Origin of the sequence: uncultured Pseudoalteromonas sp. (assembly GCF_963922945.1) — a bacterium.
Taxonomy (GTDB): Bacteria; Pseudomonadota; Gammaproteobacteria; order Enterobacterales; family Alteromonadaceae; genus Pseudoalteromonas.
The window spans coordinates 1-57,671 of record NZ_CAWUKC010000013.1 but is presented as its reverse complement, the minus strand read 5'-3'; the positions used below and the strand labels follow the sequence as shown (position 1 = coordinate 57,671).

Annotated in this window: 47 protein-coding genes; 32 read left to right on the top strand and 15 right to left on the bottom strand. The window is 40.8% G+C overall.

All coding sequences use genetic code 11. The features are described 5' to 3' along the window. Nucleotides 1-160 precede the first annotated feature (160 nt). A complete protein-coding gene (locus AABI99_RS04950; RefSeq protein WP_338363995.1) occupies nucleotides 161-1,009 on the top strand; it encodes a hypothetical protein in 849 nt (282 codons plus the stop codon). A gap of 77 nt (nucleotides 1,010-1,086) precedes the next feature. After that, nucleotides 1,087-2,397: a hypothetical protein gene (locus AABI99_RS04945; RefSeq protein WP_338363993.1), complete on the top strand. Its 1,311-nt coding sequence runs from the start codon at nucleotides 1,087-1,089 to the stop codon at nucleotides 2,395-2,397. A gap of 414 nt (nucleotides 2,398-2,811) precedes the next feature. Here AABI99_RS04945 and AABI99_RS04940 read toward each other — a convergent pair whose 3' ends face one another. Further along, the gene (locus tag AABI99_RS04940) at nucleotides 2,812-4,188 is read right to left on the bottom strand and encodes an NAD-dependent succinate-semialdehyde dehydrogenase (protein ID WP_338363991.1); all 1,377 of its coding nucleotides are present in this window, start codon (nucleotides 4,186-4,188) and stop codon (nucleotides 2,812-2,814) included. Between the two features lie 196 nt (nucleotides 4,189-4,384). Continuing rightward, nucleotides 4,385-4,906, bottom strand: coding sequence for an NUDIX hydrolase (locus AABI99_RS04935; protein WP_338363989.1), 522 nt, complete (start codon nucleotides 4,904-4,906; stop codon nucleotides 4,385-4,387). 237 nt (nucleotides 4,907-5,143) lie between these two features. On the opposite strand from AABI99_RS04935, the gene AABI99_RS04930 reads away from it, so the two are divergent. The 6 genes from AABI99_RS04930 (at nucleotide 5,144) to AABI99_RS04905 (ending at nucleotide 11,346) form a co-directional block, all read left to right on the top strand. After that, entirely contained in the window at nucleotides 5,144-6,484 is a 1,341-nt protein-coding gene (locus tag AABI99_RS04930; protein WP_338363987.1) for a sigma-54 dependent transcriptional regulator, read from the top strand. A gap of 10 nt (nucleotides 6,485-6,494) precedes the next feature. After that, nucleotides 6,495-6,710 carry a histidine kinase gene (locus AABI99_RS04925; protein ID WP_338363984.1) on the top strand — a complete coding sequence of 72 codons (216 nt, stop codon included), beginning with the start codon at nucleotides 6,495-6,497 and terminating at the stop codon, nucleotides 6,708-6,710. A 27-nt stretch (nucleotides 6,711-6,737) separates the two neighbouring features. Beyond that, nucleotides 6,738-8,222 (top strand): ATP-binding protein, encoded by a 1,485-nt coding sequence (locus tag AABI99_RS04920; protein WP_338363982.1) that lies wholly within the window; start codon nucleotides 6,738-6,740, stop codon nucleotides 8,220-8,222. Beyond that, a complete protein-coding gene (locus tag AABI99_RS04915; protein ID WP_338363980.1) occupies nucleotides 8,223-8,684 on the top strand; it encodes a response regulator in 462 nt (153 codons plus the stop codon). Nucleotides 8,685-8,745: 61 nt separating this feature from the next. Further along, nucleotides 8,746-10,716 carry a response regulator gene (locus AABI99_RS04910; protein WP_338363999.1) on the top strand — a complete coding sequence of 657 codons (1,971 nt, stop codon included), beginning with the start codon at nucleotides 8,746-8,748 and terminating at the stop codon, nucleotides 10,714-10,716. Nucleotides 10,717-10,731: 15 nt separating this feature from the next. Then, the gene (locus AABI99_RS04905; RefSeq protein ID WP_338363978.1) at nucleotides 10,732-11,346 is read left to right on the top strand and encodes a fumarylacetoacetate hydrolase family protein; all 615 of its coding nucleotides are present in this window, start codon (nucleotides 10,732-10,734) and stop codon (nucleotides 11,344-11,346) included. Here AABI99_RS04905 and AABI99_RS04900 read toward each other — a convergent pair. From AABI99_RS04900 to AABI99_RS04890, 3 genes are all read right to left on the bottom strand, one after another. After that, nucleotides 11,303-12,226 carry an ABC transporter substrate-binding protein gene (locus AABI99_RS04900; RefSeq protein ID WP_338363976.1) on the bottom strand — a complete coding sequence of 308 codons (924 nt, stop codon included), beginning with the start codon at nucleotides 12,224-12,226 and terminating at the stop codon, nucleotides 11,303-11,305. The genes AABI99_RS04905 and AABI99_RS04900 overlap by 44 nt on opposite strands. Nucleotides 12,227-12,334: 108 nt before the next feature. After that, complete coding sequence (locus tag AABI99_RS04895) at nucleotides 12,335-13,387, bottom strand: aldo/keto reductase (protein ID WP_338363974.1); 1,053 nt, start codon at nucleotides 13,385-13,387, stop codon at nucleotides 12,335-12,337. Between the two features lie 58 nt (nucleotides 13,388-13,445). Beyond that, complete coding sequence (locus tag AABI99_RS04890) at nucleotides 13,446-13,868, bottom strand: thioesterase family protein (RefSeq protein WP_338363972.1); 423 nt, start codon at nucleotides 13,866-13,868, stop codon at nucleotides 13,446-13,448. Nucleotides 13,869-14,332: 464 nt separating this feature from the next. Here AABI99_RS04890 and dinB point away from each other — a divergent pair, with 464 nt between their 5' ends. Both dinB and AABI99_RS04880 read left to right on the top strand, forming a co-directional pair. Further along, entirely contained in the window at nucleotides 14,333-15,385 is a 1,053-nt protein-coding gene (dinB, locus tag AABI99_RS04885; RefSeq protein ID WP_338363970.1) for a DNA polymerase IV, read from the top strand. Between the two features lie 120 nt (nucleotides 15,386-15,505). Further along, nucleotides 15,506-17,041 (top strand): leucyl aminopeptidase family protein, encoded by a 1,536-nt coding sequence (locus AABI99_RS04880; RefSeq protein ID WP_338363968.1) that lies wholly within the window; start codon nucleotides 15,506-15,508, stop codon nucleotides 17,039-17,041. A 55-nt stretch (nucleotides 17,042-17,096) separates the two neighbouring features. On the opposite strand, the gene AABI99_RS04875 is transcribed toward AABI99_RS04880, so the two are convergent. Beyond that, nucleotides 17,097-18,734, bottom strand: a complete 1,638-nt coding sequence (locus tag AABI99_RS04875; protein WP_338363966.1) for a methyl-accepting chemotaxis protein — start codon at nucleotides 18,732-18,734, stop codon at nucleotides 17,097-17,099. 135 nt (nucleotides 18,735-18,869) lie between these two features. Beyond that, on the bottom strand, nucleotides 18,870-21,095 hold the full coding sequence (locus AABI99_RS04870; RefSeq protein ID WP_338363964.1) for a S9 family peptidase: 2,226 nt from the start codon (nucleotides 21,093-21,095) through the stop codon (nucleotides 18,870-18,872). A 111-nt stretch (nucleotides 21,096-21,206) separates the two neighbouring features. On the opposite strand from AABI99_RS04870, the gene AABI99_RS04865 reads away from it, so the two are divergent. Both AABI99_RS04865 and AABI99_RS04860 read left to right on the top strand, forming a co-directional pair. Further along, on the top strand, nucleotides 21,207-21,605 hold the full coding sequence (locus AABI99_RS04865; RefSeq protein WP_338363962.1) for an HIT family protein: 399 nt from the start codon (nucleotides 21,207-21,209) through the stop codon (nucleotides 21,603-21,605). A gap of 32 nt (nucleotides 21,606-21,637) precedes the next feature. Further along, nucleotides 21,638-22,165, top strand: a complete 528-nt coding sequence (locus tag AABI99_RS04860; protein WP_338363960.1) for a protein tyrosine phosphatase family protein — start codon at nucleotides 21,638-21,640, stop codon at nucleotides 22,163-22,165. Nucleotides 22,166-22,205: 40 nt separating this feature from the next. Here AABI99_RS04860 and AABI99_RS04855 read toward each other — a convergent pair whose 3' ends face one another. After that, nucleotides 22,206-23,906 (bottom strand): Zn-dependent hydrolase, encoded by a 1,701-nt coding sequence (locus tag AABI99_RS04855; RefSeq protein WP_338363958.1) that lies wholly within the window; start codon nucleotides 23,904-23,906, stop codon nucleotides 22,206-22,208. 281 nt (nucleotides 23,907-24,187) lie between these two features. Here AABI99_RS04855 and AABI99_RS04850 point away from each other — a divergent pair, with 281 nt between their 5' ends. Continuing rightward, a complete protein-coding gene (locus AABI99_RS04850) occupies nucleotides 24,188-25,027 on the top strand; it encodes an HDOD domain-containing protein (protein WP_338363956.1) in 840 nt (279 codons plus the stop codon). A 91-nt stretch (nucleotides 25,028-25,118) separates the two neighbouring features. On the opposite strand, the gene rdgC is transcribed toward AABI99_RS04850, so the two are convergent. Continuing rightward, the gene (rdgC, locus tag AABI99_RS04845) at nucleotides 25,119-26,027 is read right to left on the bottom strand and encodes a recombination-associated protein RdgC (protein WP_338363954.1); all 909 of its coding nucleotides are present in this window, start codon (nucleotides 26,025-26,027) and stop codon (nucleotides 25,119-25,121) included. A gap of 83 nt (nucleotides 26,028-26,110) precedes the next feature. Then, nucleotides 26,111-27,868 carry an ATP-binding protein gene (locus AABI99_RS04840; RefSeq protein WP_338363952.1) on the bottom strand — a complete coding sequence of 586 codons (1,758 nt, stop codon included), beginning with the start codon at nucleotides 27,866-27,868 and terminating at the stop codon, nucleotides 26,111-26,113. 381 nt (nucleotides 27,869-28,249) lie between these two features. Between AABI99_RS04840 and AABI99_RS04835 the strand changes: the two genes are divergently transcribed. The 14 genes from AABI99_RS04835 to AABI99_RS04770 all read left to right on the top strand — a co-directional run bounded on the left by AABI99_RS04835 (nucleotide 28,250) and on the right by AABI99_RS04770 (nucleotide 44,507). Then, the gene (locus AABI99_RS04835; protein ID WP_338363950.1) at nucleotides 28,250-28,618 is read left to right on the top strand and encodes a response regulator; all 369 of its coding nucleotides are present in this window, start codon (nucleotides 28,250-28,252) and stop codon (nucleotides 28,616-28,618) included. Between the two features lie 229 nt (nucleotides 28,619-28,847). After that, complete coding sequence (gene thrA / locus AABI99_RS04830) at nucleotides 28,848-31,265, top strand: bifunctional aspartate kinase/homoserine dehydrogenase I (protein WP_338363948.1); 2,418 nt, start codon at nucleotides 28,848-28,850, stop codon at nucleotides 31,263-31,265. Nucleotides 31,266-31,274: 9 nt separating this feature from the next. Further along, on the top strand, nucleotides 31,275-32,210 hold the full coding sequence (thrB, locus tag AABI99_RS04825; protein WP_338363946.1) for a homoserine kinase: 936 nt from the start codon (nucleotides 31,275-31,277) through the stop codon (nucleotides 32,208-32,210). 11 nt (nucleotides 32,211-32,221) lie between these two features. Further along, on the top strand, nucleotides 32,222-33,505 hold the full coding sequence (gene thrC, locus AABI99_RS04820; protein ID WP_338363944.1) for a threonine synthase: 1,284 nt from the start codon (nucleotides 32,222-32,224) through the stop codon (nucleotides 33,503-33,505). Between the two features lie 270 nt (nucleotides 33,506-33,775). Then, nucleotides 33,776-35,032 (top strand): serine hydroxymethyltransferase, encoded by a 1,257-nt coding sequence (glyA, locus tag AABI99_RS04815; protein WP_338363942.1) that lies wholly within the window; start codon nucleotides 33,776-33,778, stop codon nucleotides 35,030-35,032. A gap of 411 nt (nucleotides 35,033-35,443) precedes the next feature. Next, the gene (gene nrdR / locus AABI99_RS04810) at nucleotides 35,444-35,893 is read left to right on the top strand and encodes a transcriptional regulator NrdR (protein ID WP_338363940.1); all 450 of its coding nucleotides are present in this window, start codon (nucleotides 35,444-35,446) and stop codon (nucleotides 35,891-35,893) included. Between the two features lie 2 nt (nucleotides 35,894-35,895). Beyond that, nucleotides 35,896-37,029: a bifunctional diaminohydroxyphosphoribosylaminopyrimidine deaminase/5-amino-6-(5-phosphoribosylamino)uracil reductase RibD gene (gene ribD, locus AABI99_RS04805; protein ID WP_338363938.1), complete on the top strand. Its 1,134-nt coding sequence runs from the start codon at nucleotides 35,896-35,898 to the stop codon at nucleotides 37,027-37,029. Between the two features lie 16 nt (nucleotides 37,030-37,045). Then, the gene (locus AABI99_RS04800; RefSeq protein ID WP_338363936.1) at nucleotides 37,046-37,699 is read left to right on the top strand and encodes a riboflavin synthase; all 654 of its coding nucleotides are present in this window, start codon (nucleotides 37,046-37,048) and stop codon (nucleotides 37,697-37,699) included. Nucleotides 37,700-37,728: 29 nt separating this feature from the next. Then, the gene (gene ribBA / locus AABI99_RS04795; protein WP_338363935.1) at nucleotides 37,729-38,841 is read left to right on the top strand and encodes a bifunctional 3,4-dihydroxy-2-butanone-4-phosphate synthase/GTP cyclohydrolase II; all 1,113 of its coding nucleotides are present in this window, start codon (nucleotides 37,729-37,731) and stop codon (nucleotides 38,839-38,841) included. A gap of 101 nt (nucleotides 38,842-38,942) precedes the next feature. Beyond that, nucleotides 38,943-39,407, top strand: a complete 465-nt coding sequence (gene ribE, locus AABI99_RS04790; RefSeq protein WP_004586865.1) for a 6,7-dimethyl-8-ribityllumazine synthase — start codon at nucleotides 38,943-38,945, stop codon at nucleotides 39,405-39,407. A gap of 15 nt (nucleotides 39,408-39,422) precedes the next feature. Next, the gene (nusB, locus tag AABI99_RS04785; RefSeq protein WP_338363931.1) at nucleotides 39,423-39,833 is read left to right on the top strand and encodes a transcription antitermination factor NusB; all 411 of its coding nucleotides are present in this window, start codon (nucleotides 39,423-39,425) and stop codon (nucleotides 39,831-39,833) included. Nucleotides 39,834-39,926: 93 nt separating this feature from the next. Next, nucleotides 39,927-40,901 carry a thiamine-phosphate kinase gene (gene thiL, locus AABI99_RS04780; RefSeq protein ID WP_338363929.1) on the top strand — a complete coding sequence of 325 codons (975 nt, stop codon included), beginning with the start codon at nucleotides 39,927-39,929 and terminating at the stop codon, nucleotides 40,899-40,901. Continuing rightward, on the top strand, nucleotides 40,898-41,383 hold the full coding sequence (locus AABI99_RS04775) for a phosphatidylglycerophosphatase A (protein ID WP_338363927.1): 486 nt from the start codon (nucleotides 40,898-40,900) through the stop codon (nucleotides 41,381-41,383). The genes thiL and AABI99_RS04775 overlap by 4 nt, the downstream gene beginning before the upstream one ends. Nucleotides 41,384-41,420: 37 nt before the next feature. Next, nucleotides 41,421-44,507, top strand: a complete 3,087-nt coding sequence (locus AABI99_RS04770; protein WP_338363925.1) for a diguanylate cyclase — start codon at nucleotides 41,421-41,423, stop codon at nucleotides 44,505-44,507. A 51-nt stretch (nucleotides 44,508-44,558) separates the two neighbouring features. On the opposite strand, the gene AABI99_RS04765 is transcribed toward AABI99_RS04770, so the two are convergent. From AABI99_RS04765 to xseB, 4 genes are all read right to left on the bottom strand, one after another. Then, on the bottom strand, nucleotides 44,559-46,670 hold the full coding sequence (locus AABI99_RS04765) for a hypothetical protein (protein WP_338363996.1): 2,112 nt from the start codon (nucleotides 46,668-46,670) through the stop codon (nucleotides 44,559-44,561). Nucleotides 46,671-46,854: 184 nt separating this feature from the next. Further along, nucleotides 46,855-48,717 carry a 1-deoxy-D-xylulose-5-phosphate synthase gene (dxs, locus tag AABI99_RS04760; RefSeq protein ID WP_338363923.1) on the bottom strand — a complete coding sequence of 621 codons (1,863 nt, stop codon included), beginning with the start codon at nucleotides 48,715-48,717 and terminating at the stop codon, nucleotides 46,855-46,857. A 102-nt stretch (nucleotides 48,718-48,819) separates the two neighbouring features. Further along, nucleotides 48,820-49,707, bottom strand: coding sequence for a (2E,6E)-farnesyl diphosphate synthase (gene ispA / locus AABI99_RS04755; protein ID WP_338363922.1), 888 nt, complete (start codon nucleotides 49,705-49,707; stop codon nucleotides 48,820-48,822). 2 nt (nucleotides 49,708-49,709) lie between these two features. Continuing rightward, a complete protein-coding gene (xseB, locus tag AABI99_RS04750; protein ID WP_338363920.1) occupies nucleotides 49,710-49,952 on the bottom strand; it encodes an exodeoxyribonuclease VII small subunit in 243 nt (80 codons plus the stop codon). Nucleotides 49,953-50,268: 316 nt separating this feature from the next. Here xseB and pomA point away from each other — a divergent pair, with 316 nt between their 5' ends. The 4 genes from pomA (at nucleotide 50,269) to AABI99_RS04730 (ending at nucleotide 54,827) form a co-directional block, all read left to right on the top strand. Beyond that, complete coding sequence (gene pomA / locus AABI99_RS04745; protein ID WP_338363918.1) at nucleotides 50,269-51,036, top strand: flagellar motor protein PomA; 768 nt, start codon at nucleotides 50,269-50,271, stop codon at nucleotides 51,034-51,036. 2 nt (nucleotides 51,037-51,038) lie between these two features. After that, nucleotides 51,039-51,959: a flagellar motor protein MotB gene (locus AABI99_RS04740; protein WP_004586875.1), complete on the top strand. Its 921-nt coding sequence runs from the start codon at nucleotides 51,039-51,041 to the stop codon at nucleotides 51,957-51,959. Between the two features lie 213 nt (nucleotides 51,960-52,172). After that, entirely contained in the window at nucleotides 52,173-52,661 is a 489-nt protein-coding gene (locus AABI99_RS04735; protein WP_338363904.1) for a hypothetical protein, read from the top strand. 225 nt (nucleotides 52,662-52,886) lie between these two features. Beyond that, nucleotides 52,887-54,827, top strand: a complete 1,941-nt coding sequence (locus tag AABI99_RS04730) for a DNA topoisomerase III (RefSeq protein WP_338363902.1) — start codon at nucleotides 52,887-52,889, stop codon at nucleotides 54,825-54,827. A 22-nt stretch (nucleotides 54,828-54,849) separates the two neighbouring features. Here AABI99_RS04730 and AABI99_RS04725 read toward each other — a convergent pair whose 3' ends face one another. Beyond that, entirely contained in the window at nucleotides 54,850-56,163 is a 1,314-nt protein-coding gene (locus AABI99_RS04725) for an amidohydrolase (RefSeq protein ID WP_338363900.1), read from the bottom strand. A gap of 94 nt (nucleotides 56,164-56,257) precedes the next feature. Between AABI99_RS04725 and AABI99_RS04720 the strand changes: the two genes are divergently transcribed. Beyond that, nucleotides 56,258-57,115 carry a tetratricopeptide repeat protein gene (locus tag AABI99_RS04720; protein ID WP_338363898.1) on the top strand — a complete coding sequence of 286 codons (858 nt, stop codon included), beginning with the start codon at nucleotides 56,258-56,260 and terminating at the stop codon, nucleotides 57,113-57,115. Nucleotides 57,116-57,671: the final 556 nt, after the last annotated feature.

Genomic DNA, 57,671 nt, shown 5'->3' with positions numbered 1-57,671 from the left:
GTATTTTCTTTTTCTGAATACCTTTAGTGTCAATAAAAATATTATATTTGGCAATGCATTACGTTATTTGTTAAAAATAGATTTATTAATACATGCGCGTAACATCGGCAGAAAGATGCGCGACGAGCGCACTATAAAATTGTTAGCTTTACGAGGGAATATGGAAGTTATAAATAAGATTCTGGATGATTACACAGATTACTGCCATCAAAAACTTACCGAAGAATTCGGAACATATAGCCTTGGTAAATATGACCCTATTTATTTGTATCAGAGATATAAATGCAGAATTATTGACAAGAAGCCAAGAATCGCTATTGAGGCAAGTGATTTGGTAGTCCCGCAAATTTACCAGTCTGCTTATCAAGAAATTATCAGTGACATTGAAAATGGTAATGATCTAAAAAAATACCAAAGTAGGAATTTAAAAAAGCTAGATTACGATGATGACATGTTATCTCATTGGGGAATTCAACACTTTCATCTAGGGCAAACTATAGAAAATGATGGTTATGTTAAAAGATCGGGAGACTTACTGTTTATACATTTCTCTGGAACTAATGCGCGCATCCTAGGTTTCTTTAACCATGGGGCGTGGGTTGATTTAGACATCATCGAAATTCTCCACGAGAACTGGCCTCAAGAATTAGCTGTTTTTAAATCTAGAAGCAGTGCTGCCCCTCTGACTGAGTTAGAATATAAAACGTTAAGAAAGAAACATGCTAATGCGAACGTAACAGTAAAAGATGGAACTGAATACCTTTGTCCCGGCATGGGTGTGACTGCAAATGGCGCACCTATATTCGCAGTATTGAATTCGGACAAGGTAATTTTCATGTTTAACAGGGCATTTGAATTGATACGTGTAAATATTGCATTGATACTTGAATCAGACCCAGAAAAACGAACGAGTGAGACCATAACAATTGGTATGGAGATCATTGATTCAACGCGTTCGGTTGCGTATCACATCAAGGAAACAGGTTTTAAATTCACGCTGACAAGCTAACAAAGCATTGCAGCGGACAAGCCGCTGAATGCGGCGTTAGCAGTACATTAAATTATTGGTGTTCAATGGTAAAATATATGCAAGAATTTTCATTAGAAAAAATATCTGAATCAATACATTATGGAAAAACAAAACGGTATTTTGAAGAGGTTTTGTCCTCATATCACAATAAAAATTATCGCTCATCGGTCGTTATGCTATGGTCTGTTGCTGTCTGTGACATTGTTTATAAATTACAAAGCCTAATTGATTTGTACGATGATACTTCTGCTAAAGAGATTTTAAGAGATCTTACCGCAATACAACAGGCTGACTCCAAATCTGCTGCTTGGGAAGTTAAGTTGATCGATGATGTATTTGGAAAGACTAACCTATTAGATTCATCAGAGTATGAAAATCTTAGGTATCTTCAAAAACAACGCCATTTATCTGCTCACCCTGTATTGAATGCAGATCGTGAATTACACTCACCCAACAAAGAAACTGTTAGATCACTGCTTCGAAATACTTTAGAAGACCTATTAATTAAACCGCCTTTCTATACTCAGCATATTCTAAAAGAGATTTTATCTGATTTAGAAGAATCGGCATCAGTATTAAATAATAGAGCTAAAGTAAAAAAGTATGTAGAAAGTCGTTATTTTAGTAGAACTACTGTCCCTGTTGAACTAAACCTTATTCGTTCGTTTTGGAAGTTTGTATTTAAATTAGAGAATGAAGACTGTGAAAAGAACCGAAAAATAAATTTACATTTATTGGAAGTACTTGCGGCAAGAAATTCAAGAGAGCTAGTCAGCTTGATTTCAGGTGATAAAGACTATTTTAGTAATATTTCTGCTGTAGGTATGCCAATCCTTTTCTTGGTTTTTTTCCTCTCTAAGTACCCAGATTTGTATGAGCACTTAAATGAAGATGCTGTATTGAAAATAAAGCATTGTATTATTAATGACGATATGGGAAAAACCATTGGATGGTTTGAAAAGGAAAGCCTAGAAAAACACGCTGAAGATATCCTCACATGGATTGTAAGTGATGAACACCCTCATTTTAGTTCAGAGCAGTTTGATCTTCTATTAGGGATGAGCGACTCAGAAGAATGGCAAAACAAATTTTGCGAATTAGTATCTTCATATTACGGAGCCAGCCTTAGTTATGATCAAGCAGACTCTAGGTTTCAATTAACAATTCCACCATATATTGAACTTTTTAATAAAAAGTCACTTATTTATTTAGCACAAAAGATCGAAAGAAATGGGCAATGCCATGATCGAAATCGAGCTAGGAGAGATTATGTCATTATTAAGAAAAGAATTGACGAAGTGTTCGGCAATGAATTTGATTACTCAGAATATACTTGGTTTAGCCGTAAATTAGATTTAGGCGACTAGTACTGCTGACAAGTCATTGAAGCAGGAAAATTTACAGTTGGCTGTTTTCACTGCGTTCAACATTTTAGCCAACTATAAATTCCCTCTTAATGAGGTGTTAATGAATAAATACTCTAACGTGTTTTTGTCCACAAACGAGTTTACTGACCGTTTTCTCATCATTTTTACCTGCCTAGCCGCCTGAACTCTAAGCTTAGTATCAGTTTCTACATATCAATTGACAGCTTTGTTTTAATTTTCTCACTGTGTTTATGGCTTTAAATACACGTATTGTATAGATCTATTCGTGCATAAAACCATGCAGATTCGCTCACAAAAAAGCCTAAAAGTGATTGCTCACCTTTAGGCTTAATACTGTTTTTAAAACACGTATAAATATCCTTTTAATACGTGTATTTAAAGTGGGTTGCTAAATTAGCTATTGATCATAATACATTTGATATTCACAAATTCGCGCATACCAAAGCCGCCGTGCTCTCGGCCGTAGCCACTTTCTTTAACACCACCAAACGGTAGGTTGGGTTGGGCAAGGCCGTAACCGTTAATATTGACCATACCGGTGTCAAAGTGCTTTTTAGCCAGTTCAATGGCTTTTTTCTCATCTTTAGAGAAAATACCACCGCCTAAACCATAGCGAGAGTCGTTGGCGATGCGCATGGCATCGTCGTTGTCTTTTGCTTTAATGAGTGAGGCTACTGGGCCAAATAATTCGTCATCGTATGCTGGCATGCCCGGCGATAAATTATCAAGAATAGTCGGTGGGTAGTAGTAACCTGTTTGCGAAGGTACTTCGCCGCCTGTGACTACATTTGCACCGGCTTTAACAGATTGCATTACTTGGTCGTGAATTTTATCGCGTAAATCTTCACGCGCCATTGGGCCTAGATCTGTATCTTCGGCCATTGGGTCGCCCATTTTTAATGCTTCAAATTGTGCTTTAATTTTTTCTTTAAAGTCATCATAAAGTGATTCTACAACCACAAAGCGTTTTGCCGACACACAGGTTTCGCCGTTGTTGATCATTCGCCCTGTCACACAGGTTTTAACAGCAAGGTCTAAATCGGCATCATCAAGGACTAAGTAGGCATCGTTGCTGCCAAGCTCAAGCACTGTTTTTTTAACGTATTTACCGGCTTCTTCAGCTACTTTTTTACCGGTAGCGTCACTGCCTGTAAAGGTTACGCCGCTGATTGCTTTGTGTGAAATAAGTGCGCTGGCAGTTTTGCCATCAATAAGTAAGTTGCTAAAGCAATATTCAGGGAAACCCGCTTGTTTAAATAGGGTATCGATTTTTTCTGCCATGCCAAATACATTACCGGCATGCTTAAGTACCGTGGTGTTACCGGCCATAATGTTAGCGGCACTGTAACGAATTACTTGGTAAAGCGGGAAGTTCCAAGGCTGAATACCTAATAAAACGCCCGTAGGTTGATAGCTAACAATAGCGCGGCCGCCATCCATATCGCGCTCTTCATCGGCAAGTACTTGTGGGCCGTTTTCGGCTGTGTAACGACAAATACCAGCGCACAGCTCAATTTCTTGAAAACCTTGCTCGTACACTTTACCCATTTCTTCGGTCATGAGCTTAGCAATGGCTTCTTTTTGCTCTTCGAATAAAGAGGCTAGTTTGTTTAAGTGCTTAGCGCGTTCGGTAAACGAGGTTTGGCGCCATTTTAAATATGTTTCGTGAGATTTTTCGACTACTTGCTCGGCTTCTTCTTGAGAAAGCAGCGTGTAGGTATCAATGGTTTGCTCAGTTGCGGGATTAATCGTTTTAACTGTGTTACTCATTTTTATCTCCTTACAAATTAGTTATTGGTAAGGGTGCAAACACAAAGCCAATTTTTAAGTTAAATGAGGGTTTTGTATAAGGTTATGAAATTATTGAGTTTTAAGTTTATTTGAAAATACATCACAAAATTATAAATATGCTTAAGCAGTAAAAAATACTGCTTTATGCAAATTTTACAGCGTACGCAAAGGTGCGTTATTTACTAAAGAGTTGCTGCGCGATTTGTTTTAGTAGGTAGGTTTCACGAATGATAGACAGCCCCTGTTTTTCGCTCAGGCTCATGGTGCGCTCATTATGAGCGATGGCCTCGTGTATATCTACCCATTTGGGTGTCATGCCGTTTTGTTGCTCGTAATGTTCAAGCTGTGCTTTGCCAAGCTCTTTATCTGTATCACATAAATAGCAATACGACTGTATATGTATAATATCAAAGTCGTCTTTGTACCAAGGGCGGTACTCTTCGTATAAGCCAAAGGGTTCAATAACTTGTATATTTTGCGCGCCTGTTTCTTCGCTAAGTTCTCTTATTAACCCCTGCTCTAGGGTTTCACCTTCATCTATGCCGCCGCCAGGTAAACTGTAGTCTTCGTAGCGCTGGGTATACATTAATAAAATATGTGCATTTTTAATCACAATGGCGCGGCCTGTGCGGCGGGTAAATTGAGTGCCTTGGTTTAAATTTATACCAGGATGAACCATGGTTTTTAATAATTGCATTTCGTCTCCTTTATAAAAACAAAATTATTTTAGCAGGTATACTTGGCAGGTAATAAAAATAATTCTAATTATTTAAACCAATTGTGATCGATGTAGCTTAAGTTTGCGTACATATTTAGTTATTAAAATTAAACGTTACAAGACTCAATAGTTTAATCACATTCTAGAGATTCTAGCAGACCCTTTCATTTACAAAATTGGGTGCGTAGAATAAGAAAAAAAGCATAGGGATTTATCATGTTAAACATACTTTTAGTCGACGATGACGTTGAATTTAGTGATGTTGTTTGTCACATTGTCGAATTCCTCGGACACAATATTTGCACTGCAACGAGCTTAAAAGAAGCACACCAATGGTTTGAAAATAATACCTTTGATCATGTGTTGCTCGATTTTATGCTGCCAGATGGCAGCGGTCTTCATTTACTCGATCATTTAAAAATGATTGGGCAGTCTCCAAAAGTAACGCTTATTTCAGGCCATCCTTCAGTAAAAGGGATCTTGGCAGACATGTGTGAGCAAGATGTGGGGCATTTATTAAAACCATTGCAACGCGAAGACCTAGAGCTGGTACTAAACGGCCCTAAAAAAACGGTTAAAAAAGCAAAAGCACCCACCATAACACGCCATTTTAATAGCTTAATTGGTGAATCAGAGCCAATGCAAAAGCTTTACACCATGATTGAGCGCGTAGCAAAAACCAATGCGAACGTTATGCTAATGGGTGAAAGCGGTGCAGGTAAAGAAGTGGTTGCTCAAGCTATTCATAATGCAAGCCAATGCGAAGGCCCTTTAGTGGCAAGCAACTGTGGTGCGCTTTCTAAAGAGCTAATTGGTAGTGAGCTTTTTGGCCATGAAAAAGGGGCATTTACAGGCGCCATAGCCCGTAAAGAAGGGGTGTTTGAGCAGGCCGATGGCGGTACGTTATTTTTAGATGAAGTAACCGAAATGCCAATTGATATGCAGCCAAACTTATTGCGTGTACTTGAAACTAAAAAAGTAACGCGAGTAGGTGGCAACCGCGAACTGCCTATAAACTGCCGCGTTATTTCTGCTACTAACCGTACGTTAACCGATCTTGCGCAAAATAATGTGATTCGTGAAGATATTTACTTCAGGCTGGCGGTTTTTCCTATTGATATACCCGCGCTACGAGAGCGAAAAGAAGATATCCCATTGCTGGCTAAAGCTTTTTTAGAGCAGCTTAATGACGAAAATGGCACGTCGTTTTATTGGCATAAAGAGCAGCTTAAAGAGCTACAGCAATATGAATGGCCAGGCAATGTGCGTGAGCTTCGCCACGCGATTCATCGCGCCTTTATTATGAGTGACCCGCAAACAAGTGAAATTACATTACCAGATAACTTAGAGTCGCCATTTTCACGTGTTAACGCACAAGTAGAAGACAACCAAGTCTCTGCTGGGCAAACCATTGAAGAAGTTGAAAAAGAGTTAATTCACGCCACCTTAGATAAAGTGCAAGGCAATAAAACGCTGGCTGCACAAATGTTAGGGATCAGTACAAAAACATTGTATAACCGATTAAACGCATACGGCGGAATTGGAGAGTATAAATAAAGGAACCATTATGAGTAATGAGCAAGTGGCTAACACACTAGGTAAATTGGTACACGATGCGCGAGCACCACTGAATAGAATCTCTATGAATGCGGAGCTAATTAAGCTGGTATTAGAAAACGATATGCCAAAGGAAAAGGCGTTAGCTGCACTCGATAAAATAATTTCAAACTGTCAGCAATGTAGCGAAAGTTTGCAAAACATTACTGATTTTAATAACAAGTAGTCATTTAAAATTAGGTATATACACATAATGAGTAAGCAAAAGCAGCAAGGTAAAACGAATATAACGTGGGCCGCTTTTATCGCAATAGTACTGTGTACTATTGTTGGCAATGCTTTTTTAGCATTAAGTACTATACAAGGATTAACGCAAACGCAAAAAAGCTTGGATAATACTAGCTTGTTAACCGAGGCTATTGAGAGTCTTCACTTATCTATTGTGCAGGCAGAGTCTGGCCAGCGCGGTTACTTACTCACCGAAGAGGAAGACTATTTAACGCCCTATTACGATGCAATAGGGCAAATAGAATCGCAAATGGAGCATGTAAAGTCTCTACACTCTGAAATTGACGGCCAAGCTGAGCGAATTGCACAGCTGCTTGTATTAACCGAAGCAAAAATTAAAGAGCTTAAACAAACGGTTAAGCTGGCTACTAATGATAAAGAGCGCCGCGCGTTATATGTACTAAATACGCACAGAGGGCGAGAGCTGTACAAAGATATTCGCGTTAAAGTTAATGATATTCAAGACCGAGAATTACTGTTTAAGGTGAGTCATTTTTCTAAGCTGGCACAAATAAAAAATGAGGCAAAAATCACGTTTGCTATCACAGCGGTTACTAGTGCAATCTTGATCATTGGAATGTTTTTATTAACACGACTTAATTTAAGAAACGCAGCAAGGTACCGTGCTGATCTTGAAAAGCAAAACGAAACATTGGCCTCTAAAGTATCCGAGCGCACCCAAGAACTGACCTTATATTCAGATGAGCTGAGCCGCTCAAACCGCGAGCTTGAAGAGTTTGCGTTTGTAGCAAGCCACGACTTACAAGAACCACTTCGAAAAATTCAAGCATTTAGTGACCGCCTAGAAACCATGTTTAAAGATGAACTAGGCGAGAAAGGCATAGATTACATAGGCCGCATGAAAAACGCCGCGCAACGTATGTCTAACCTTATTAACGATTTGCTAGAGTTTTCGCGGGTAACAACGCGAGGCAAAGACTTTGATGACACTGACTTAAAAGGCGTAGTTAACGACATTTTAAGTGATTTAGAAGTGGCCATTAAAGAAAGTGATGCAAAAGTAGATGTGGACGAACTACCGGTTATTCAAGCCGATAAAAGCCAAATGCAGCAGTTGTTTTTAAACTTATTGTCTAACGCGGTTAAGTTTAGAAAACCAGGCGTTGAGCCACACATAAGCGTAATGTATGAGCACAAAGACGAATTTAGTGAAGAGCATAACGAAAAAGTGGGTTGGCAAATTATTACCATAAAAGATAATGGTATTGGTTTCTCACAAGAGTATGCTGATAAAATATTTGTACCATTTCAGCGCCTGCATGGGCGTTCGGAATATAAAGGCACAGGGATTGGGCTTTCAGTTTGTAGGCGTATCGTTGAGCGGCATGGTGGGATAATTACCGCTCATAGTAAAGACGGTGAAGGGGCAACCTTCATAATAAAATTACCTGTGGAAACAACGCTTTTCACACTTCAAGGAGAGGCTTAGATGCCGTATTCAAAAGTGAAACCTATTACAATATTAATGGCAGATGATGACGAGGATGATCGCTTACTCACACAAGATGCGCTAGCCGAAAGCCGTGTATTAAACGAGCTGCATTTTGTGGAAGATGGCGTTGAGTTGCTTGAGTACTTAGAGCGTAGGGGTAAGTTTGAAGATAAAAACTCGTCGCCACGCCCTGGCTTAATATTACTTGATTTAAATATGCCGCGAATGGATGGCCGTGAAGCACTTGAGGCTATTAAGTCAAACCCAAACCTCAAAGGTATACCGGTTGTTATTTTAACCACCTCTAAACAAGAAGAAGACATGGTTAAAGGCTACAACTTAGGCGCGGCCTCTTATATTACTAAACCGGTAACGTTTGACGGCTTAGTAGATTTAATGAAAACTTTAGGAAAGTACTGGGTAGAATTTGTAGAACTGCCGACAACGTTTAACGACTAAATAATAAGCAACAATAAGCCCCGAAATAGGGGCTTATTAAATGCAATTAAAAGGAGGCTGCATGTTAGATAAAGTGACTCGGTTACTTTTAGTAGAAGATGATGAAGATGATTATATTCTCACTCGTGACTACTTAGAACAGCTAGATTCACACACATTTGACATAGAATGGATAAGCTCACCCGAGCAAGCAATCAATAAATTAAGTAAAAATGATCACGATATTTGCTTGCTTGATTACCGATTAGGCGCCTCAAATGGACTAAGCGTATTAAAAAAGGCCATTGCTAATGGGTTTAGCGGGCCAATTATTATGCTTACGGGGCAATCTAATGATGAACTAGACTCTGCAGCACTGGATGCCGGCGCGGTAGATTACCTTATAAAAACAGAAATGAGTTCGAGCCGCTTTGCCCGCGCTATACGTTATGCCTTAGCACGTAAAGATGTTGAAGGCGAGCGAGTGGAGCGTTTAAAAGCCGAAGCAGAGAACCGCTCAAAAGACAGGTTTTTAGCCCACTTAAGCCACGAATTACGTACCCCGCTTTCATCTATATTAGGTTACACAGAGTTACTACTACAAAGTGATTTTAGCAAACAGGCCGAAAATGAATTAGGGGTTATTTACCGAAACGGTAAGCATTTGCTAAGCTTGTTAAATGACGTGCTCGATTTATCTAAAATAGCTGCCGATAAATTAGAGCTCACCTTAAGTGAAGTAAACTTAGATAGCATGCTGGCTGATGTTTACACTTTAATGCGCGTATCTGTGCTTGATAAAGGCTTAAACCTTCGCTTTGAGTCTCTACAGCCTTTACCACTTATTGTGAGAGTAGATGCCACCCGCGTTCGCCAAATACTCATTAACTTAATCAATAATGCGGTTAAATTTACCGAAAAGGGCGAAATAGTGGTTAGTGCCTGGACTGAGTGGGTTGAAGGCCAAGAAATGCTATTTTTTAGTATTAAAGACTCAGGCATGGGGATTGCTCCCGAAAAACAAGCACTTATTTTTAAACCTTTTGAACAAATAGCCGACGTTGAATCGCGCTCTGTTGGCGGAGCGGGATTAGGCCTTGCTATTTGTGCTGAGTTATTAACGCGCATGCACGGCAGTATTGATTTAACCTCAAAAATTGGCGAAGGCTCTACGTTTACTATTTCGGTGTACCCAGGCGATATTAGTGAAGTAGAACGCCAAGTATTAAACTTTAGCAGTGCCTCACAATTACAAGCAAAATCAGCGCCATGCAAAGTCACCGGCCGCGTATTAGTGGTTGATGATTTGCGCGATTTACGCATGCTAGTAGGTCATATGATCAGTACCTGTGGCGCACGCGTGGACTACGCCGAACATGGCCAGCAAGCGCTTGAAAAAGTAAGAATTGCCGAGGCGTATCGCTCACCTTACGACATTATTTTTATTGATATACATATGCCTGTAATGGGCGGTAAAGAAGCCACAATAGAGCTTAGAAAAATGGGTTACACAGGCCCTATTATTGCCTTGACTGCTGCAACTATGAAAGGCATACATGAAGAACTGGCCGCCCTTGGGTTTAATGATGTAATACCAAAACCGGTTGATAGCTCTTCTTTGTACCAATGCTTACAAGATTACTTAGTTTCGCCAGAGCATGCGCCTCAAGCTAAAAATATTCACAGTGATAAAGTAATAAAAGAGAAAAAACAGCGCTTTTTATTGGTAGAGGACGATCAGGACGCGGCACAAATTACGCAACTATTGCTTGAGAGTTTAGGTGTAGAAACGGTGATTGCTTCAACGTGTGCGCAATGTTTACAAATCCTTAATCATGACCAACAATTTAATAAGGTATTGCTTGATATGCACTTACCTGACGGGCGTGGGGTTGATTTAGGTAAGCAAATTAACCAGCGTTACCCTAACTTAAACTTAGTGATTGTTAGTGGTGCAGAGCCAGACCCTAAGCAGATCAAAGATTTAAATATCAATCATGTACTTTTGAAGCCGATTAACCTGAGCTTATTAGAAACCTTGATCAGCTCGTAATTAAGAAGTTACTTTATGCAGTCGATAAAACTAGAAAGTGAGTTATTAACCCCCTCTAAAATAGTATGCGTTGGGCGTAATTATACCGCACATATTGCTGAGCTCAATAATGAGCTCCCCGATCAAATGGTATTGTTTAATAAACCGAACAGTGCGCTTTCGTCTACCTTATTTGCTATGCACAATAACGACACACTGCATTATGAAACAGAGCTGTGTTTTGTTATTAAAAATAATGAGTTGGCAGGCGTCGGTTTAGGGCTGGATTTAACTAAACGCACAGTACAAAGCAAACTTAAAAATAAAGGCTTACCGTGGGAGCGCGCTAAGGCATTTAACGGCTCGGTATTATTAACGCCTTTTGTAACTATAACGGATGCTGAGCAGGCGTTTACGTTCGAGCTTAAAATTAACGATAAAGTTATTCAACAAGGCGATACGCAATTTATGATACATAAGCCTAAGGATATTTTAAGTGAAATTAATGAGTTCATGCACTTAGAAAATGGCGATGTAATTATGACAGGGACACCTGCAGGCGTAGGAGAGGTGCCCGCAGGTAGTAAATTTACACTCAGCTTGTATGCTAATTCGATGTGCTTGTTATCGCAGAGTTGGCAGGCGCAATAGAGCTAAGTATTTGTTGTTGGTAATGCTTAGTAAACTGAGGAAAGCTCTGCTCTAACCAAAAACGCTGGCTATTTATATAAGCCGGCGATTGCAATACCTGCTTATGTAGTGCTTTATTTATTTTATTAAGCGCTTTGCTTGCAAAATCATTCGGTGCTCTTACCGCACAGCCTATAGCCCCTAAAACAAACTCTCTGGGGTCTTCATCTATTGGCAAACTGACTATATTTTTAAACTTACTATGGTTAACAAAATAATCCCCCATAAACGGGTAGTCTATTGTGTAATCTAAAAAGCCACGGCTCAAGCGAGCAATAACAGCTTGGCTTTCATTTTCGCTACTCCAGCTTAGCGATGCTTTATTATACACCGTGGTGTTTTCGATTATTTTATTAATTTCTGAAGTAAACTTGCGCGCCGCGGCTTGACCATATACATATTGCTCGTCTGATAGTAAATGAATAAGTTTAATAGGATTACCATGCTTAGCTTGTATTTTAGGGGCAAGTGCTTGCGTGGTTAGTACCGAAAAAGGCGGGTACACCGTAGTAGGACTAGAAAACTGCAATACGCCATTGGCTGTTTTTTTGTGAATAACACACGGAAAGCATACATTATCACCTTCATTTAAGTGCTTATTAATCCGCTCTTGCGGCACGATTAATCGAGTGTGTTTGACATCATCAATGCTCTGAATAAGCTGCTCGGTGAGGTTATCGCAAATTCCCCCTTGCGGCGCATGTGAGTCTTTATCTACATGAAATGGTGGGGTGTAACTTTGTAACCATACTATTTCTTTAACTGGCTGCGTATCATCGGCGTAAGCATAACGCACAACAGCACCCAATAAACCAAGAAGTAAAATCACATTTTTAAGCATAACTCTCTAAAAATAATCCATTAAAGTTAAATTTAGTATAGTTTTACTTTGTATATGTTCAAATGTATGAGGGAAAAAGGCAGTAAAAAAACTGCCTATTATTTCACTTTAATATGGCTGCGGGTAATCTTTAAAAATAGTGCCAATTTCAGCAAGTGTGTTGTCGCTTAGAGTTATGCTAAATGCCTCTATATCTTCTTTTAGCTGCGCCATGGTGGTAGCACCAATAATTGACGAGGTAACGCCATCGACTTGATTACACCAAGCAAGTGCCAATTGAGCTGGAGTTATGCCGCTTGCATGCGCAAGATCTACATAACGCTGAGTGGCTTTTTGCGCGTTAGGGGTGTCTCTAAAAATGCCATTGCGCTGCATAAATGTCCAGCGCGAGCCCGCTGGGCGTGCGCCGTTTAGGTATTTACCCGTTAGCAGGCCAGCAGCAAGCGGTGACCAAGGTAAATAAGCAATGTCTTCATGAATACATTGCTCAATTAAGTAGGGCCAATCTTTAGCGTGGGCTAAGCTAAACTCATTTTGAATAGACACCATACGCGGTAAGTTATGCGCTTTTGCTAAATTTAAAAATTGGCTAATGCCCCAAGGGGTGTCATCTGAAAGGCCACAATATTTTATTTTTCCGGCTTTAACGCATTCATTAAGGCCCTCTAAAATATCAAGCATACCAGCTTGCTGCTGCTCAGTATCTACGTCACTAAAAGTGAGTTTACCAGGCCACTGCCTGCCAAAATGTGGAGTGGAGCGATTTGGCCAATGCAATTGATATAAATCTATGTAGTCGGTTTGTAAGCGTTTAAGCGAGTTATCTACGGCCTCAATGACAGCGCTGCGTGTTATGTCGCCGCCATCTCGTACCCACGACAAGCCATTGCCTGCAATTTTACTCGCTAATACAATATCACCACGCTTTTGCGCATTGCGACTAAGCCAGTTACCAATTATTTGCTCTGTTTTACCGTAGGTTTCTTGAGAGGGCGGTACGGCATACATTTCGGCGGTATCAATAAAGTTGACGCCTTGAGCCAAGGCATACGCTATTTGTTCATCTGCGTCTTGCTGGTTATTTTGTTTACCCCAAGTCATGCTGCCTAAGCATACTCTTGAAACGTCAACACCGCTGCTGCCTAACGGACTATATTGCATTTAATATCCTTAAATTATATGAGATCTTGAGAGTGGCTAATTAAGCAATAACATTCAATCAAGCAAACTGCTTTAATGCCGATAACAAAGGCTCTGTAATCGTTGCTTTTTGCCCTGTTTTAAAGTCAAACATAACAACTTGAGAATAGCCTGTGGTAGTTATAGCTTGTTGAGCATGACTAAATACAGAGTAATTCATCATAAAACGATCGCTTTTTATATCTGAAATAGTCACACCTACGGTTAAAGTATCCGGAAAAGTCACCGGGCGTTTGTAGCGTATATTATTTTCGCTAATGACAGGACCTACTGCGCCCGGTTTTATTGCATCAAACTGGTTTATTTTATTTAAAAAGTCGATGCGCGCAATTTCAAAATAACGCAAGTACACTACGTTATTAACGTGTTGTAGGGCGTCCATGTCGGCCCAAGCGACTGTGATGTCAGTATGAATAGGGTGTTGCTCTTTGAACCTTTGCATGTATGTGTACTCTTAGTTTTAAATGACTGAGGTTATCAATATGGTGTTTGTACCTCAAGACAATATATACCCTGTTTTTTTATAAGATGATTGTACCTATTTATTTTTAGGGCTACAGTTAAATAACACAGCCAACATACACGAGAACACACATGCAAAATATAATTAATTGGGCTTTAGCCAGTTTAGTTTTTATAGCGTCTTTTGCTTGCTATGCAATGGGTAATGCCTCAGGTGGCATACTGCTTTTAGCCGCTGGGTTTTTATTGGAGTTTGCTTTTTGGCTACATTGCTTTAAAAAAGAAAAGTGCTTTAAGTTACCATTTTAAACGATAGCTTTAGGTTAGCAGAAATAGGCTCAGTCTATGTACGCGTAGCCTAAAGTTAAGCACCCTTTAATGAGCTTGCTTAATGAGGATGAATCCTTAATAATAACTGTATAAATAAACAGTTTTTATGTGGAAATGAAAAAATTTATTCATATCGACATGGACTGCTTTTACGCAGCGGTCGAAATGCGCGATAACCCCGCACTTGCCAGCATCCCTTTAGCGATTGGTGGTAACAGCCGCAGAGGTGTGCTATCTACAGCAAACTATATTGCGCGGGAGTATGGCGTTCGCTCTGCTATGTCGAACTACCATGCTAAACAGCTGTGCCCCGATTTAGTGATTGTGCCTGGGCGTATGGCTGTTTATAAAGAAATTTCTAACCAAATACGCGCGGTATTTAAACGTTACACCGATTTAATAGAGCCGCTGTCGCTAGATGAAGCCTACCTTGATGTAACCAACAGCACCGCCTGTAAAGGCAGCGCAACGCTTATTGCCCAGCAAATTAGGGCTGATATTTACAACGATACCGGCCTTACAGCCTCGGCTGGTGTGGCACCGATTAAATTTATTGCCAAAATAGCCAGTGATGAAAACAAACCTAACGGGCAATTTGTTGTTTTACCGGATGACGTAGACGCTTTTTTAAATAATTTACCCTTAGGTAAAATACCCGGTGTGGGTAAAGTAACCCTTGAAAAACTTAATTTAAAAGGGTTATACACAGGTAAAGATGTACGCGACAAAGGCGTTAATTGGATGCAGCAGCATGTAGGGAACTTTGGTGTATCGCTTTACCAAAAATGTGCTGGTGAATACATTGGTGAAGTAACCACACAGCGAGTGCGTAAATCGCTTAGCGTTGAGCACACTTATGAATATAACAAAAATAGCTTACAAGAATGTCTCGATCAGTTACCAAAATTACTGGAAGAGCTCACCACGCGCCTAAATAAACAGCAACTACAAAACCGTATTAATAAGTTAAGTGTAAAAGTAAAGTTTGCAAACTTTGTAGTGACCTCTGCAGATCAAGCGCATCATCAGTTAAATACCGCTATTTTTACTGAATTACTTTCAAAAGCGTATCAACGTGGTATGCAGCAACCGGTGCGCTTATTAGGTATTGGGGTTGGCGTAAAAAATGAACCTAATTTAAATCTGCAATTGAGTATTCTCGATTAGAGTTTACTTTTACTGTAACACCAAGTTGCCAGATTAAAATGAGCCCATCGCAGCTGGCTGGTTTTGTGTTTTTATATCAACGATAATAGCCCCTTATGTTTTCTAACAGGAGCTTTACTTATGGCATATCCTCAAGCGATAGCTGCACAATCACTCAGTGCAAGCTTTGACTCATTTTCTCATGATGCACTTATTATAATTAGTGATGACTTTTCTCAATTAGCCAATAACTCATTGAGTGATGCTATCGAATCACAGGCAAAAGTAGATTCTCGTATTGGTAAACAAGTTACGTTTTTAGTGGTTAATAATGTACGTGTTGTTTTAGCGCCTACAGGACCGCTTAATCGCGATTACGATGATGTAAGACGCTACTTTGATGCCGCTAAACTTGCAATTAACGAAGCAAAAGCTGCTGGCAGTGTAAATCCTGCTATTTACTTACCTAAATTACACACAGATGCGCGTTACCAACATGCGTTAGAAGTCGCGTACTTAGGCGCGTGTCAAGCGCTATGGCAACCATTAGAAGCGCGTGAATACCTCGGTGAAAGCATTGAGCCTATTACGAAAATAGGTTTAATAGATGCAAATGAGCAAACAGTTAAGGCAGTAAATGCAATTGCGGCAGGGCAATATGCTGCGCGTGATTTATGTGGTACTGAGCCTGAGCGTATGGCACCGCCACGTTTTGCCGATTACTGCGTTGAGCTTTTCAAAGGCTCAAATGTAGCCGTAGATGTGATTGATGATATTAATACCATCGACAAAAACTACCCTATGCTTAGCACCGTTGCTCGCGCATCTTATGCGGTTGAGCGCCATCATCCACGTGTTGTAAAGCTAGAATATGTACCAGAGGGCGAAGTAACGCGCACGCTAATGTTTGTTGGTAAAGGCCTCGTTTACGATACCGGCGGTGCTGATTTAAAAGTGGGCGGCTTTATGGCAGGTATGAGCCGTGATAAAGGCGGCGCAGCATCGGTAGCAGGCTTTATGAAAGCAGTGGCAGATTATCAGCCTAAAGGCGTTAAAGTTGTTGCTTATTTGGCTGTGGTACGTAACTCAATTGGTTCTGATTGTTTTGTACCGGATGAAATTATCACGAGTCGCGAAGGCGTGCGTGTACGTATTGGTAATACCGATGCAGAAGGGCGCCTAGCAATGGGTGATCTACTTAGTGAAATGAAAGATGTCGCTAAAGGCGAAGTTAATCCTACGTTATTTACGGTAGCAACATTAACGGGTCACGCGGCTCGTGCTATGGGCCCTTACGGAGCGTATGTAGAAAACGGACCTGCACGCAGCGCTAATACCTCTCGTCAAATAGCGGATTGTGGTGATTTATGGGCAGATGCAGCTGAGGTTTCTCGCTCTCGTCGTGAAGATTATGACTTTATTAAACCGCGTACTTTGGCTGATGATGTACTATCAAGCAATAATGCAGCTTCGGCGGTGACAGCCCGTGGGCATCAATTCCCTATGGCGTTTTTAGCCGTTGTTGGTGGGCTCGATAAACACGGGAACGACTCTGAGCAGCCGCTTCCATATGTACATATGGATATTGCAGGTAGCGGTGTTGAAGGTGGTGATTGGCAGCATGGTAAGCCAACCGCAGCATCAGTAGCCAGCTTATTTGCACGCTATTGTTTATAAGCTAAAGTGCATATTTAATAAAAAGCCCTGTTAATTCAGGGCTTTTGTTTTTAAATTATTTTAATTTAAAGCGATTAACCACACTCGATAGCCCTTGGCTACTTTGTTTAAGGTTATTGCTTGCATCGGTGAGTTGCTGGGTATTATTTAGCGATTGCTCAGTTGATTGAGATAGCTCGTTGATCCGTAAGTTTACTTCATCCGCAGCTTGTGTTTGCTGCTCAGTGGCACGGGCAATTTGACTATTCATCTCGGTTATTATAGATACCAGCCTTTCTATTTCATTGAGCGATGTGTCTGCAGATGCAACTTGCTCTACAGTCGTCATTGATAGTGCTTGGCTTGATTTTACTGCCTCTACAGCAGCATTCGCACCTTCTTGTAATTTACTGATCATGGCTTGAATTTCGTCTGTGCTTTGTCCTGTTTTGCTGGCGAGAGTACGTACTTCATCAGCAACCACTGCAAACCCTCTACCGTGCTCACCTGCGCGCGCAGCTTCTATGGCAGCATTAAGTGCAAGTAAATTTGTTTGCTCCGATATACTTCTGATCACATCGAGTACAGAGCCTATGTTGTTACTTTCGTTTGCTAAATCTTCGGTTACTTGGCTTACTGTTTCTATATTGCGAGAGAGTGTTTCTATGGCGGTAATGGTATTTGCTACTACATCTTTACCCATTGAGGCATTGTGGGCTGCATCATTAGCCGCTTGCTCAGCAGCTTCTGCGTTACGGCTAACGTCATGAATTTGGTGTGTCATTTGTTCCATAGCAGCGGCCACTTGTGTAGAGCTGTCGTTTTGTAGCTCAATGAAGGAGTGACTTGTTTTACTGGACTCATCCACCGTGTGAGCGTGCCGGCTGACATCATCTGCACTTTGCGATACATGCACTAGCGACTCTCGTATTTTTAAAACAAATAAATTGAACGAATGCGCCAGCTCTGAAATTTCATCATTGCCGGATTCATTTAGATTACAGGTTAAGTCACCTTCACCTTGTGATATGTTTTTCATCATCTCTGCGGCAAGGCGAGTAGGCGTGAGTATACTTTTACCAATAAAGTAACTTAATAAAATGACAGCAACAATCATCACAAAGGCGCTGGTTATGATTAGGTTACGTTGCTGGCTAAATGCTTCATCTATGGAATCTAGGTATACACCTGAGCCAATAATCCATTGCCACGGGCTAAAGCCTTTTACAAATGCGACTTTATCTACCGGCTGATTTTTTCCTGGTTTTGGCCATTTATAAGGAATAAACCCTGCGCGGTTTTGTTTGACAATGTTAACCATTTCTACAAATAACGCTTTACCATCGGGGTCTTTGTTATTAGTTAAATCCTTTCCTTCTAGCGCTGGTTTAATTGGATGCATGACCATAGTTGGTTGATAGTTATTTATCCAAAAGTAATTGGTTTTGTCATAGCGTAGCGCTCTTACAGCTGCCAGTGCTTGTGATTGAGCTTGTTGTTGGGTTAATGTGTTGTTTTGCTCGAGTGTATAGTGGTGCTCTAACACGCTGTATGCGGTTTCTACTACATTTTGTGTTTTTAAGTATTGCTCGTGTTTTAGTGAGCTATATTGGTAAGTTAAGCTAAAAATACTTAATATAATTAAGCCAAAAATAACAATGCCAACAAGAAGTGAAAACCGCTGAAAAATACTAAAGCGCCTAAGATTTAGCATAAATTAATCCTTATGTGTGTCCCCATGTTTGCTTGTTTTAATGGTAGTAAAAAAGCGAGTTTAAGCTAGGTGTAGAGATTATTAAGGCAAAAAAAAGGCTGATATTTCAATCAGCCTTTGGTCTATTTAGCATATTTATTTAACATCAAAATGACGATTAAAGAAGTTTGTGATGGTTTGGTGTAAATGGGTTTGCACCTGTTTACCGCGTAAGCTGTGTTTTGAGCCTGGGTAGGTCATCATTTCAAACTGTTTTTCATTATCCTGCAACTGTTTAAATAATTTTGTGGCGTGGGTAAACAACACGTTGTCATCAGCCATACCATGGTAAATCATTAATGGGCCTTTTAAGCCTTCAGCATATGGGAATACCGCGCTGTCTTCGTAGCCTTTAGCATTCGTTTTTGGGTGACCAAGGTAACGCTCAGTGTAATGGGTGTCGTAAAGTGCCCAGTCGGTAACAGGGGCGCCAGATACACCAGCTTGAAAGTAATCACCGGCTTTAAACATGGTCATTAGAGCCATGTACCCGCCATAGCTGTGGCCATAAATACCAATACGTTGTGGGTCTACGTAATCAAGGGTACGTAAAAATTCAACGCCTTTGACTTGATCGGCCACCTCTACAACGCCTAAATGTTTGTAAATAGCGTCCTCAAACTTTTTACCTCGATTGTAAGAGCCTCTATTATCAAGCTGAAAAATAACATAGCCTTGCTGCGCCATGTATTGAAAGTATAAGTTTTTGCTGCGCCAGCTATTAGTTACACGCTGCGCATGTGGGCCGCCGTATACGTTAACAATTACTGGGTGCTTTTTACCGTCTGCAATATTACTTGGTTTAAACAAGCGGTAATGCATTACTTGGCCATCTTCGGCTTTAATTGTGCCGTACTCTGGTGTTGCTAAATCACTTAAGTATGGTGTTAATGGGTGGCTGTCATCGAGCTTATTTTGTTCAAGCCAAGTGATAAATTCACCATTAACTTTACGAAGAGCCGCCGAGTTAGGTTTGTTTACTGATGAGCTATTATCAATAAACGTTTTACTGTCTTTTGCCATCACTACTTTGTGGTATTGACCTTGCTCGGTAATGCGCTTAATGTTGCCTTTTTTAAACAGTGGCACACTATATAAATGGCTCTCAAGCGGGGTGTCTTTACGTCCAGCAAAGTACACTATGCCTTTTTTCTCATCCACGCCTTTTAAGCTATCAACAACCCAGTCTCCAGAAGTGATTTGTCGAATTAGCTGGCCGTTAGTGCGGTATAAATAAAGGTGTTTAAATCCGTCGCGCTCAGATGCCCATACAAAATGCTTTTTGTCTTTTAAGAAATGCAGGTCAAAATTAAGGTTGATCCACGTGTCGCTATTTTCTGTTAGCGCTACTTTTTGTGTTTTAGTATCGCTATTGTAAAAACGTAGTTCTAACTTATGTTGTGAGCGATTTTGCCACTGATACGAAAGAGTATTACTGTCTTTTAGCCATTTAGCGCGTGCAATGTAAATATCTTTATCGTCGCCTAAATTAATCCAATCAACTTTTTGGTCGTTAAGCTTAACCACGCCTAGCTGAATTTTGACGTTATCAGTGCCTGTAAACGGGTAGCGCTGATTAAATAGCTTCACTTCATCAGCGTATATTTCGTTACGAATCGCTTCTTTTACTGGGGTTTCATCTACACGGGTGAATGCAATTTTAGATTCATCGCCTGCCCACCAGTAACCCGTCATACGGCTCATTTCTTCTTGCGCTACAAATTCGGCCATACCGTTTTTAATAACGCCGCCGCCATCTTTGCTTAGTTGTATTTCTTTGCCAGTATCAAGTGCTAAGGCGTAAAGGTTTTGCTCGCGAATAAACGATACATAGTTACCTTTAGGAGAAAAACGCGCATCGGTTTCAAACGCCTCTGTATTGGTGAGTTTTTTACTTTTACCAGAGGCGAGTTCGTAGTAATACAGATCACCATTAAGAGGGAATAACAGGGCTTTGCCGTCTTTGGACCATTTGTACTCTAAAATACCTTTACCAAAAATACGTTGGCGTTCGCGGCGAGCTTTTTCTTCATCAGAAAGGTTTTCAGGGCCTGAAAACAGCTTTGCAGAATCAACTAATAGTCTGTTGGTGTTATCTTTTAAATTGTACTCCCATAAATCGTAGCGGTTGTAGTCATCGGTTTTACCTTGTAAGTAAGTTACACGGCTACCGTCTGGCGAAAACTTAAGTTGCACGGGAGCTTTACCCGATAAGCTCGGATCGTCAAATATACGCTCAAGTGATAATGGTTTGGCTTGTACGCTCAGCGCACCCACAGCAAGTGGAAGTGCAAGAGATAGGTATTTTATTTTTTTTAGCACAAGGTTGCCTTAGCTTGTTATAAATAGTGTTTTAAATGTTAAAGCTAAGCGTGTGCAACTGCAAATAAATGCTATAAAGTGGTCATTCTTAAAGACAAACTAGGTATGATAATGACGAATATTTCTTTTAAACTCGCACCAGAGCTTGAGCGAGACTGTATTGAGTTGGCCGATTGGCCTTTATGTAAAGTGTTATTACTTAACGACAGCCAATATCCGTGGTTTGTATTAGTACCCAGAAAACCTAATTTAAAAGAAATTATAGATTTGTCTGAAGGCGATCAAATTGTATATTTAAAAGAATCGGCCAAACTCAGCAAGCTTATTATGCAAGTGTTTAGCCCTGATAAATTAAACGTGGCCGCTTTGGGTAATATGGTGCCGCAATTACATATTCATCACATTGCACGCTTTACAACCGATGCAGCATGGCCCGCACCGGTGTGGGGAAAGTTTCCTGCAAAACCATACACAGATGAGCAAATAGAAAAAATAAAAACACGTTTTTGAAATCGAAAAGCTTTACATGAGTAAGGATTAATATGAAATTACTTAAAACCTTGAGTACTAGCTTATTTATTATTGCGCTATCGGGCGGTTATGTTGCAGCTACTGAGCAGGTAAATAATGCTGAGGTTGTAAAAAAGGCTGATATTCAGAACTTTGCTGCTCATAGCAACCTTGTGTATTCGGCTGCGCAGCCTAGTAAAGAGCAATTAAAGCAACTATCTAAAGCAGATGTGAAGCACATTATAAATTTACGTGGAGCAAATGAGCAGGATTGGGATGAAGGCAAGTTTGTTCAGTCACTTGGTATGGATTATCACGCATTACCTATTTCTGGCGCGCAAGATATTACAGTAGAAAATGCCCGCAACTTAGCCCGTTTACTTAAAAAGTTAAACGGTGAGCCAGTTTTGGTTCATTGTGCAAGTAGTAATCGGGTCGGTGCTTTAGTTGCTATATCTGCCCATGAAGACGGATTAAGCGTTGACGAAGCACTAGAAAAAGGAAGACGTTGGGGTATGAAAAGCCTTGAATCTAAAGTGCGGGATGTTATTAGCAAATAAAAATAAAGGCGTTACAAGGTTAACTGTAACGCCTTTTTAGTTAGTTAAGGCCTAGCACATCTTTACCTTGTTTAAAGGTTACATCCACAGGGATATTCGCTTGGCTTAGCTTTTCTAGGTCTTTAGCAAGCTCGTCTTTGATATCACCATGCGTGGCAATTAACTGATCAACTTTTTCGTAATCGCCGTCACCTTGTAAAGTTAAAATGAGGCGAGAAAGCTTAGCCATTGCCACGCCCATTTTGTCCATATTTACACGGTATAAGCCATCTTCATTTTTAGAAAATGCGCCTTCTTGTGCAAAAAAGTTAAAGCGAATCATATTAGCCTTACCGTGTGCGCTTGATGCACCAAAACGAACAGAGCGGAAAATACCGGCCATAAAAGTGGTGTAGTAATCTTCTAGTGTCCCTTCGGTAATCTCGCCTTTTTTAAGTAACTGCTCAACCATGTATAAACCTAAAATATCGGCTTTACCTTCTTCAAGTGCACTTGCGTGCTCTTGCAATGACTGGCGCACAGTGCCTTTATTGGTAATGGTGTTTTTAATACCTAGGCCATGAGCCACTTCGTGAAACATGGTATTGGCAAAAAAGGCGTTAAAGGTAATATGCTTACGTTGCTCTGGTACAATTAATTGCTCTGCAATAGGCACTAAAATTTTATCAAATTTTGCGCGCATTGCATTTTTAAGCTGCAGGCGACGAGTGCCTTTTTCAAGCTGTACTTGCTCATCGTTTGGTAAGTTAATGGCAATGGTTTTGCTGCCCGCATTAGAGTGACCTGCGTAGTAAACAACATCATAAGCATTTAAATCGGCGTCTGAACCAGGTACTTCTTGTTTATATTTAGCATCTACCGGTAAACCTTTTTGTAGCTCTGGCAAAAAGGCTGCAAATTTAGCTAGGCGCTCACTCCATTGTAAATCTTTTATAAGTACATACGACTCATAAGCCGAGCGGTAGCCAAAAAGTTGATCTTCATAAGTTTCAATAGGGCCAATAACCACATCAACAGGGTTATTTTTCATGTCCATCCAAGCTAAATCAGAGCCCTGAAAGTCATCTTTTTGTAGTGCATCAGCACGTAGGTTTAAGTAATTAGCAAACTCTTTGTCGTCTGCAAGTTTGCTTGCATCGCGTAATAGTTCTGCTGCTTTTGCTAATTCCTCTGCATATTCTTTTGAATAAGGCACGCTGTACAAGTTACCTTGTTCATCACGTTTAATTAATGAATAAAGGCCTTTTTTATCTTCTACGTCTGCGTTATTTAGCTCTTCTTTTGTTATGTCAGCAGGGTAAAACTGTGCACCAAGGGCTTTTTCTTTATAGCCTGATAAAAACGCTTCATCACCATTTAAGCGATCCCATGGGCCGTAATTAATATCAGCAAACTTACGTACTTTTTCATCACTTAGCTTTGCTAAAAAAGCATCTTTATTATCGCCAAAAGCTTGCTTCCAAAATAGGTCGTCCATAATTTTTGAGGCATCGATTAGCTTGGCAACCATGGCTTTTTGATTATCAGTTAAATGTGATAGGTCGGCTTCTAAGCTAAAGTCGGTATAAATATCTAAACGCTGCTTATCAATATTAATTAAATCGGGGCCTGCTTTCGCTGCACTTTCTTGCGCAAGTTCTACACCTGTGGCTTCACTAGAAGAGGGAGCTTGCTCTGAGCATGCACTAAGAAAAACGACACCAGAGAGCAATATTGCTTGGCTAATTTTATTTAAGATCATTTGATTGCCTGTTAAAAAAGTAAGTGTAAAAATTTGTACGTGTAAGCTGAGCAGCTAAATGTACAAACGCTTCCTTATAGTGACTGCATTAAAGCAAAACTGAATGACAAATAGCAAGTGTTTGGCGGTGTGTCGCGCATTAGGGCGATAAAAGCGCTGTGATAACAATTAATTTAAATAATTTTCTTAACTTTATCGGTAAGTTAGATAATACTCATTATATTATTAAGTCAGCGGTTAGCAGTTGCATTGCTGCCCATAAACAAAAGGATGACTGTTCTATGTCTACAGAAAATGCACTATTAACGATTTTGGTGGATAGGATTAATAACGATACACTGGTTTTACCTACTTTGCCTGAAGTTGCAATTAAAGTGCGTCAAGCAGCTGATAACCCTGATGTAAACTTAATGCAAATGTCAGATGTGATAGCTCAAGATCCAGCTCTTTCAGCACGCATGATTAAAGTGGCTAACAGCGCAATTATGGGTCGAGCGGTTAAAGTCTCAAATTTACAACAAGCGGTTACGCGCATCGGTCTGCGTCAAATCAAAAATATCGCCACAGCAATGGCCATGGAGCAACTGTTTGTTTCTAACAATGAGCTAATAAAAGGCTATATGAGTAAAGCTTGGCAAAAAACACTCAATGTGGCTGGGCATTCAATTACGCTTATGGCGTTTTATTTAGAAAATAATAAGCATACTTCATTAAATAGTGACTCTATTACACTTGCCTCATTGGTATATAACATTGGTGTGCTGCCTATTTTAACTGAAGCGGAACGTCACCCAGAAGTGTTTGCTAATCCAAGCTTTTTGGCACACGCTATCCAAAAGCTAAGTGGTAAAATTGGTGGTTCAATTATGGGAGCGTGGGAGTTCCCCCCTGAGTTTGTCAGTGTGGCTAAATACTGGGCTGATCCTTCGTATCGTCCCGAAGAAGTTAATTATATTGATTTTATTCGTATCGGTGCCATTTTAGAGGGGACTTTACAGGTATCTGATAAAGCAGCAGCTTTACAAGCCTATATTGATAAAGGGGTTATTCCTTCAATGCAGTTATTCTCGAGTGAGGAGTACAATGACATGCTTGAAAATGTTAAAGACACCTTCAGCTAATTAGTAGTTAAAAAGTAAAAGCAAAAAGCACGACTGGATCGTGCTTTTTATGTTTTCTATAGCGCTAAGCAATCTGTACTAATTGAGCGTTTTATAAATCGTCTGCATCACCTAAACCGGCCGTTAGCTCTTCAAGCAGTAGCTTGATTTCTTCTGAAGCTAAAATAAAGTCAGCATCTAGTTTAACCGCCATGTCTTCTTTAGGAATATCGGCATTTTCTTCTTTTAACGTTTCTGAGTAGCTTAAACGCTTGATAGAACCATCGTTTTGCAGCATAAACTTCAAACGCTCTTGCCAATCAAGTGCAAGCTTGGTTACGCGCTTGCCATTTTCTAAATGTGATTTAACTTCGTCACACGATAGATCATGGCCTTTTAATTTAACTTGTGCACCACTGTCGTCTGCTTCTTCAAGCTCGGCATCAAACCCTATTGCAAAGTTTTCAGGTGTGCTGAAGTTAGTTAACCAATCAGTTAAAAATACATCGAGGTCGTAATTTGCAAAAGCAGGCACTACCGGTAATGTGCCCAAAGACTTACGTAAAAGAGCAAGCAGCTCTTCTGCCTTATTAAAACTGGCGCTATTTACTACCACCCAGCCGTTTTCTTGGTCAATAAAAGCAAATTGTAGGCTCGATTTTTTAAATGCTTGAGGTAATAACGTGGTTAAGATGTTTTCTTTTAATTCATCTTTTTCTTTCTTTTTAACCGGGCGGTTTTCTTCCGCTTCTATTTGCTCTACTTTTTCGGCCACCATTTCATTTACAACAGAGGCCGGTAGCACTTTTTCTTCACGTTTAGCACACACTAAAATGCTTTTTTGCGAAAAATGCGCCAGCGAGTCACCGTGCTTACCAAATGCTTTTGTCCAACCAAATGTAGACAGGTCTTGAGAGCCACAAGGGCGAAATACGTCTTGTTCTAACGCTTTTTCAAACTCTTCTTGAGTGTACGAAACATCTTGCTTAAAGCGATAACAAATCAGGTTACTAAACCACATAAGGTAACTTTTCCATCTTTTAAATTTGCTCAATCATAGCAATAAAATGGGGTTCTCGAAATGGCTGATTTTAACCAAAGCCGTTATTGATTAAATAATGGCTTTGGCATGTTTTTAGGAAACTCTATGTGATAATGAAGCCCTTTACCTGGAGCGCTGGTGGCCTCTATAGAGCCACTAAGTGTTTGTTTGACTAAGTTAAAAGTTATATGAGTGCCCAAACCACTGCCGCCTTGATCACGTTTTGTTGTAAAAAATGGGTCAAATAGTTTAGCCAATTGCTCTTCTGTCACGCCGTTCCCGTTATCGGCATAATCTATGACAAGTAGTGTATCATCGGCAGTAATGTTTATATCAATATTGCCTTGGGCGATATTATCAAAACCATGAATAATTGAGTTCATAATCAAGTTGGTAAAAATTTGACTAATCGCTCCTGCGGGTAAGTTAAGAACTAAGTCATCAGGACACTGTAAGTTTATGGTGTGCTTTGTTTTTTTAAGTTTTGGGTGAAGCGACAAAATCACTTCTTTTAAGTAATCTTTAAGGTTAATTGTGCGTACTGCTTCACTGGCTTGATCTACTGCTATTTGTTTAAAGCTAGCAATGAGCTCAGAGGCTCTATCAAGGTTTGTTGTGAGTAAGCTTGTGCTTTGCTTAGCCTCGTTTATAAACTCTTCTAAAGCTTTAGGCGATAGCGTTTTTTCTTTGTAGGCATTTTCTAAGGTATTTAAACGCTCTTGTAAAAACGATATAGCGGTTACACCGATGCCAATAGGGGTGTTTATGTCGTGTGTAATACCGGCTACCAACCCACCTAATGCGGCCATTTTTTCGGTACCTACTAAGCGTTCTTGTGCCAGGCTTAACTCGTCAAGGTAGCGTTCTAGCTCTTTTTGTTTCGTTAGTAGTTCTTCTTCTGTGTGCCGACGTAAGTCTACTTCTTCGGTGAGTACAATTTTTTGTTTTTCTAGCTCGTACTTTTGCTGTTGTAAATCCATCATTGCTTGGCTTAAGTTTGACGTTTTACGCGCCACATCCTGCTCTAGCTGTATATTGTGCTGGTCAAGCTTTTCATTACTAACAATTAACTCACGCTGGGTGTGCTCAAGCTCTTTTCTGTACTGAACTACCTTATCTATTAAATTATTAAATGACTGCTCCATAACGTTTAGCTCGTTATGCTCTTCGGTTTCAATGTTTATGTGTTGACCTTCTAAATCATTAAGTTCTAAGTTTTCTATTTGCTCAGTTAACTCATTTAAAGGGTCGGTTAGCAGCTTTCTAAATGCCATTAAAAATAGAATGATCAAAAAAGTGGTTTTGATCATGGCATTACCGATTAAAAAGTAAATGGAGATCATTATGCGGCTAAGTACAACATCTCGACTAGAAAACAACGTTACATCACCGACTTGTGTAGCGCGACCAGAAAACTCAAAAATGAGTGGAAAGGTATAACCAAATAGCCCTGATTTTGAGTCTTCGATAATGACTTCTTCTTGTACGAGTTGCTGGTTATAAAGTTTATGTATGTCTAAAGAGCGGCCCAGCTGCGAAATGATTTCGCCGCTGTCATCGCGCACTATGATCCCTTCCACCATAGGTATAGCAAGTAAGCCTTCTGCAGTAGTGATGGTTTGCTTTGTATTTAGCTCCCAAATTGCGCGTGTTAAGCTGCGGCTGAAGGTTTTTTGCAACGTACTCAGCTCATCACGAATGTAGTCTTTGGTATTTACAAATTCTGCAAGTACTTGCCCACATGTCACCACAAAGGTAAGTAAAAAATACACAGATAAAACATTGGTTAACAATTTTTTAGAAAGACTTTTTTGTAACATTTGGGATTTACTCATCCGGTGTAATTATAGCTAAGTTGCAATTTCTAACTTAAAAGTTAGTCAACAATACCTTAAAAATAAATAAAAAATTTATTTTTTAAAGAGATAGCTCATACTTTGCGCTGTATTCCCTTAAAAATAGTATTCTAAATTGATTAAAGCTAATTTAAGCGTTTTTATAAAACTGCTTAAAGTAACAATTTTAACTAAATATGTTTTGGTTATTTCTTTTCGTTTAATAATATTCAAATTTTTATTATAAGGTTACAGTATTACCTTGCACTAACATGTAAAATGGTAGGGTTTTAGGAACGTATAAGAATTTCAAAACCACAGAACGGCTCGGTTTTGTATTTTTTGAAAGTTATTTTAGTAGTTAACATGATGAAATTTTCTATATTAGTATGTGACGACTCAACTGTTGCACGTAAACAAGTTGTGCGTTGTTTGAATGAATGTGTGACTGCAGACATACAACAAGCAGTGAATGGTGCCAATGCGCTTGAGCTTTTGCGCATGCAGCAGTTTGATCTTTTATGTTTAGACTTAACTATGCCTGAAGTTGACGGCGTACAAGTGCTTGAGCGCATTAAAGCTGAAAAAATAGAGTGTTTTGTACTGGTGATCTCGGCTGATATACAACAACAAATGAAGCAAAAAGTCGCGAAACTAGGTGCTATCGATTTTATAAATAAACCTATTAATAAATCGGCTTTAAACGAAGTTTTGCATAAATTTGGCATTCATTAGGTTTTTTCATGTTCAAAAAGGCTGTTTTATCTTTTAATTTGGGGTTGACAGCATAGCCTTTGTTAAGGCAGTCTTAAGCTCATGAAAACAATTAATCGCGTACTGACCATTATTATTACAACCACCATTCTTACTGGATAGTGGCATAGGTCGGTGCAACAAATTTAAAGGCCTGTGTTCACTAAGAACACAGGCCTTTTTTCGTTTTATGGGATGAGGAACATAAATAATGCGCGTTTTAAAATTTGGTGGCTCTTCGCTTGCCGACTTTGCATGTTTACAACAGGTAGCTCAGTTAGTTAAAGCACAGTTAAAAGATGAAATGTTATTGGTGCTTTCTGCACCTGGTGGTATGACCGACTCGTTAGTTGCTTTAGCCAGTGCAGCTGAGCAAGGCTTAGATTTTTCACAGCAGTGGCAAGCATTAGTGAGCCGTTGTGAAGGGCTAAAAGCTGATGTAGAAAAAAATGGCGGTGAAGTCGCAAACTGGCCAGACTTAAATGAGCTTAAAAATAAGCTTGATGGTGTGGCGCTAATTAAGTGCTGCCCAGACCAGGTACGTGCATTTGTAATTAGCTTTGGTGAGCGTGTCAGTGTATCGCTTATGCAAAGTTTATTAAGCTCGCATAATGCTCAATACCTTGAAGCAACGCGCTGTGTAGCCTCAACAGGTGGCTATATTGATGCTGAGGCCGACTTAGTTGCAAGCAAAGCGCGTTTTCAAGCCGTGCTTAAAGAAAACCCAGCCACCATTTACATTATGCCGGGCTTTACAGCAAGTAATGAACAAGGCGAACTTACTACGCTTGGTCGTAATGGTTCTGACTACTCAGCAGCTATTGCAGCGGGGTGTTTAAATGCTGAAATTTGCCAAATTTGGACAGATGTTGATGGTGTATACAGCGCTGATCCTCGTTATATCAAAAAAGCGACTAAAGTGGACTTTCTCTCTTATAAAGAAGCCATGGAGCTTTCTTATTTTGGCGCTAAAGTGCTTCACCCTAAAACTATTTTGCCGTGTGCGAAAGCGGGTGTACCGTGCGAAATTAAAAACACCCATAATCCAGATGTACAAGGGTCATTAATTGGCAATGATTATGTATCGGATGAGCCAGTAAAAGCGCTTTCTAGCTTACAAGATTTAGCAATGCTTACTGTGTCAGGCCCGGGCATGAAAGGTAAAGTGGGTATGGCGTCAAAAGTATTTAATGCACTTGCCCACGATAACGTATCGATAGTATTAATTACGCAGTCATCATGTGAGTTTAGTATTAGCTTTTGCGTGCACGAAAGCGATTTAGCGCTAGCGCTAGAAGCCTTACAAAGTACGTTTGAGCTTGAATTACAAGCAGGCTTAATTGAGCCGGTACAAGTGCAACGTAATCTTGCTATTGTTACTTTAGTGGGCGATAACATGCGTGCACACAAAGGTTTGGCGGCACAGTTTTTTGCCTCTCTTGCACAAGCGCAAGTAAACATAGTAGCCATTGCACAGGATTCTACAGAAAGCGCTATTTCGGCGGTTATTGATGGTGAGCTGTGTAACGATGCAGTCAAAATTTGCCACGAAAACTTCTTTACTCATGTTCCTTCAATTGACGTGTTTTTACTTGGCTGTGGCTTAGTAGGTCAAGAGCTTATTTCTCAATTAGAGCGCCAGCAAGCGTGGCTTGAAAAACGTAATATTAAGTTAAACCTATATGGTGTCGCGAATTCTCGTCAACTGCATCTAGATAGCGAAGGTATTGCATTTGATGACTGGCAGCAAAAGCTAGCAGCATCAGAGCAAGCGTTTGACTTGAATTTAGTGGAGCAGTTTGTAAAACAAAACCACTTAGTAAACCCTGTGCTTGTAGATTGTACGTCGTCTGATGCGCTAGCAGCTCAGTATGTGGACTTTTTAAATGCCGGTTTCCATGTGGTTGCCGCTAATAAAAAAGCAACAACCAGTTCGTACTCTTATTACCAAGACTTAATTGCAGCAACGCAAAAAAATAACCGTAAGTTTTTATACGAAACAAACGTAGGTGCAGGCTTGCCAGTAATTGATAACTTACAGTCGTTATTTGGTGCAGGTGATGAGTTACTTGAGTTTAGCGGTATTTTATCAGGCTCACTATCTTACATGTTTGGTGCGCTTGAGGATGGTCTTTCACTTTCTGAAGCCACAATTAAAGCCAAAGAAAATGGCTTCACAGAGCCTGATCCGCGTGATGATTTATCAGGTACCGATGTAGCACGTAAATTGCTCATTATTGCTCGCGAAGCCGGCATGAAGTTAGAGCTTAGCGATATAGAAGTTGAGTCGGTATTGCCACAAGGTTTTGCACAAGGCGACAGCGTTGATGAATTTATGGCTAAACTGCCAAGCTTAGACGCTGAGTTTAACGACCGGATTCAAAGTGCAGCGGCAGAGGGCAAGGTGCTTCGTTATGTAGGTACAATTAAAGAAGGCCACTGTAAAGTAGGCATTGAAGCGGTAGACTCATCGCACGCATTAAGTGTAATTCGTGATGGTGAAAACGCGTTAGCAATTTTAAGCCAGTATTATCAACCACGTCCGTTTGTAATTCGCGGTTACGGCGCAGGCTCTGCAGTGACAGCAGCCGGCGTATTTGCTGACGTATTAAAAACGTTATCGCGCTAGGAGTTAAAAATGATAGAAGTATATGCTCCGGCGTCGATAGGTAATTTTGCAGTCGGCTTTGACGCACTAGGCGCAGCGCTCGCGCCTATTGATGGCAGTTTATTAGGTGATGTGGCCGCAGTAAGTGCCGCTCAAAGTGATAAGTTTGTTTGCTCAGGCGAATACGCGCATAAATTACCAAGCGATGCGAGTGAAAACCTAGCGTATCAGTGCTTAGTACATTTTAGAGCGCATGTAGCACCAGATATGCCCAGTGTAAAATTAGAACTTAAAAAGAACCTACCTATTGGCTCAGGGCTAGGTTCGAGTGCGTGCTCGGTGGTCGCAACCTTTGCTGCACTTGATAAATTTGCGCAGACCAATTTAAGCCAAGTTGAGCTTATTGAATTAATGGCTGATTTTGAAGCACTTGTAAGTGGCGGGCGTCATTATGACAACATCACTCCGTGTTATTTAGGCGGGCTGCAGCTTACAGGCAATTTAATCCCTAATAAATCAATTGCTTTACCGGTTGACGAAAACTGGTACTACGTAGCGGCATTTCCTGGTTTTTCGCTTAATACAGCAAAAGCTCGCTCTGTGCTGCCAAAAGAGCTAAGCATGCACGCAGGGGTTGAGTTTGCACAGCGTTTGTCGGCATTTAGTAGCTTGTTGTTAACACAGCGCTTTGATGATGCGCTCAGTATTATGCAAGACGCTATAGCAGAGCCATACCGTGCGCCATTAATAGCGGGTTTTAGTGAAGCAAAAGCCTGCTTACCGGCATTAGGTGCCGAGGTTGTAAGTATATCTGGCGCAGGCCCTACATTATTTAGCGTATGTAAAACCTTAGAAGAAGCAAAGCAATGCGCTCAATGGCTTGAGAAAAATTATATAAATGAGCAGGGTTTCTGCCATATTTGTAAATTAGATAACGACGGCACGCGTCAATTAACAGTTTTATAGGATAGGCAGTTATGCAATTACATAATTTAAAAGAAAATTCTCAAAAAGTGTCGTTCGTTGAAGCGGTAAAAACGGGGTTAGGGCGCAACCAAGGCGTGTTCTTTCCTGAGTCTTTAGCACCAATAGCTGATATAGACGCATTACTTGATATGGACTTTGTTACACGTAGTAGCAAAATTTTATCGCACCTAATTGGCGATGAATTACCCGCTGATACCGTTGCACAAATGGTTAAAAATGCATTTAACTTTCCAGTAAAATTGGTAGAAGTTGAAGATAATAACTATTGTTTAGAGCTTTTCCATGGCCCTACGCTTGCGTTTAAAGACTTTGGCGGGCGTTTTATGGCTGAGTGTTTAGCGCAGTTTAATCAAGGCGAAAAAGTCACGATTTTAACGGCGACCTCAGGCGATACTGGTGCGGCTGTTGCACATGCGTTTTACAACAAGCCAAATATAGATGTGGTTATTTTATACCCTAAAGGCAAAATTTCGCTTGCTCAGCAAAAGCTATTTACTACGCTTGGGAACAACATTCATTGTTACGCGGTTGATGGCAGTTTTGATGACTGTCAGGAAATGGTTAAAAAGTCGTTTTTAGATGACGAAGTTAAATCTACACTTGGCCTTAACTCTGCAAACTCAATCAACATTAGCCGCTTAGTGGCGCAAGTGTGTTACTACTTTGAAGCCATTGCTCAGCTACCAAAAGAAAAGCGTGCCACAGCGCATATTTCAGTACCGAGCGGTAACTTTGGTAATGTATGTGCCGCCATGATTGGCGCGGTAATCGGTATGCCAGTAGATAAACTAAGCGCAACGACTAACCAAAACGATACAGTGCCACGTTTTATACTTGATAAAAATTGGGCGCCAAATGCAACGCTTGAGTCGCTTTCAAACGCGATGGATGTGAGTAAGCCAAACAACTGGCCACGTGTGCAAACAATGTTAGATAATGACTGGTTTAGCTACGATAATTTTTACTCAACCAGCGTGAGCGAAGAAAACACGCAAGTAGTGATGAAAAATATTCAACAAAAGGGCTATGTTGCAGAGCCGCATACCGCCATTGCATACCAAGGCCTTGTAGAGAATAAAGCGCCCGGTGCGGCAGGGATCTTTTTAGCAACTGCTCACCCCGCTAAGTTTAAAGAAAGCGTAGAAGAAATTTTAAATATTGAACTTGATATGCCAAAACCACTTAGCGACGCACTTGCTAAACCTTGTTTAGCAAGCGATATTAGCCCTGATTATGAAGCGTTACGCACTGAAATACTCACTAAGTTAGGTTAACTAACTTGGCGTTTAAAAAGCGGCCTTGGCCGCTTTTTTTGTATTTTGAGCGCGTTAAATAAAGTATTTATCATTAACTAATTAAATGTAAAAAATAAAAGTCATTTAAATTATTAATGTATTTATAAAAAAATATCATCTTAAAAACGCTGTGAAATAGATCCAATCCCTGTTTAAATATCCTCAACTTAAGAGCGTAGGCAAAGAGTCGTTTAAAGCGTACAATAAAGCCTCTAAAAAACACCATACACGTTGCCCTAGGAGACCCCAATGTTAGAACGTAGCATGAATATTTCGGATTTTGATCCAGAGTTATTTGACGCGATGAACAAAGAAACTGCTCGTCAAGAAGAGCATATTGAATTAATCGCATCAGAAAACTACTGTAGCCCACGCGTACTAGAAGCGCAGGGTTCACAGCTTACAAATAAATACGCTGAAGGTTACCCGGGCAAACGTTACTATGGCGGTTGTGAGCATGTTGACGTAGTTGAACAACTAGCAATTGATCGTGCTAACGAGCTATTTGGTTCTGATTATGCAAACGTTCAGCCACATGCGGGTTCTCAGGCAAATGCAGCTGTTTTCTTAGCATTATTAGAAGCAGGCGACACTGTACTTGGTATGAGCTTAGCTCATGGTGGTCACTTAACGCACGGCTCTCACGTTAGCTTTTCTGGTAAGCTATACAATGCTATCCAATACGGGCTAGACGAAGTAACCGGCGAAATTGATTACGCACAGGTAGAAGCGCTAGCACTAGAGCATAAACCAAAAATGATTATTGGTGGTTTTTCTGCATATTCAGGCATTGTTGATTGGGCTAAATTCCGTGAAATCGCTGATAAAGTAGGCGCTTACTTATTTGTTGATATGGCTCACGTTGCAGGTTTAATTGCGGCGGGTGTTTACCCAAGCCCAGTACCTCACGCCCATGTTGTAACAACAACAACACATAAAACATTAGCAGGCCCACGTGGTGGTTTAATTATTTCAGCGTGTGGCGACGAAGCAATTTACAAAAAGCTTAACAGCGCTGTATTCCCAGGTGGTCAAGGTGGTCCTTTATGTCACATTATTGCTGCAAAAGCCGTGGCATTTAAAGAAGCACTACAACCAGAATTTAAAACGTACCAAGCACAGGTAGTTAAGAATGCTCAAGCTATGGTTGCTGTTATGCAAGAGCGCGGTTACAAAATCGTATCTGATAAAACAGAAAACCACTTATTCTTACTTGATTTAATCGATAAAGACATTACTGGTAAAGATGCAGATGCAGCGCTTGGTAATGCAAATATTACCGTGAACAAAAACTCAGTACCAAACGATCCACGTTCACCGTTTGTTACTTCAGGTTTGCGTATTGGTTCACCGGCAATTACTCGTCGTGGCTTTAAAGAAGCTGAGTCGAAAGAACTTGCAGGCTGGATTTGTGATGTATTAGACAACATCAACGATGAGTCTGTACAAGCACAAGTTAAAGAAAAAGTTAAAGCAATTTGTGCAAAATTACCTGTATACGCTTAATTGCATAAGCAGCAGTAATTTAGATCACAACAAGGGGCCTGTTTACCTTTCGAGGTTTAATTTGCAGTAGTATGTTTGGTTTTTAGGCAAGGCAGAGTCTATGTAGTGTGGTTACTCCACACAAATAGGCGATAACGCAGCATAAATGCCAAACATGCACTGCCCTCGGGTTCGTCCTAGGGGCGATTTACTCTTTGTTGCCTACATGGATGTAGGTAAGGGGCGTGAGCAGGACGCGGAAGCTTTGCTCGGTTTTTACTTAGCCCACTAGGTTACAAACCTCGCGCCGCGATCAAATCACCCCTAGATAGAACAAATTTAATCCTGAAAGGCCAACAGGCCCTATTTTTTTGCTAAGATAAAAGGCCGCTAAATAGCGGCCTTTTTTGTTTAAAACGGAAGTACCTAGTTATGCATTGCCCATTTTGCACCGCAAAAGACACCAAAGTAATAGACTCGCGCCTGGTTGGTGGAGGCCATCAAGTTCGCCGTCGTCGTGAATGTAACGAGTGTCACGAGCGATTTACTACCTTTGAAGGGGCTGAGCTTGTTATGCCACGTGTGATTAAACAAGATGGCAGCCGAGAACCTTTTAACGAAGACAAGCTACTCAATGGCCTTAATCGCGCCCTTGAAAAACGCCCTGTCAGTACAGAGCAAGTCGATGAAGTGGTTAATATTATTAAATCGCAGTTACGAGCCACTGGAGAGCGCGAAATATCAAGTCATCTTGTAGGGGAGTGTATAATGGAGTCGCTTAAAAAACTTGATAAAGTAGCCTATGTAAGGTTTGCCTCTGTGTATCGCTCGTTTGAGGATATACGTGAGTTTGGTGAAGAAATAGCTCGCCTAGGGGAGTAATAATGCAAAACCAAACAACTTTTACTTCACAAGACGAAATGTACATGGCTCGTGCCATCGAACTGGCAAAAAAAGGGCGATTTACAACCACTCCCAACCCCAATGTTGGGTGTGTTTTAGTTAAAGATAACCACATAATTGGTGAAGGGTTTCATCAATTAGCGGGGCAGGGGCATGCTGAGGTTAATGCCCTTGCAGTGGCCGGTGAAAACGCAAAAGGTGCGACAGCATATGTTACACTTGAACCGTGTAGTCATTACGGACGCACTCCCCCGTGTGCAGAGGCTTTAAAATCCGCAGGTGTTGTGAGAGTTATTGCAGCTATGGTCGACACCAACCCGCAAGTGGCAGGTAAAGGGCTTAAAATACTCAGCGATGCTGGTATTGAGGTTGCCTTTGGACTTTTAGAGCAGCAAGCGCGCGCTCTTAATTTAGGTTTTTTTAAACGTATGGAGCAGGGGCTTCCGTATGTAACGTGTAAAATGGCAGCAAGCATTGATGGTAAAACCGCACTTAAAAATGGCCAAAGTAAATGGATCACCGGCCCCGCTGCTCGCCAAGATGTACAATTACACCGAGCACAAAGCTGCGCTATTTTAACGGGCGCCGATACGGTTATTACCGATGATGCTAAGCTCAATGTAAGGTTAAGCGAACTGCCACAGGCTTTGCCTACCAAATTACCCCTACGCCAACCGGTGCGGGTTATAATTGACTCACAAAATAGGCTAACACCTGATCTGGCAGTATTTAATATTGAAAGTGAGATAATAATTTTTACTACCAAGGTTGATAAATCAACGCAGTGGCCGCATTTTGTAAGGCATATAGAAGTGCCAGAGCAAAATAACAAAGTTAATTTAAAGTCTGTTTTAGAAACGCTAGCTCAACTGCAGTTTAATCATGTTTATTTAGAAGCCGGTGCTACACTTGCTGGTAAAATGACTGAGCTTAACTTAATAGACGAATATATATTTTATCTTGCGCCTAAACTCATGGGGTGCGATGCAAAAAGTTTAGTTAATTTTGCTCCGCTGACAGATATGCAAAACACCGTTAATTTAACCTTTAAAGAGTGTGTGATAGTGGGCGATGATTTACGCATAACCGCTACAAAACACATTCTAACCACTTAATTAAAAGAGTAGGGCTATGTTTACTGGAATAATAGAAGCCACAGGCAAAATTGCGCTATTACAAAAAAAACAAGGCGATTTAGCCATTCGCATTCAAAGCGCTAATCTTGATATGAGCGATGTAAAGCTTGGCGATAGCATTGCCACTAATGGCGTATGTTTAACGGTAGTTGATAAACACATTGATGGCTTTAGTGCCGATTTATCTAACGAGACTATTAGCCTAACTGGGTTTGCAAATTATAATATAGGGCAAACTGTTAACCTTGAAAAAGCCATGCAGCCGGTTTCGCGTTTAGGCGGGCATTTAGTTTCAGGGCATGTTGATGGTATAGCAACGATTACCGCTATTGATACAAACGCACGCGCAACAGAGTATTGGCTTAGTACCGATGAAAACTTGATGAAATACATTCCTTATAAAGGGTCTGTCTGTATTGATGGTATAAGCCTGACAGTAAACGCTGTACAAGGTAATAAATTTAAATTAACCATAGTGCCGCATACAAGCGAGCAAACCACTATCGCTGACTTTAAAGTGGGCACGCGCGTTAATTTAGAAGTCGACCAAATTGCACGTTATTTAGAGCGCTTAATTAAAGGGGCTGAGCAGCCGACTGGCTCAGATATTTCAATGAGCTTACTAGCTAAAGCTGGTTTTGTTAAATAACAACACTGATAACTTACACGAGCAAATTTATGAACTTACACAGCGCACAAGAAATCATCGACGACATTAAAGCCGGTAAAATGGTTATTTTAATGGATGACGAAGACAGAGAAAACGAAGGTGATTTAATTATAGCCGCAGAGCATATTAGCGCCGAAGCTATTAACTTTATGGCCACTCATGGTCGTGGGTTAATTTGTTTAACTATGACGCAAGAGCGTTGTGAGCAGCTAGATTTACCGTTAATGGTAAAAAATAATGGCGCTGCGTTTTCTACTAACTTTACGATGTCGATTGAAGCTGCCAAAGGCGTAACAACCGGTATTTCAGCGGCAGATAGAGCGCGCACAGTGCAAGCTGCAATAGCAAAAGGCGCAGTACCGAGCGATATCGTACAGCCTGGGCATATTTTTCCGATTATGGCACAACCGGGTGGCGTATTAACACGTGCTGGACACACAGAGGCCGGATGTGATTTAGCACGTTTAGCAGGCCTTGAAGCCTCATCAGTTATTGTAGAAATTCTTAATGCTGATGGCACCATGGCACGTCGTCCTGACTTAGAAGTATTTGCTAAAGAGCACGGTATTAAAATTGGTACAATTGCCGATTTAATTGAGTACCGAAACCTTAACGAAACCACAATTGAGCAAGTGGCTAAATGTAAACTGCCAACCGAACACGGTGAGTTTGATTTAGTCACCTACAAAGACACCATTGACGGTCAATTACATTACGTATTGTTAAAAGGCGAAATTAAAGAAAACGAGCCAACACTTGTGCGCGTGCACTTACAAAGTACTTTTAACGATATTTTACTTTCAGATAGAAGTGCGGATCGTAGTTGGGGGCTTTCTGATGCAATGGCTTACATTGCAAAAAATAACGGTGCGCTGGTTATTTTAGGTAAACAAGAAAGCACCGAAGAGCTAGAGGCCACAGTAAAAGCATTTGCTGCGGCTGATGCTGGCGAAAATGTCACGCCACGTAAGTTCAAAGGTACATCACGTACTGTGGGAGTTGGCTCGCAAATTTTGGCTGATTTGGGGATTACTCAAATGCGCTTAATGAGTCGCCCTAAAAAGTACCATGCTCTTTCGGGCTTTCATTTAGAAGTTGTTGATTATGTGGAGCCGCAATAAGCGGTTTGCTTTAAACTAGTCTATTTTTTTATTTTTATGGTATGATGCGCTGCAATTTTTTCGCAATCGCAACCGCTCGAACATATTTTTAGGGTTATCAAATGAAAATTATTGAAGGTAATAAGTACGCCCCAGGCAAAAAATTCGCTATTGTTATTTCTCGTTTTAACGATTTTATTGGTAGCAGCCTACTAGAAGGTGCTGTTGATGAGTTAAAGCGTACTGGTGGTGTAGCCGATGATGACATTACTGTTGTATATGTACCTGGTGCAGTAGAGTTACCTTTAGCGGCAAAACGCATTGCGGCAAAAAAAGAGTATGATGCAATCATCGCATTAGGCGTAGTGATCAGAGGTGGTACGCCACACTTTGACCTCGTTGCTGGCGAATCTAACAAAGGCCTTGCAAACGTATCGCTTGAGTATGATATCCCGGTTGCATTTGGCGTATTAACCACAGAAAGCATTGAACAAGCAATTGAACGCGCTGGTACCAAAATGGGTAACAAAGGCGGCGAAGCGGCTTTAGGCGCGCTTGAAATGGTTAATGTGTTAGATAAAATTTAAGTTTAAGGAATTTTTGTGAAACCAGCAGCAAGACGTAAAGCACGTATCTTAGCACTTCAAGCCGTTTATTCATGGCAATTAAGTGGCAATCTAATTGCCGATATCGAACAGCAAATGTTGATCGAAAACGACGTGACTAAAATTGATGTTGAATACTTTAAAGATTTAGCGCGTGGCGTTGCCGTTAACTATAAGCAATTAGACGAAGCTGTATCACCACATTTAACACGTCCATCTGATGATTTAGATATGGTAGAGCGTGCAATTTTACGTTTAAGCGCTTACGAGCTTAAATTCCGTGAAGATGTACCATACAAAGTAGCAATCAATGAAGGTATTGAGCTTGCGAAAATGTTTGGCGCAGAAGATAGCCATAAATTTGTAAACGGTGTACTTGATAAAGCTGTTAAGCATTTACGCAAGTAATACTAACCTATTTAAAGCGCTCTGCTAAAGAGCTCAGCTTTAACAGTTAGTACACGTTAAAAGGAGAGCCGGCATAGGTCGGCTTTTTTGTGTATGAAGGAATTTGAATTAATAAACCGCTACTTTAAAGGTCGTGGTATAACGCGTCGTGATGTGAACCTAGGAATAGGGGACGACTGTGCATTAGTGAGCGTTCCGCAAAACTGCCAACTTGCAGTGACAACTGATACGCTTGTATCGGGGGTTCATTTTTTTGATGATATTTCTCCTCGCGCATTAGGGCATCGCGCATTAGCAGTAAATTTAAGTGATTTAGCAGCCATGGGGGCGGAGCCTACGTGGGTGTCGGTGGCACTAACCCTACCTAATGCAAACCAGCAATGGATTGAAGAATTTACTGAAGGAATGCACGAAATTGCAGAGTACTTTAATGTACAAATAATTGGTGGCGATACCACACAAGGCCCGTTGACCGTGACAATTTGTGCCAAAGGGATTATACCCGAAGGCAAAGCTTTACGCCGTGCAGGTGCTAAAGTGGGGGATTGGGTATGTGTGACCGGAACATTAGGTGATGCAGGCCTTGCAATTGAATCTCGCAAACAAACCATGAATATTGAACCTGCGCATTTAAAGTACATAAACAACCGCTTTGATTACCCGACGCCACGGGTTGCTGCAGGGCAAGTGCTGCGCGGTCTTGCGTCATCAGCAATTGATGTATCAGATGGCCTCATGGCCGATTTATCACACATACTTGATATGTCACAAGTCAGCGCCAGTATCAATATTGAAAACATTCCTACTTCAGATGCTATGCGCTCAACGCTTAATTTTGAAGAGCAATTGCCTTATATTTTAGGCTATGGTGATGACTACGAATTACTTTTTACTGTCTCTGAAGATAATAAGAGTATGTTGGAGCTTAAATTACGCCAGTACGGTGTGGAAGCAACGTGTATAGGGCAAATAAAAAGTGGTGAGGGGCATATTGAGCTTTTACATCACGGTGAAAAATTTAATTTTGAGCAACAGGGCTTTGAGCACTTTGCCAAGGAGCAGGTTTGACTAGCAAAAAACAGTTTAATTTAAAACGCCCTCACCAGTTATTTGGCCTTGGATTTGGCTCTGGACTTGCACCTGTTGCGCCGGGAACATTTGGTACATTTGCTGCGTTACCCTTTATTTTTATGACCATGTATTTTCCGCTTTGGTTACAAATTGTATTTGCAGTGGTGATAAGCATTTTTGGTATTTGGGCGTGTGGCAAAACTGCCGAAGATTTAGGGGTACATGACCATCCCGCGATAGTTTGGGATGAGGTTGCTGGCTACTACATCACCATGATAGGTGCAGCGCTCAGTTGGCAAACCTTGTTGGTCGGTTTTTTATTATTTAGGTTTTTTGATATTGCCAAACCAGGCCCGATTAAAAAACTTGATAAGCAGATGAGCGGTGGTGTGGGTATTATGGCGGATGATGTACTTGCCGGGATTTTTTCGCTTATTTGTTTGCAAGCGTTAATAAAAGCAGGTTTACTACCCTTTTAGTTTTTGTGTTTTACTTGTTTGACTAGGTGGCAGCGAAATGATGCGATTTTTACTGGTATGTGTACTTATGCTGTGTGCCATGCCAAGTTGGGCTTCTATTACTGATTACGTTGTTAAGCAATGGAATATTAAAGATGGCTTGCCCTCACAATCGCTTAAAAGCGTTGTACAAGACCAACAAGGTTATATGTGGGTTGGAACGCAATTTGGCCTTAGCCGTTTTGACGGTACAACCTTCACTAATTACAACACACAAAACAGTCCCTTTTTACCAAGCAATGGTATTAATAAGCTGCTCATAGATAGTAACGGCTATCTATGGGTGGGTACCAAAAGTGGCTTAGTGGTCATAAACCCGCAAACGCTTGCCGCACAAGAGTTTAATATTAAAGGCCCCGTTAGAGATATATTAGAAGATGCTAAAGGCGGTATTTGGATTGCAGCCAATGGTCTTTACTATGTAGACCGCAATCAAGTTGATTTACGCGATAAGGCACTTGGGCTGGTACCTATTGTTAATGCGACTGTAATCACTCAGATAGTAGGATCGGTAAGTCAAATGGCGCTCTCAGCAGAGGGGATTTGGCTTGTAAACGATCGCCACTTATTACGCTTAACTAAAAGCGCCTCTGATTTTTCAAAACTCAGGTTGGAGTTAACCGCTAAGGTGTCACTACCTGAGCGCCTTGCGCAAACCATAGTGCATGATCTGTCTTTTTTAAATGGTAACTTATATTTAGCTTCTGAGCTGGGAGCTTACTTTTTAGACTTAGACGATGAACTCAGACCGTTCCCTTTACCTAATGCAAATAACTCTGCCGTGTACAAATTTATGAGCGACACCAATGGTGGCTTGTGGGTTTCTACGTACGGGCGACTGTTGTTTAGGGCAAAGTCGGGCGAGTGGCAATGGGTGGAGCCAAGCCAGCTAGATCAGAGTATTTGGTTTGCCGATATTTACCGTGATAGCCAAAACAATATTTGGCTTGCAAGTTTTAGTGAAGGCTTATGGCTTGCCCACGAAGGGCGTATTGAACGTCACTCTGCTTTATCACAAATGACTGAGGCCGTAATGGCAATCAGCCAAGCACCCGATGGTAATTTATGGGTGGCGAACAAAAGTGGTATTGGTTATTTCGATTTAAATAAAAACTTTGTTAATAAAATCCCCAGTGCGCAATTTGGCCGTGCAACTGTACACGACCTACAGTTTGATGGCTCGCGCTTATATATAGCAACTGGTCGAGGGCTGTTTTTTTACGAGCAAGATAAATTATACAGTTTCCCAGGCAGAGCGCTGCGCGACAACCCGGTATTTGCTATTAGCCCATCAAGCAAAGGGGGCTTTTGGATAGGCACTGGGCGTGGCTTATATAGGCTGAGTTATGGCGGGTTAACCCCTTTTGCATACAATGCTTTTTTAGGCAGTAAATTTATAACCTATGTGCTTGATAAAGCAAATTTTGGCGTAATTGGTACCAGTAAAGGAGCCTATTACTTTACCGATCGTGGAATTGAAAAAATAGGCGACCAAACCTCGCTTGAAAGTGCATACATCACCAGCGTATTACATATAGACGGTGTAGGTATTTTAATTGGCTCACTCAACGATGGCCTATTTTACAGAAGCTTACAAGGACATTGGCGACAATTAGATGCAGCCAATGGTTTACCCTATGGGTCTATTTTTAGCCTTGAGTACGACGAGACGTACAAGCGAGTGTGGGTAAGTACCATGAAAGGGGTTTACCGCATGCCTGTTGCGCAATTTAAAGGCGAGGTGTCGAGCTTAAAAGTGGAAGAGGTGATTTCTTCTTTTGATAGGCAACTAGATGGTAAAGCAAGTCAGTGTTGTAACGGTTTAGGTCATGATGCTGTTGCCATGACTGATTACTCAATTTGGTACCCAAGTTTACAAGGTATTGTTGAAATACCAAAAAACACTGAGCTTTTTGGCTTAAATGCCTTAAAACCTAAAATAGAAACACTGACCACACCACTACGTGCTTTAACGACTGCTGCACTGGGTGAAAAACCTTTATTAAATACTGATGAGCGCGACATAACGCTAAAATACACCGCAATTGATTATTACGCGCCAAATAGTATTGAGTTTAGGTATAAATTAAGTGGTTTAGACAGCGACTGGCGCTATGCAAATGCACGCCGAGAAGCCATATATACCAATTTACCCGCAGGGTCGTTTTTATTTGAACTTGAGGCAAAACGCCAAGGCGAAGATTGGGACCGAGCAAAAACCGCTGAGTACGCCTTTGTGGTGCCACAACGCTTTGACGAAACTATTTACTTTAGGCTGCTCATAGTGAGTGGGTTTATTTTATTGTTTTACTTTATTTTTTGGGTATTTAGGGCACAAGAGCGCCGAAAGCAAGAAATACTAGAAGGCTTAGTTACAGAGCGTACCTTAGAGCTGCGCCAAGCGAATGATAAATTAGGCCAAGTAAACTCTCAGCTTAAACTAGTTAGTCACTCAGATGAGCTTACAGGGCTGCGTAGCCGTCGCTTTTTGTTTGATCAACTCCCTAAAGATATCGAGCACTTCCAACGTAATGCGCAGTCTTTACAAGCGCAAGGTAAGTCGCTTGTACTGCTTATTATTAACTTTGATAACTTTAGCCGTATAAACGATGCCTATGGTCCAATAGCAGGTGATAGCTGTTTACAACAAATGGCGGCGCTGCTTAATTCACGGACTCAAGGCTCTGACTATGTGGCACGCTGGAGTGGGGATGAGTTTTTATTATTGCTGCGCGATTTTAAGTGCAACATGATTGACAGCTATGCCTCTGATTTATGTCAAGCTATTGCATTAAACTCGTTTCAATTACCAAACGGTAAAACAACCAATATTACTGCGTCATTGGGGTGGTCTTTTTACCCACTGCCACTTTTAGGCGGGCAAGTAATAAGCTGGGAAACATCAATAAACTTAGCCGATATAGCGCTTCACCAGGTTAAAAAGCGCGGTGGTGATGGCGTCGCTAATATTACATTTGATAAACAATTAGATGCGTTTGAATTTGAACAAAACTCAAATGTTGATCAGCAGCTAGGTATTTTACAAAGTAATGGCTTAGCCGATATTAAGGTGTGGATGCGATAATGCCTAACCTACATATCCAGGCTAGGCATGGTTGAGGGTAACGCTATTTAGCTACTCGTTTAGCCAAGCTGGTAAAATGGCAACTGACTCAGGAGCAGTAAAATCAGTAGTTGCATCGGCGCTAATATCACCGCCGGCAGTACTTAAAATATTGTTAAAACGCATGACAACATTATTCGATTTTTCAGCTACGTATAAATCGCTACCGCTGTACATAATATCAACAGGGTTACCTAACATAGTTGCAGGGCCGCTAATTGTCGCGCTTATATTTACCAAGCCTGATGCAGTGGCTGTATTATTTAATACGTAAATTTTACCATCGTCGGCGACGGCCGCACTTCCCACATCAGAAAGCATTAACGCGCCGCTCAATGAGTCGTAATCTATTCCATGAATATTAGTAGGCGCCGCGACTGCTTCACCATTGTTTGCAGGAGTAATTAGCCTGTCTTCTGTACTTATGCTGGTTTCACCACTTAAAAGTTTGCTCTTCACCTGGTCAAATACAGCAACCGTACCATTGGTTAAAGCCACAAAAGCGCGGTCGGTTTTACTATCGTAATCTACATCCCATGGGCGAGCATTATTAGCAAAAGTTAAACTCATAAGTGGACTGGCATTACCCGTTGTACAGGTAGAAAATATAGCAATACTTGGCGTGTTTTCGTTATTTTCGGCAACAAATATCATGCCGCTGTCTGAGGCTATATCAAGACCTTTTGGCGATACTAAACCAGTGTTAGCACCCGTTATGATGCTATCTTGGTTAGTATTATAGGTTTGCCCGTCTCGGGTAATTGCTACTTTAGTGGAAATTACAATTCCTCCCATTCCTGTGCTGGCGTTATCAAAGGTTGTATAGCTATTGCCTGCTTTATCAAAGCTAACGCTTTCGATAGTTTGGTTTGCGTTATAGCTAGCCAGTTCAGTATTGAGCGAAGTATTAAAGCGGCTTATTTGGCCTGTTGTATCGCCTGGGGAACTTGGGTTACTTGATACAGCTACACCAAGTAGCGCCATATTAGGCTCAGTACTATCTGATATATCAGCCATTGAGCTTTGAGTTAGCGTGTTAGTAATTGACTCTGGCTTAGTAGATGCAGTACTTAAATCGGGCGCTATATCGCCACTTTCACCGGCAAATATATTACTAAACACTAAAATTGCGTCGTTTGATTTTTCAGCCACACGTAAATCGCTACCCTCAAGGGTAATATCTACAGGGTTGCCTAGCATAGTCGCAGGGCCAGAAATACTGCGTGCAACAGATGTATTACCTTGCGCAGTTGAGGCATTATTAATAACAAAAAGCGCGCCATCGGTAGCATCTGATGCGCTACCAACATCCGATAAGATAAGTTTATTGGTGGTTTCATCATAAACAATGCCGTGAATATTTACCGATATTTGCACACCATCGGCATCGCTTGGTGTAATAGTACGACTTGGCATAGCGGTAAATTCACCGCTTACAAAATTATCATAAACCGCGACATCACCGTTGGTAAGTGCTACATAAAGTCGGTCGTTTACGTGGTCATAATCAACATCCCACGGGGCGGCTTCGGTAACAGTGGTAGCAAGCGGCGCGGCATCTCCCGCTGCAGCACTGCCAAATGTGGTAATTTGCATGGCACCAAAATCAGCTATAAATATCAGCCCGCTATTTTTTGCAATCGCTATGCCCTTAGGATTAACCAGTGTAGTGGCAGGGCCTGTAATTTCACGGTCTTGATTAGTACTAAAGGTTGCACCATCATCGCGATTGGCAAGTTGGCATATAGTTTTAATGCTACTATTTTCGCTGTCGCTTGCTTGTATTAAATTACCGAGGCTATCAAAGGCTACGCCTTCATTTGCAGTGGTATTAAAGGTTTTTAATTTAGCAGCGTTCTGGTTTATTAAATCAACAGTGCCTGCGTTTTGCTCGCCGTTATTAGCTAAAATAAACGTGGCAGCACTAAAGCCGGGGTTACCGTTTGTGCCATCGTTTCCATCTTGACCATCTGCTCCCGGCGTACCGGCTAAACCGTTTTCTCCATCATCACCGCTACACCCTGAAATACCAAGTACTATCCCAAGCGCTAATGCTGAAAAACAAAGGGGGCGTTTTAGTGAACTGTTTTGTGCATGAAGGTGAGTTAAATTAGCTTTTTTCATCATTTTTACCTTTTAATATTCCATCAAATGAAAGTAAATAACGTGCCTGCTTATACTCCTCAGTACGTACTATTTACTGTGTTAACCTCATAGGGGTAACGCGTAGAAATACACATTGGATGCAAAAATTTAAAAATAAAAAAGGAGCCATCAGGCTCCCTTTAAAAATTAGCTAGCAAAATAATTAAGCGATAAACGATTTTATTGAATTTAAAATGCCTTGTTCGCCTAAGCCCATTTCATCGTGCATTTGCGCTTGTGTGCCGTGCTTAATAAATTCATCAGGGATACCTAAGTTAAGTACCTTTAGGTTGGCTTTTTGCGCTGCTAAATATTCATTAACAGCTGAGCCTGCGCCACCAGAAATAGCATTATCCTCTAAAGTAACAATTACATCGTGGCTTTGAGCAAGCTCATCTAAAAGGCCTGTATCAAGCGGTTTAACAAAGCGCATATTAACAAGCGTTGCACCTAGCTCATTTGCAGCAAGCTGCGCGTTTTCAAGCAATGTACCAAACGATAAAATAGCAATTTTAGTACCTTGCTTAATCGTTTTGGCTTTACCGATTTCTAGCAGTTGCATGTCGTTTTCAATGTCAGCGTTACCGGCACTACCTCGCGGGTAGCGAACGGCCACTGGGCAGTTTGCTTTATAACCAGTATAAAGCATATGACGGCACTCATTGGTATCACTAGGGGCCATAATAACCATGTTAGGAATACAGCGCATAAAGCTTAAATCGTACGCACCTTGGTGTGTTTCTCCGTCTGCACCAACAATACCCGCGCGGTCTATAGCAAACAATACGGGTAAGTTTTGCAGCGCAACATCGTGAATAAGTTGATCATACGCACGTTGTAAAAAGCTCGAGTAAATAGCGACAACGGGCTTTAAACCTTCACAGGCAAAACCGGCGGCCAATGTGACAGCGTGCTGCTCTGCTATAGCGACATCGAAATACTGTTCTGGATGCTCTTTTGAAAAACGCACCATGCCTGAGCCTTCGCGCATTGCCGGTGTAATGGCCATTAATTTTTTATCTTGTTCGGCCATATCGCATAGCCAATCGCCAAACACTTCAGAGAAAGTTGCGGCACCTGGTTTAGACTTAGGTAGGCTTGATGTATTAGGGTCAAACTTTGGCACACCATGATAGCCAATGGGATCAGCTTCTGCAGGTTTGTAGCCTTTTCCTTTTTGAGTTTTTATATGTAAAAGCTGAGGGCCTTTTAAATTGCGCATATTACGAAGCGTGTCTACGAGCATATTTACATCGTGGCCATCAATTGGGCCAATGTAATTAAGACCTAGTTCTTCAAAAAAGGTACCTGGAATAACCATTCCTTTTAGGTGCTCTTCTACTTTACTGGCAAGCTCCTTAACCGGAGGCACGCCAGAAAGAAGCTTTTTACTGCCTTCGCGAATATTTGTGTAAAAGCTGCCAGATAAAATACGTGCAAAGTGATTGGTTAATGCACCGACGTTTTCAGAAATCGACATTTCGTTATCATTTAAAATGATTAACATGTCTGATTTTACATCACCTAAATGATTCATAGCTTCAAAAGCCATGCCTGCCGTTATTGCGCCATCACCTATTACAGCAACCGTTTTACGGCCTTTACCTTCTTTTTCAGCAGCAATAGACATGCCTAGTGCTGCTGAAATAGAGGTACTTGAGTGACCAACACTAAAGGTGTCGTATTGGCTTTCTTCACGAAATGGGAACGGGTGTAATCCGTCTTTTTGACGAATTGTATGCATTAGATCGCGACGACCCGTTAAAATTTTATGCGGGTACGCTTGATGACCTACATCCCATACAAGGCGATCTTCTGGTGTGTTATACACATAATGTAAAGCAACGGTAAGCTCAACAGTTCCTAAACCAGACGCTAAATGGCCGCTACTTTGCGAAACTGAGTTGAGTAAATAGTCTCGTAACTCGTTGCTAAACGCAGGGAGTTTATCTTGCGCAATATCGCGTAAGTGGGCGGGTTCGTCAACCAAGTTAAGTAATGGATACTTGCTACTATCAAGTGTCATGGTATTTATTTTATCCTTCGCTAACACCAGTACTAACTAATAAGTGTTTACCGGTGTTGAGTAATAATGTCAGTGCTAAATGGCAATACGGTTGTGTAACACTTAATGGTCACGTTTAATCAGGTAGTCTGCCAGCGCCGCTAGAACAGAGGTATCCGCATCTATTTTGTTTAATGCTTGATGCGCTTGCTCTATTAAATTTTGCGCCATCTGTTTGGCTCCTAGCATGCCTAATAGGGCCGGATAAGTTGCTTTATTAGCCTCTAAATCAGAACCTTGTGGTTTACCTAAAGTAAGAGTGTCGCCCTCAACATCTAAAATGTCGTCGTGCACTTGAAATGCCAGCCCTATAGCATACCCAAAAACACTTAAGTTTTCTAAGGTTTGTTTATCTGCTTTTTCACTACACAGTGCACCGAGTGTAATAGCACAATTGATTAAAGCACCCGTTTTTAGTTTATGGATTCTCTCAAGCTGTTGTACTGTAATCACTTTATCAGTTGCTGCAATATCTAGCCCTTGTCCGCCGACCATGCCTGCAAGCCCTGATGCTTTGGCCAGTGCGCTGATCATTTTTACTTGTGTTGATGTGCTACACGTAAAACTATGGGACGAAATAAGCTCAAAGGCTAGTGTTTGTAATGCATCGCCCGCTAAAATTGCATGTGCATCGCCAAACTCTATATGGCACGTTGGGCGGCCACGACGAAGGTCATCGTCGTCCATAGCAGGCAAATCATCGTGCACCAACGAGTAGCTATGAATACACTCAATTGCAGCAGCTAGAATGTCTAAATCGTGCTTATTAGCACCAAGCATCTCACCACTAGCGTAGACTAAAAAAGGGCGTAAACGCTTACCACCATTAAATAAACCATACTGCGTGGCTTCTTTTACTGTGTGTTCAGTATCAAGGGGTTGTTTAAAGTACTGTTGCAGAGTTTTAACTACATCTTGTTGAGCACATTCTATTTTTTTTTGTATGCTCACAATTATTCCATATCATTGTTAAAGGGAGTCAGGGCTGCTTTATCGTCATTCCCCATTAAAATAGACACTTTTTGCTCTGCTTGTTGTAATTTACCCGTCGAGGCATTGGCTAAAGCTATACCACGCTCAAATTGCTTTAACGACTGCTCTAACGATAACTCACCTTGCTCCATATCACCGACAATGGTTGATAATTCTTCGAGTGCTTGTTCAAAACTTAGGTTTTCAGGTTTTTTAGTCGCCATGTTTAATTTCAGTCAGCATGATAAATTTAGGAGCCAATTTTAGGGGGAATGCTAAACTAGGTCAAAGGATGATCGCGGTTTTTTGAGTTATATCAGTTTAAATCGTACTTTTACCACGTTTAAGATGCGTATTAACGCTTACTGTGTACAATAAAAGTTAAACAGTCGCTAGGCGAGTAAGGTATCTTGATCTAAAATTAGCGCAAACATAGTGTTTTGCACTTTTTTCAAAAATGGCTTAAGTATTTCAGTACCTTGCCGATAAGCAGTTAATAATAAAAGTTTGAATAACAAAGTATAATACTTTGGAGGAAATGTGGATTTAGCAACCATAATTGGGATCCTTGGCGCAATTGGTTTAATTGTCATGTCCATGTTTATGAGTAGTAGCGGCGAAATGGGTATGTTTGCCGACGCACCTTCTAGTGTAATTGTATTTGGTGGCTCGCTATTTATAGTGTTATCCAACTTTACTCTGTCTCAGTTTTTGGGCATAGGTAAAGTGGTTGGTAAAGCATTTATGTTCAAAATAGAATCCCCAGAAGAGCTTATCGAAAAAGCAGTTGAGCTTGCTGATTCAGCTCGTAAGGGGGGATTTTTAGCCCTCGAAGAAGCCGAAATACCCAACCCATTTATGCGCAAAGGTGTCGATATGCTCGTTGATGGTCACGATGCTGATGTTGTGCGCGCTACACTGCAAAAAGATATTTCTTTAACAACTTCGCGCCATGAACTTGGGGCAAGCTTATTTAAGTCGCTTGCTGATATTGCTCCTGCAATGGGTATGATAGGAACGTTAATAGGCTTAGTTGCTATGTTATCTAACATGGATGACCCAAAAGCCATAGGCCCCGCAATGGCGGTGGCATTATTAACGACTTTATATGGTGCATTTTTAGCAAATGTTGTGGCTATTCCTATTCAGGTAAAACTGGAGCTTCGTAAGGACGAAGAGGCGATGAATCAGCGTTTAATATTGGATGCTATCTTGGGTATTCAAGATGGCCAAAACCCGAAAGTAATCGAAGGTATATTGAAGAACTACCTTGCTGAGTCTAAGCGCAAAGTAGATACCGAGGAGTAACCATGTCTGATCAAGAGTGCAAATGCCCACCACCAGGTCTGCCTGCTTGGATGGGAACATTTGCCGACTTAATGTCGTTGTTAATGTGCTTTTTTGTACTTTTGCTTGCGTTTTCAGAAATGGATGTACTTAAGTTTAAGCAAATAGCAGGCTCGATGAAGTTTGCTTTTGGTGTGCAAAACAAAATAGAAGTTAAAGATATTCCAAAAGGAACCTCTGTTATTGCCATGGAATTTACCCCAGGCAAACCAGAACCAACTCCGATTGAAACCATTCAGCAGCAAACCGTAGAAATGACGCAACAAATGCTTGAGTTTCAAGCGGGCGATGAAAGCTCCGCTGGCGGTCGTCAAGAACAGCGCGGCGATAAACGTGGTGGTGAGTCACGTAGCACATCGCAGCAGCAATCCTCAGAGCAAGCAACCTCAGCCGCCGATCAAGAACAAACGAACGAGCTAGTGAAAAAAATAGCACAGCAGCTCGAAAAACAAATTATCGACGGTGCCATCGAACTTGAGTCTTTAGGGCAGCAAATTATTATTCGTATCCGTGAAAATGGCTCATTTCCCTCTGGCAGTGCATTTTTACAGCCTAAGTTTAAGCCTATAATTCAAGATATAGGTGAGTTATTAAAAGATGTACCTGGTGAAATTACGGTATCGGGTCATACGGATGATTTTCAGGTTTCAAACGAGTTATACATTAATAACTGGGATTTATCGTCAAAGCGAGCGGTTGCAGTAGCAAGCGAACTACAAACGGTACAAGGGTTTGATAAAAACCGCATGATGGTAGTAGGGCGCGCCGATACACGTCCGCTTGTGCCAAACGATTCTAACGAAGATAGACGCAGAAACCGCCGAGTAGAAATATCAATTTTACAAGGTAAAGCCAAAGAGTCAGACCCTATTGATGTACGCTAGGTTATTGCCTAGCGTTATACTTTATTAAATTAGTTTCATTTTAAGGTACTTTATCCCCCTAAGTATCTTGGCAATCTCATCATTTTAGCTTACAGTACATTTCCTTAACATATGTAATGGATGCGCTGTGGAAGTTATAATTAAATATTGTGATATGCCAGGTAATGGTGATGGTACCGACGATGATACAAAAGAAAAATAAGGTAAAACATTTTGCCAGATTGGTTTTTGTATTTCGTCAGTATTTTAAGTAAAAGCTGGGTCTTTATGCTAAGCCCGGCTCTTTTAATATTTTTTATATTTAAAGATTACTTAGCCTTTAGATTTGCATTACTGACCGCCGCTTTTTTCTTCTTTGGGGGGATAACAGCCTCTAGCTTGAGAGAGTTTGACGATATTTATATCTATCGTTATTTAGTATGGGCGGCTACCGATATTATATGGATGGCATTAATAGCTTATTGGGGAATAAAAGATAAAGTTTATTTATGGCAATGCGTTATTGGTCAGTTAGTGGTTATTGGCGCACCTATATTACAATTATTTAGATTAGTTGACCGACACCTTTGGGATTTAGCGTACAGCACCATTATTTACAAAACGTTAATGCCTTTTATCAACATTGGCACCGTCATTGTGTGTTATTTACCTTTAATTATGCTTTTCGCTAAAAAAAGTAATGCCAATCGCATAAGTAAGTGATCTATTTTGAGGATGGATAAACGTGTTGATAGCAAGGCAAGAAATTCGCTATTTAGTTGTTCTAAATGAGAATTTTTTAACGCAGATAGCGACACGTTTAGCCCCGCAAAATGATTAGATATTATTGCGGATTGGTATAATACCCCCTCAGAAATAGAAAGCGCTCCACCTTCTAAATAGCTGTGCTAAACTACTGTTCATATAAACAGTTAATGAGCAACTCCCATGAAACTCTATATCGCAGAAAAGCCATCACTTGGCAGAGCTATTGCTGATGCATTGCCAAAACCTCATAAAAAACACGATGGTTATATAGAAGTGGCTAATGGTGACTGTGTCTCGTGGTGTATAGGGCACTTACTTGAGCAAGCTGAACCTGATGATTATGATGCGCGTTTTAAAAAGTGGCAATTTGAACACCTTCCCATAGTACCAGAGCAATGGCAGCTCAAGGCAAAAACGAAAACACGCAAACAGTTAACGGTATTAAAAAAGCTAATTAAGCAGGCATCAATACTAGTGCATGCTGGCGATCCCGATCGCGAGGGTCAACTTTTGGTAGATGAAGTCATAGAGCAAGCCAAAATAAGTAAAACTAAAAAGCAAAGTATTCAACGTTTACTTATAAGTGATTTAAATTTAGCGGCAGTAAAAAAAGCGCTTACTACTATGCGCTCAAACCGTGAATTTATTCCGCTTAGTGTCTCGGCGCTTGCGCGTTCTCGTGCTGATTGGTTATTTGGTATGAACCTTACACGTGCATATACGCTGGCGGGGCAAAAAGCTGGCTTTGGTAATGTATTGTCGGTGGGCCGGGTACAAACACCAATTTTAGGTTTAGTGGTTAATCGCGATAACGAAATAGCTAACTTTGTGTCTAAACCATTTTACGAAGTGTTGGCGCATTTATTAACTCCCGAGCAGCAAAGCTTTGTGGCCAAGTGGGTACCAAGCAAAGCCTGCGAGCCTTACCAAGATGAAGAAGGGCGTGTATTAAATAAAGCACTCGCTGAAAATGTTGCCTCGCGTATAGCTAATCAACCAGGTGAGGTTACCGCGCTTGAACAAAAACAAAAAAAACAAAGCGCGCCACTGCCTTACAATTTATCAGCACTGCAAATAGATGCAGCAAAGGCATTGGGTATGGCTGCTCAGCAAGTACTCGATATTTGCCAAACGCTCTATGAGCGCCATAAGTTAATTACTTATCCTCGTTCAGATAACCGTTATTTACCTGAAGAGCATCATTTAGATGCGCTTGCAATTTTAAAAGCAATTGCAGCTAATGGCGGTCAAAATACTGAGTTTGTAAATGGGGCCGACGCTAAAAAACGCAGCAAATGTTTTAACGATACAAAAGTGGCTGCGCATCATGCAATCGTGCCTACCGCCAAACAATTAAAAATAGCGACTTTAGCGCCTGATGAGGCAAAAGTGTATCAACTTATTTGTAGGCATTACCTAATCCAGTTTTACCCCGATTACATATATAACGAAACCAAGGTAGAGATAATAATTGCGGGAGGTTTATTTAAAGCCAACGCAAAGCAAGATGTAAGCTTAGGGTTTAAGGTAATAATGGGTAAAGCCGAGCTAAAGGGTGAAGTAACCTTGCCTCATTTAACAAAAGGCATGGCGCTTAACTGCACTAAAGGTGAAGTGGTAGAAAAACACACTACGCCCCCGTCTCATTTTACAGATGCAACATTGCTCAGTGCCATGACCGGCATTAGTCGTTATGTAAAAGACCCTCAAATTAAAAAAATACTCAAAGAAACCGATGGGTTAGGAACTGAGGCAACTCGCGCAGGCATTATTGAATTATTATTTAGGCGTCGTTTTTTAAAACGCGAAGGTAAATCAATTAAAGCAACACAAACTGGCTTGGCACTTATTAGTGTTTTACCAGAGGGCTTAGCTAGCCCCGATTTGACTGCTAAATGGGAGGCCAGTTTAGGCAACATTGCTCAACAAGCAATGAGTTACCAACAATTTTTACAACCACTGTTGGTGGAACTTGAAGGTTTTGTACAGCAGGCAGCTAGTTGTGATAGCCATGTATTTTCAAAGCTACCTAAAACACCGCCTAAAAAGCGCTTTGCTAAGCGTGCTAAAAAAGCACCCTTTAAAAAATCAAACTATAAAAAGAGCTCAGCAACTACTTAATTGCTGAGCTTTCAAATACGGCTTATTTATTATTAAATAACGCGACTGCAGCGTTACTCATAGCTTTTATACCGGTCGGTAATGCTACTTTATAATCTGGCGCAAATTTACTTGAGTGTAATGAAGGAAGTGTTTGGTTACTTTTCATCGCATCTGTATATTGCTGCTGATTTACTCCACCTAACCAAAATAACGTAATAGGAATGTTTTCGTCAGTTCTACCGTACAGTCCAAAATCTTCACCAGCCATAACCGCTTTTGTTTCAAGTACATTGGTTGCGCCAATGGCATCAGCGATAGCACGTCTAACAATATTTGTTTGCTCTGGGTTGTTGTAAGTAGCTGGAATTGACTCATCTTCATGAACTTGAACAACAGGGTAGTGTGACTGACTAAGGCCAGCACTTTGAGCAATACCGGCTGTAATACGTTTTATTGCAGCTATTTGCGCCTCACGTACCTCTGGATTATAGCTTCTAAGCGTAAGCTGAAGTTTTACTTCATCGGAAATGACATTATGCTTTGAGCCACCATGAATAGAGCCCACAGTTACAACTGAAGGTTCAAGTGGAGAAAGCTCGCGGCTAGTGATTGTTTGTAATGCTAATACCGTACGCGCCGCAATAACGACTGGATCTACAGTAGTGTGCGGGTAGGCGCCGTGTCCGCCTTTACCTTTTATAGTTATATCTACCGAATCAACACTTGCCATGGTGTATTCATTTTTCATTGATACCTTACCTGCAGGTACGCTGGCGCTTACATGCAGCGCAATAACATGATCAGGCTTAGCATATTTACTAAATAAGCCTTCACTTAACATGGCTTTTGCTCCACCGCCCACTTCTTCTGCAGGTTGAGCAACCATCATTAACGTTCCTTGCCACTCTTTTTTATGGGCAATAAGTTGCTCAGCAGTACCAATAAAAGAACTCATATGTATATCGTGGCCACAGCCATGCATCACTCCTACTTTATTCCCATCGTCATTAATAACTTGTACTTTAGATGCATAAGGTTTACCGGTTTGCTCTGTGATTGGTAGGCCATCAGTATCAGTACGAATCATTATTGTAGGGCCGGTGCCATTCTTATAAATTCCTACCACACCATAACCGCCCACATTATCTGTTACATCAAACCCAAGTTGTATTAATTGCGATGCTATTTTTTGGCCAGTTTCTTGTTCATTATATGAAAGCTCTGGAGATTGATGTAAGTCGAGGTAAAACTTTTCTATAGCTGGCATACTCTTAGTTAAATCTAAGTTTAGTGACTTAGCGTAACTAAATGGGCTTGTTATCATAAATGCTGCAGCTAGATAGGTAATTTTCATGTTTTCCCTCATTATTTGAAAGTATTTACTACTTGTATTTATTATGTTCGTCTCCATATAAAAACCTAAATAAATGAATATGGCAATTAATTCAATGAGCAACCTAGTTAGTATCAACGCACAAAACCTTCAGCAAGTACTCGGTGAAACATCACAACAAAAGTTGGTGCTGCTTAACTTCCACTCGCCACAAAGCCCAGAGTGTATTAGCCAAATCGGTATATTAGAAAATTTAGCGGCGCAATATAAAGATTATATTGTAGTGGCTAACCTTGATTGTGATACAGAACAAGCACTCGCTTCGCAATTGGCGCAACAGGTTGGCCTACAAACTTTACCTACATTGGTGTTGTTAAAAGATTCAGCGCCAGTAGATTTATTAGCAGGCGTGCAAACAGATGCACAAATTCGTGAAGCCCTGAGCAAGCATTTACCTGCGCAGCAAGACCTACTTCTTGAGCAAGCAAAACAAGCATTAATAAAGTCAGATCTTAATGCAGCATTTAACTACGCTAAACAAGCCTATGAAATTGATAATAAGAACGCACGAATCAAACTAGTATTAGCAGACATATGTATCCAAATTCATAAGCTAGATGATGCCCAAGCACTTATTGATACAATTGACGCCCAAGAGCAAGATGCTTATTTTCACAATATCAAAGCAAAATGCGAAGCAGCCTTAGAAGCTACCGACTCGCCAGAGATAAAAGAAAAGCAGTCTCAAGTAGAAAAATACCCAAATGACTTAGACCTAAAAATAGAGCTAAGCCAATTACTAAATGATGCAGGGCGAAAAGAAGAAGCTCTCGAAACACTGTTCAGTGTACTTAAAAAGGATCTTAACTTTAATGACGCTAAAGCAAGCTTCTTAGCAATTATTGCTTCTCTTCCAGATGGAGATACACTTGCAGCTAAATACAGAAGAAAGCTTTATAGTATTTTGTATTAATACGCGCAGTAAATAAATTAACTTTAAAGCACCTTATGGGTGCTTTTTGCGTTTTATACATCGTTATATTTAAAATAATCTAGGCTTCATATATAGGCTTAGCGTGTTTTTTGTACTGTTTTTGGCGGTTTCGAGTGAAAAGTACACGAAAGAGGTTTTATTTATAGTTTTTATTAAAAAAAACTTGCGTAAAAATTCGTTCTCCCTATAATGCGACCCCACTGAGACGGCAGAGCAAGCAACGCATAGCGAGGCACGAGCTACTCAGTGAGTCGAGTAAAACTTAATTTAGAAAAATTTAAACTTTCTCAAAATTAAGTGTTGACAAAAAAATAGGAAAGCGTAACATGCGCAGCCCTAGCGAGATAAAGCAAGCGCTTTAATCGCAACGTTCTTTAACAATATAAAGCAATCATCTGTGTGGGCACTCGTACAGATTGAGTTCTAACAGCCAAGCTTAGTTTACTAAGTGAGGCAAACAAATTTAGAGTCTCAATTGAACTGAGTGACCAACAGAATAATTACTTAGGTAGTTATTCAGCACAGTCAATTCAAT

Bases quoted from the DNA above. Each gene is read 5' to 3' on its own strand.
- AABI99_RS04740 (WP_004586875.1), top strand. From the start codon at position 51,039: ATGTCTGATCAAGAGTGCAAATGCCCACCACCAGGTCTGCCTGCTTGG.
- glyA (WP_338363942.1), top strand. From the start codon at position 33,776: ATGTTAGAACGTAGCATGAATATTTCGGATTTTGATCCAGAGTTATTT.
- AABI99_RS04840 (WP_338363952.1), bottom strand. From the start codon at position 27,868: ATGTTACAAAAAAGTCTTTCTAAAAAATTGTTAACCAATGTTTTATCT.
- AABI99_RS04895 (WP_338363974.1), bottom strand. From the start codon at position 13,387: ATGCAATATAGTCCGTTAGGCAGCAGCGGTGTTGACGTTTCAAGAGTA.
- AABI99_RS04930 (WP_338363987.1), top strand. From the start codon at position 5,144: ATGTTAAACATACTTTTAGTCGACGATGACGTTGAATTTAGTGATGTT.
- AABI99_RS04950 (WP_338363995.1), top strand. From the start codon at position 161: ATGGAAGTTATAAATAAGATTCTGGATGATTACACAGATTACTGCCAT.
- AABI99_RS04925 (WP_338363984.1), top strand. From the start codon at position 6,495: ATGAGTAATGAGCAAGTGGCTAACACACTAGGTAAATTGGTACACGAT.
- thrA (WP_338363948.1), top strand. From the start codon at position 28,848: ATGCGCGTTTTAAAATTTGGTGGCTCTTCGCTTGCCGACTTTGCATGT.
- AABI99_RS04730 (WP_338363902.1), top strand. From the start codon at position 52,887: ATGAAACTCTATATCGCAGAAAAGCCATCACTTGGCAGAGCTATTGCT.
- AABI99_RS04880 (WP_338363968.1), top strand. From the start codon at position 15,506: ATGGCATATCCTCAAGCGATAGCTGCACAATCACTCAGTGCAAGCTTT.
- AABI99_RS04940 (WP_338363991.1), bottom strand. From the start codon at position 4,188: ATGAGTAACACAGTTAAAACGATTAATCCCGCAACTGAGCAAACCATT.
- AABI99_RS04720 (WP_338363898.1), top strand. From the start codon at position 56,258: ATGAGCAACCTAGTTAGTATCAACGCACAAAACCTTCAGCAAGTACTC.
- ribBA (WP_338363935.1), top strand. From the start codon at position 37,729: ATGAACTTACACAGCGCACAAGAAATCATCGACGACATTAAAGCCGGT.
- AABI99_RS04725 (WP_338363900.1), bottom strand. From the start codon at position 56,163: ATGAAAATTACCTATCTAGCTGCAGCATTTATGATAACAAGCCCATTT.
- AABI99_RS04835 (WP_338363950.1), top strand. From the start codon at position 28,250: ATGATGAAATTTTCTATATTAGTATGTGACGACTCAACTGTTGCACGT.
- thrC (WP_338363944.1), top strand. From the start codon at position 32,222: ATGCAATTACATAATTTAAAAGAAAATTCTCAAAAAGTGTCGTTCGTT.
- AABI99_RS04875 (WP_338363966.1), bottom strand. From the start codon at position 18,734: ATGCTAAATCTTAGGCGCTTTAGTATTTTTCAGCGGTTTTCACTTCTT.
- AABI99_RS04920 (WP_338363982.1), top strand. From the start codon at position 6,738: ATGAGTAAGCAAAAGCAGCAAGGTAAAACGAATATAACGTGGGCCGCT.
- AABI99_RS04765 (WP_338363996.1), bottom strand. From the start codon at position 46,670: ATGAAAAAAGCTAATTTAACTCACCTTCATGCACAAAACAGTTCACTA.
- AABI99_RS04935 (WP_338363989.1), bottom strand. From the start codon at position 4,906: ATGCAATTATTAAAAACCATGGTTCATCCTGGTATAAATTTAAACCAA.
- rdgC (WP_338363954.1), bottom strand. From the start codon at position 26,027: ATGTGGTTTAGTAACCTGATTTGTTATCGCTTTAAGCAAGATGTTTCG.
- AABI99_RS04915 (WP_338363980.1), top strand. From the start codon at position 8,223: ATGCCGTATTCAAAAGTGAAACCTATTACAATATTAATGGCAGATGAT.
- AABI99_RS04855 (WP_338363958.1), bottom strand. From the start codon at position 23,906: ATGATCTTAAATAAAATTAGCCAAGCAATATTGCTCTCTGGTGTCGTT.
- AABI99_RS04865 (WP_338363962.1), top strand. From the start codon at position 21,207: ATGACGAATATTTCTTTTAAACTCGCACCAGAGCTTGAGCGAGACTGT.
- ribE (WP_004586865.1), top strand. From the start codon at position 38,943: ATGAAAATTATTGAAGGTAATAAGTACGCCCCAGGCAAAAAATTCGCT.
- nrdR (WP_338363940.1), top strand. From the start codon at position 35,444: ATGCATTGCCCATTTTGCACCGCAAAAGACACCAAAGTAATAGACTCG.
- AABI99_RS04850 (WP_338363956.1), top strand. From the start codon at position 24,188: ATGTCTACAGAAAATGCACTATTAACGATTTTGGTGGATAGGATTAAT.
- AABI99_RS04800 (WP_338363936.1), top strand. From the start codon at position 37,046: ATGTTTACTGGAATAATAGAAGCCACAGGCAAAATTGCGCTATTACAA.
- dinB (WP_338363970.1), top strand. From the start codon at position 14,333: ATGAAAAAATTTATTCATATCGACATGGACTGCTTTTACGCAGCGGTC.
- thiL (WP_338363929.1), top strand. From the start codon at position 39,927: ATGAAGGAATTTGAATTAATAAACCGCTACTTTAAAGGTCGTGGTATA.
- AABI99_RS04905 (WP_338363978.1), top strand. From the start codon at position 10,732: ATGCAGTCGATAAAACTAGAAAGTGAGTTATTAACCCCCTCTAAAATA.
- AABI99_RS04910 (WP_338363999.1), top strand. From the start codon at position 8,746: ATGTTAGATAAAGTGACTCGGTTACTTTTAGTAGAAGATGATGAAGAT.
- AABI99_RS04900 (WP_338363976.1), bottom strand. From the start codon at position 12,226: ATGCTTAAAAATGTGATTTTACTTCTTGGTTTATTGGGTGCTGTTGTG.
- ribD (WP_338363938.1), top strand. From the start codon at position 35,896: ATGCAAAACCAAACAACTTTTACTTCACAAGACGAAATGTACATGGCT.
- thrB (WP_338363946.1), top strand. From the start codon at position 31,275: ATGATAGAAGTATATGCTCCGGCGTCGATAGGTAATTTTGCAGTCGGC.
- AABI99_RS04945 (WP_338363993.1), top strand. From the start codon at position 1,087: ATGCAAGAATTTTCATTAGAAAAAATATCTGAATCAATACATTATGGA.
- AABI99_RS04860 (WP_338363960.1), top strand. From the start codon at position 21,638: ATGAAATTACTTAAAACCTTGAGTACTAGCTTATTTATTATTGCGCTA.
- dxs (WP_338363923.1), bottom strand. From the start codon at position 48,717: ATGACACTTGATAGTAGCAAGTATCCATTACTTAACTTGGTTGACGAA.
- AABI99_RS04770 (WP_338363925.1), top strand. From the start codon at position 41,421: ATGATGCGATTTTTACTGGTATGTGTACTTATGCTGTGTGCCATGCCA.
- xseB (WP_338363920.1), bottom strand. From the start codon at position 49,952: ATGGCGACTAAAAAACCTGAAAACCTAAGTTTTGAACAAGCACTCGAA.
- AABI99_RS04890 (WP_338363972.1), bottom strand. From the start codon at position 13,868: ATGCAAAGGTTCAAAGAGCAACACCCTATTCATACTGACATCACAGTC.